The following is a 55,338-nucleotide window of genomic DNA, read 5'->3' on the forward strand; positions in this document are numbered from 1 at the left end:
CTGGAAGGATCTCGGGAACGGCAGGATCTTCTACAAGATCAAGAAGGAGGGCACGAACCCCACGGAGGTCTGGAAGAGCGCGAAGAGCGTGCGAACCGAGTACCGCAAGGCGATCCAGTACTCCCTGGACAGCCTGACCCAGTGGATGCAGCGCTACGGCGACGACAACACCGTCCTCGTCTTCCTCGGCGACCATCAGCCCGTCCCGACGGTCACGGCCGGCAGCACCAGCCGGGACGTGCCGGTCACCATCGTCGCCCGCGACCCGAAGGTCCTGGACCGGGTCTCCGGGTGGGGCTGGACGGACGGGCTCAAGCCCGCGGACAACGCACCGGAGTGGGCCATGAACCAGTTCCGTGACCGCTTCCTGAAGGCGTTCGGGCCGCAGAGCTGAGCTCGGCCCAGGTGTCCGGGGCGGGGCGGGGCGGGATCACCTTCTTCCCGCCTCCCCACCGCCAGGACGCACGGGTGTGCCACCGCCGCAGGGCGGTCCCGGGGCCGTACTCTGTGCGCACGATCTGACGTCGATCACGCACACAGAGTCACAACGGCCGCACGGAAGGATCTCCGGTGTCGCACCCCACGCCCGCCCGGCCGCCGGAGACCGTGCCGTCACCGGCCGGTCCCGGCACGGGCGAAGGCCGGCGGCGAAGGCATCCGCGGACCGCCCGGGGCATCTCGGTGGGGACGACCGCCGGGTCCGCCGCCCTGCTGCTGGCCGCGCTGCTGCTGCCCAACCGGCTCGACCTGCTCGCGCCGCCGGCGTTCCTGCGCCTCCCCGGCGAGGGGATCGTGCTCGTGGCCGTCCTGCTGGTGCTGCCCGGGCGGGCGCGGCGGGTCACCGCGGTGCTGGCGGGCGCGGCGCTGGGGGTGCTGACGCTGGTGAAGTGCCTGGACATGGGCTTCTACTCGGCGTTGCAACGCCCGTTCGACCTGGTGCTCGACTGGATCCTGCTGGACGACGCGGCGGACTACGTACGGGAGTCGTTCGGCCGGACCAGTGAGGTGCTCGCGATCGCCGGGGCCCTGCTGCTCGCCGTGGCCGTGCCCGTGGTGACCGTTCTCGCGCTGGTGCGGCTCGCCGAGCGGATGGCACGCCGGCGTCCGCCCGCGGGCCGTACCGCTCTGGTCCTGGCCGTCGCCTGGGTCACCTGTGCCGCCTTCGGCCTTCAGGCCGGCGGCGCGCCCGTCGCCGCCACGCTCGACGCCCGGTTGGTGGACGAGCGGGTGCAGGCAGTCCGGGCGGGTCTTGCGGACGCGCGGGTCTTCGCGGCGGAGGCCGCCGTCGACGCCTTCGAGAGGACACCGCCGGACCGGCTGCTGACGGGCTTGCGCGGCAAGGACGTGCTGTTCACGTTCGTCGAGAGCTACGGCCGTACGGCGATCGAGGATCCGGCGATGGCGCGGCAGGTCGGCGCGGTCCTCCGGGAGGGAACCGCCTCGCTCAAGGCGGCCGGTTTCGACGCCCGCAGCGGCTGGCTGCGCTCCCCGGTCCTCGGCGCGGGCAGCTGGATGTGCCACGCCACGCTGCTGTCCGGACTGTGGATCAACAACCAGCAGCGTTACCGCAATCTGGTCTCCGGTGACCGGATGACCCTCAACCAGTACTTCCGAAGGACCGGCGCGTGGCGCACGGTCGGTGTCGTCCCGGGCGTCCGCCGCACCTGGCCCGAGGCCCGGTTCTTCGGTCTCGACCGCGCCTACGACTCCACGCACCTCGGCTACCACGGCCCGTACTTCAGCTGGACGCCCGTCCCCGACCAGTTCACGCTGGAGGCCTTCGACCGCCTGGAGTACGGGCGGAAGAACCGGCGTCCGCTGATGGCGGAGATCATCCTCGCCTCCAGCCACCAGCCCTGGGCGCCGCTCCCCCGCATGATCGACTGGAAGGACCTCGGTGACGGCTCGGTGTTCGGGCCGATCCAGAAGGCGGGCAAGGACCCGGCGGAGGTCTGGAAGGACACGGAGAGCGTACGCACCGAGTACCGCGTCTCGATCGAGTACTCGCTGCGCAGCCTGTTCGGGTTCATGGGGCGCCACGCCCGCCAGAACACGGTTCTGGTCTTCCTCGGCGACCACCAGCCCCGCCCGGAGGTAGTCGCCGGCAGCCCGCGCCGGGACGTCCCCGTCACGATCGTCGCCCATGACCCGGCGGTCCTGGACCGGGTCGCCGGGTGGGGCTGGACGCCGGGCCTCAAGCCCGCCGCGGACGCGCCGATCTGGGCGATGGACCAGTTCCGCGACCGTTTCCTGGAGGCGTTCGGGCCGCAGGGCCGAACGCCTGCTCAGCCGTCCAGGAAGTCGACGGTACGGCGGACGAACCACTCGGGGTCGTCGAGCCAGGGGTAGTGACCGGCACCGGGCTGCACGGCGACCTCGGCGGTCGGGAAGGCCTCGGCGGCGCGCCGGGCCAGGGCCGGGCTGGGGCCGCCGTCGAGCTCACCGGCGTACACCAGGACGGGGGCGGCGAGAGCGCGCAGGGCGATTCGGGTGGCGTCCGGGGTGAAGGCGCCCTCGCCGAAGTAGCGGTCGCCCGCCTCGTCGTTGGTCTGCTCCTCGGCGGCCGCGTCGTGCGCGCGGGCGGCGTCGTCCCAGCGGCCGTAGAAGAAGGGCATGAACGCCTCGTCGAAGTCCCCGGAGCCGGTCAGCCACGCCTCCAGCGCGGGGAACGCCCTCTCGAACCAGGGCTCCCCCATCCGTAGCCGGGCCGCCGCCAGCCGGTCCTCGGGGGTGGCCCGCAGGCCGAGGGCCGAGGGGTTGCCGGTGATCAGCGCGAGCCGCCGCACCCGCCGCGGATGGGCCGCCGCGTACAGGATCGCCAGGCTCGCACCGGCCGAGTGCGCCAGTACGTCCATGTGGTCGAGCCCCATGTGGGCGCGCAACATCTCCACGTCGTCGACCAGTCGGTCGCAGCGGTACGACGCCGGGTCGGCGGGCGTGGCGGAGTCGCCGGTCCCCCGCAGGTCGAGCAGGACCAGCCGGCGGCGGGCGGCCAGCCCGCCCAGGTCCCCGAGGTAGGCGGAGGCCCGCATGGGGCCGCCCGGGAGCACGACGAGGGGTTCGCCCTCGCCTCTGACGTGGTAGGCGAGACGGGTGCCGTCGGCCGCGGTGAACGTGGGCATGACGCCGATCTTCGGGGACGGTGGCGCGGCGTCGCAAATGGCCGGCGCGACCGGCGCGGTGCATCGGCCCCGCCTCCGCCGAACGTGTGACAGGGAGCAAGCGCTGTGCTCGCAGGGGGCATGCAGATGCTGCATGCCCCCTCACGTGGCACGAAAGGTTCGAGATGAAGCGTTTCCCGATCGGCGTCCTGGTCACCGCGGCGGTTCTCGCCGCGAGCGGAACGGCCATCGCCGTCACTCGCGGCACAGCCGATCAGCCGGACGGGAGGAAGACCGGCCGGCCACCCGTGGTGAAGTCCGCTGCGGCACAGGCGGAGGTGTACACGTGGGTGCACGGCCCGCATGTCGTGGTGCCGCCCGGCCAGGCCCGCAGCACCGAGGCGCTGTGCCCGGCCGGGCAGGTGCCCACGGGCGGCGGCTACAACGGCGCCGACGGGGGCATCATCAGCATCGTGGTCAGGACGAACTCGCCGACGACGCAGGGGTGGAACGTCGCAGGCCTGAACACCAGTTCAACCAGGTCGGTCGAACTCTGGTCCGAGGCGATCTGTGCTCCCGGCACCCAGGCCGAGGTCGGACCGCCCGCAGCGGTCGCCAAGTGAGCCGGTGACCGCACCGGGAGGATCCGGGGTCGTCAGACGCGCGGGGCCGGCTTGCTCACCCGGAACGCGAACTGCCCGCAGAACGTGAGCTTGCGGAGGTTCACCAGGGCCGCGTCCCGCCTGCTCTTGCGGGCCCAGGCGTCGATCTCCGTGTTGAGCGGCGACTCCGTCTGCCAGAAGCGGCCGTACTCCTTCTTCCGCGAGCCGTGGTACGTGCGCATGATCAGTGTCACGCCGTCGAGCGAGGGCCGGATCTCCTCCAGGGCGAGCCCGGCCTCCTCGACCAGCACCCGGAATCCGTAGGGCGTGTAGTTCCAGAGGCTGAAGGAGTGGTACGGCTCGAACTGGGAGGTGCTGCCGATGAACAGCCCGCCCGGACGCAGCACTCTGCTCACCTCCGCGAGCAGTTCCCTGGGCCTGGCGACGTGTTCGAAGACCTGGTGGGAGTAGACGAGCGGTACGGCGTCGGAGCGGAACGGCAGGTTGACGCCGTCGAAGTACACCACGCTGTCGCCGCCCGGTGTGCGCTGGGCGGCCTCCGGCGAATCGCGGATGTCGACTCCCACCCAGCGGACGCCGGAGTCGTGCTTGCGGAAGAGCTCGGCCGACGTACCCCGCCCGCAGCCGAGGTCCACCACCCGGTCCGGTGCCCGCGGCGAGCGCATGGCTTCGTCGAGGTAGTAGCGGGAGGTGACCTGGCGAGCGTGGTCGTCAGGGATGCAGTCGCGCATGAGTTCCCACAGGGTCGACATGTCCCCACGCTACGGAGGCGCCCTTCTTCTAGGCCACATCCAGGCGGGGGTTCGGGACGGCCGTCATCCCTTGGGAGGAATGCGGCTGCGCCGACGGCGGCAGCAGCCGGCCGATGCCGGACAGGTCGCGGACGGCCACGCTGTTGCGGTCGGCGACCGTACGGCCGAGCGCGTGGTAGGGCCACAGTCCCCCGGCCTGGCGGCGGCTGCGCTCGTTCCACTCCAGGGCCTCGGCGGCGCGTGCCCGGAAGAAGTTGAGCGCGTAGCCGCCGCTGTGGATCCGCAGCAGGAAGAACCCGCCGGGGTACTCCTTGACGGCGCCGACCTCCTGCAACGTCACCTGCGGGGCGAGAGGCACATGGGTGCGCTTGTTGCGGTGGGTGTGGCCCACATGGTGGAGGAACACACCCGGGGCGTCGGCGTAAGCCCGGAGGATCGCGCGGGCCTGGCGGCGGCCGAGGCGCTGCGCCGGGCTCACCGGGAAGAGGGCCTCCCGTACGGTCAGCGGATGGTGGCCGAAGACGAGGGTGGGCTGTTCCCTGTGGGCCCGCAGCCGGCGCCGGAACCAGGACAGCTGCTCGGCGCCGAGGCCGCCCGCGTCACCGCCGTTCCCGCGCTTGTCGTAGGTGTCCAGGCCGATGATCCGCAGTCCGCCCACGTCGTGCTCGAACCAGCCGGGCCGGTCGGGTCCGCCGAACACCCGGTGGAAGGTGTCGCCCTCGCCAGCGCCGCGGTCGTGGTTGCCCCGGACCACGAAGTAGTCCCTATGGTGGGTGCCGAAGCCGTCCAGGATCCGTCTGGCCTCCGCCAGGTCGCGCGGTCCGCCGCCGGCGGAAATGTCACCGGCGGCCAGCAGCAGCTGGGCCCCGCGGCGGCGGGCCTCGTCCACCACGGCCCGGCCCATGAGCTCCGGGTAGGGGGTCTGTCCCGTCCGCTGCGCCACTCCGCGCAGAAAGGGGACTCCGGCCACCAGGCCGGCGACGCTCTCGCCGATGTGGAGGTCGTTGCAGAGGGCGAGGGAGAGCAGGTGGCGGCCGGGCGGGGGCTGCGGGGTGGTGAAGGAGTAGGGGCCGCCGGGTGTGCCGAGGCCGTGGCGGGAGGTGCCGGCCGCGTTGCCGCGTACCAGGTGCAGCGCGGTGGGGGTGGCGGGCACGCCTTGGGAGCGGGCCTGGTAGTAGTACGTCTGCCCGGGTTCCAGGCCGGTGAGTTCGACGTGGTGGTGTGCGGTGGGACGGTCCTCGCCCGCGGTGCGGTTGAGGCGGGCCGGGTGGGTGCCGTAGACGACCTCGCCCTCGGTGACGGCGGGCAGCATCCGGCCGGTGCCGTCGTCGGTGCCGGGCAGGGCGGTGTGCCAGGTGATGACGGCGCGGTCCTCGGTGAGGGTGACCAGTTCCAGGTGGACGGCGGTGAGCGGGCCGGGGTGCCGGGGGCGGGGTGCGGTGGCGGGCCGGAGCAGGGCGGGTGCGAGGAGGAAGCCGGAGCGCAGCAGCTCGCAGGGGCCGGGGATGCCCGCGAGTGCGCCGAGGGGGACGGGGAGGCAGCAGCGCATGTCTGCTATGTGCACGCCACCGGTGAACGGCGGACGTGGCACCGGCAGCCGCGCAAGGTATGGAGCCGGACTTCTTGGGTCCGTACCCGAGCCGGGTCCCGGGGCATGGTGAGAGCCGCCTCCCGGGGCCTCACGAGGCGGGGCCGAACCGCTCCCGCAGCTCCCGCTTCAGGATCTTCCCGCTGGCGTTGCGGGGCAGCGCGTCCACGAACAGGATCCGCTTGGGTGCCTTGAAGGCGGGCAGCTTCTCCTTCACATGGGCGATCAGCCCGGCCTCGTCGATCTCGCCGCGCGGTACGACGACCGCCGTGACCGCCTCGATCCACCGCTCGTCGGGCAGGCCGATCACGGCGGCCTCGGCGACCGCCTCGTGGCTGTAGAGGGCGTCCTCGACCTGCCGCGAAGCGACCAGGACGCCACCGGAGTTGATGACGTCCTTCACCCGGTCGACGATCGTGTAGTAGCCGTCGGCGTCGCGCACCGCGAGGTCGCCGGAGTGGAACCAGCCGTCCCGGAAGGCCTCCTCGGTCTCCTCGGGCTTCTCCCAGTAGCCCTCGCACAGCTGTGGCGAGCGGTAGACGATCTCGCCGGGCGTGCCGTCGGGCACGTCCTTGCCGTCCTCGCCGACCACGCGTGCCTCCACGAACAGGACGGTGCGGCCGCAGGAGTCCAGCCGCCCCTTGTGCTCCTCGGGCGCGAGCACGGTGGCGAGCGGCCCGATCTCGCTCTGCCCGAAGCAGTTGAACAGGGCGAGTTTCGGCAGCCGTTCGCGCAGTCGCTCCAGGACGGGCACCGGCATGACCGACGCGCCGTAGTAGGCCTTGCGCAGTCCGCCGAGGTCGCGGGTGGCGAAGTCGGGCCGGTTGGACAGTCCGATCCACACGGTGGGCGGCGCGAACAGGCTGTCCACGTCCCCGGCTTCGACCAGGTCGAAGAGGGTGTCGCCGTCCGGCCCGTCGAGGATGATGCTGGTCGCGCCCACCGCCAGGTAGGGCAGCAGGAACACGTGCAGCTGGGCGGAGTGGTAGAGGGGCAGCGCGTGCGCGGGCCGGTCCCCGGCGCTCAGGTCGAGGGCGGCGATCGCGCTCAGGTACTCGTGCACCAGCGCCCGGTGGGTCATCATCGCGCCCTTGGGCAGCGCCGTGGTCCCGGAGGTGTACAGCAGCTGCACCAGGTCCTCGGTACGGGGTTCGGGCCCGTCGTACGGCGCCGCGTCCGCGAGCCGGGCGAGCAGTGAGCCGTCGGCGTCCCGCAGCGGCAGCGACCGTGCGCCGTCGGGGAGCCGGCCCGCGAGGTCGGGGTCGGCGAGGACCAGGGAGCTGCCCGACTGGGCCACGATGTAGGCGAGGTCGTCGCCGGTGAGGTTCTGGTTGACCGGGACGTGGACCAGGCCGGCGCGGGCGCAGGCGAGGAAGGCGATCAGGTAGGCGTCGGAGTTGTGTCCGTAGGTGCCGACCCGGTCACCGCGGACGAGGCCCTGGCCGAGCAGTACGCTCGCCGCGCGCGAGACGGCGTCGTCGAGTTCCTCGTACGTCCACCGCCGCTCGCCGTACCGCACCGCCACCCGCGCGGGAGTGCGCCGGGCGCTGCGCCGCAGCACCCCGTCCACCGTGCTGCCCTGTCCCTGCGTCATGACTCATGATCCTCGGCCCGTCGCCGGGACAGGTCAAGCGACCGGGGAGGCGAGCGCCGAAAACCCGTGGGTCCGCTCGGCCGCCTCCTCCCTCACACCGCTCGCGGTGCGACGGCCGGACGGGGCGGGACCGCACTGGAGTGCCACATGGAATCACAATCGATGCCCCCTGCATCAAGAGGCGTTCATCCCCTGCGCTTTTTGCTTCAGCGTGCCCCTGTGCGCCCCTTTGGAGAAAGGTTTCCGGAAACCCGGGCACGGTTGAACTGGGCAGGACTTGTCTCGGGTTGTCAGAGCCTCGACAGGTTCGCTCATTTCACGCGTCATACTGGGCAGGAGGTTTCCATGAATGGTGCTGTGCCTGAACAAAAACGAATGTGGACGACAGGTACTGCTCCCGGCATATTCCCACTCCTCGGTCACGCTATCTCCCTATACCGTCGGCCGCTGGCGTTTCTGAATTCTTTGCCCGCGTACGGGGATCTGGTCGAGATACGGCTGGGCCCCCAGCGTGCCTGGATGGTGTGCCACCCGGACCTGGCCCACGAGGTGCTCATGGACCCGCACACCTTCGACAAAGGGGGCCCGCTCTACGACCGGCTGGGCAAGCTGATGGGGGACGGACTGGTGACCTGCCGTCAGCCCGCGCACCGGGACAAACGCAGACTGCTGCAGCCCGCTTTCCGGCCGTCTCACGCCCCCGCGTACACGGAACTCGTCGCCGAGGAGGCCGAGTCGGTGTGCGAGGGCTGGCAGGCGGGCCGGCCGGTTCCCGTCACCGAGGCGGCGATGACCCTCACGACCCGCGTGATCAGCCGGGTCCTGCTCTCCGGCTCACTGGACGACACGGCCGCCGCCCAGGTGCGGGACTGTCTCGCCGACGTCGTCCGCGGCCTGTTCGTCCGCACGGTCGTACCGGTCGACGCCCTGTTCCGGCTGCCGGCCCCCGCCAACCGCCGCTACCGGCGCGCACTCGCCCGTCTGCACGCCGTCATCGACACGGTGATCGCGGAGCGCCGCCGGGGCCCCGCCCGCGACGACGTCCTGGGCAGTCTGCTGGCGGCCACCCGCGACGACGGGGCGGCGGCCCTCACCGACCAGGAGATCCACGACCACCTGATCACACTGCTCCTCACGGGCGCCGAGACCTCGGCCCTGTCCCTGGCCGCGGCCTTCAGCCTGCTGGCCCGCCATCCGGAGGCCGAGCAGAACCTGCACGCCGAGCTCGACGCCGTCCTCCCGGGCGGCCGACGGCCCGGCCCCGGCGATCTGCCGGACCTCGTCCGGACCCGGTGCGTCGTCTCCGAGACGCTGCGCCACTCGTCCCCCGGCTGGCTCTTCACCCGCGTCACCACCCGGGAGACGGAGCTCGCCGGACGCCGGCTGCCCGCGGGAGCCACCGTGCTCTACAGCCCCTACCTCCTGCACCACGACCCGTCGTCGTTCCCCGACCCCGAACGTTTCGACCCCGACCGCTGGCTGCCGGGGCGGCCCACCGCCGGACAGCGGCGCGCGATGATGCCGTTCTCCGCGGGCAACCGCAAATGCCTCGGCGACGAGTTCGCCATGGTGGAGGTCACCGTGGCGCTCGCGACCATCGCCGGCCGCGTGCGACTGCGCCATCTGCCCGGGTACGTCGCACGGACACCGCGCCCGGCGATCACGCTGGGGCCGCGCTCGCTGGTCATGACCTGTGAGACGCGTTCGCACGGGCCGGCAGACGCGCCATCGTCCCGCGCTCCGCTCACCCGCCGCGCGGTATGCACCCGACAGGCACCGGAATCCCGATCGGCAGGTGACCACAGTGTCGACAACGCATGAGGAAATCACGTTCGGCGTAGCGGGCGGACAGACGGCAGCCAGTCTCAAGGACCTCATCGACATCCGCCTGCACATGCCCTTTCCGTTCCGGCGCAACCCCCATGAACCCGCGGCCTCGGCCAGTGTGGAGTCATGGTTGAGTAAGTGGGGGCTGACGGCCGAACCGGGTGTGGCGGCGATGATCGCCCGTACTCGCCCTGCCCAGCTCGCATCCTTCACCAGCCCCGCCGTGGATCCCGGGCTCCTGAGCATCATCGCCCACCAGATCGCCTATCAGTTCGTCTTCGACGACCGGGCGGAAGTCATCGGCCGGCGCTCCCCGGCCGGGCTCGTGCCCATGCTCTGCGAGAGCATCGCGATCCTGCGGGACGGCCGGGCACCCAGCACACCGCTCGGAGCGGCACTGACCGACCTCCACCGGCAGGTCCGGGAACGGTGCACACCCGGACAGGCGGCACGCTGGGCCTGGCAGAGCCGCGAATACGTGCACGGACTGTTGTACGAAGCGGTGGCCCAGGCACATCCCGTCGCCCTGCGCACCGGAGACTGCACCTCGATACGGTCGCTGACCGCGGGCGTCGAGCCGTTCTACCCGCTGTACGAGGCCGCAACACCGGACGAGCTGTCCCCCGCGGAACTCCACCATCCGGCCGTACGGCAACTCAGCCGGCTCTCGGCCGACGCGGCGGTCTGGACGGCCGACCTGTTCTCCGCCGTGAAAGAACAGCGCGCGGGCGAGGTGATCAACCTGGCCCTGGCCCGGCAGCGCGAACACCACTGCTCCCTGCAGGCCGCTGTCGTCCTGGCCATCCAGCAGATCAACAGCACGATCCGCGAGTTCCAGAGGCTCCACGCGGAGCTCGAACCGGAGTTGAGCCCCGCGGGCGTCGGATATGTGGAGGGCATGATCGGCTGGATCCGCGGGTGTTACCACTGGTCCCGAACCGTACCGCGGTATGCGGACGTGACGTCGGTGCCCGCCGTGCCCTAGGCGCTCGATGAACTCCGGCGACCGCGTTCCCGGGTGGTGGCTATCAGGGCCTCTTACCCGGAGCGCGGACATTATCCCTTCTGCAGTTCATGATTCACCCGATAGTACTCAGTCCGGCCTGCCCGCACCGCGACAAGGCGTACGCTCGGCTCTCCCCGGGCCGAACGAAAGAAGCCGAACGAAAGAAAGCGGTACGGCATATGGCGACGGAGCCGCGGCAACCGGTCACGGACCAAGAGAACCTGGTCGAACGCCGACGGGAACTTCTGGCCCTCGACGCGGCGTTCCGGGAGTTGCGGCGCACCACGGGCGGCATGCCGCGAGCACGACGCAAAGGGTTGCTCGCCTTCACCGGGCCGACCGGACTGGGCAAGACGGCACTCCTCACGGAGGCACGCGCCCGGGCCATGGCGCACAAGTTCACCGTGCTGTCGGGCAGAGGCAGCGAGACGGAACAGGGCTCGGCGTTCCGCGTGGTACGCCAGTTGATGCAGCCCTCGCTGGCGAGGATGGACGAGGCGGAGCGCCGCGTCTTCCTGGGCAGCTGGTACGACACCGTCGCCGCCGTGCTCGGCCTCGAAGCGACGGGACCCGCCCCCGCGCCGGACCCGACCGGAGTCCGCGAAGGTCTCGACTGGGTCATGACGCGCCTCGCGGTCAAGAAGGCTCCCATCGTCCTGCTCCTGGACGACCTCCACTGGACCGACACCGAGTCACTGAGCTGGCTCACCTCCTTCGCGCCACGGGTCGACGACCTCCCCCTGCTGATCGTCGTCGCCTACCGGTCCGACGAGCTGCCGGCCGAGGCCGGCGGACTCCGCACGCTCGTGGGAGACCACGGGAACCGCCCCCACAACCTGGCGGTGCTCACTCCCGAGGGCGTGACGCAGATCGTCAGGAGCGAGGTCGGGGAGGGGGCCGAGGACGGGTTCTGCAAGGAATGCTGGTCGGCCACCGGCGGGAGCCCCTTCGAGACGGTGGAACTCGCCATCGGACTCGCGGAGCGGAACCTGCGCGGCACCGACGGCGACCTGCCCGCGATGCGTGAGCTGGCCGCAGCGATCAAGGGCCCGGGACTGATCGAACGTCTGGAACGGCTGGGCACCACGACCGTGCGCTTCGCGCAGACCGCGGCCGTACTGGGTTCGCCCTTCTCGCCGGAGCTCGCCGCGACCATCGCCGTGCTCGGCGACGAGGCCGCCGGCGAGGCGATCGAGAAGCTGCGCGCGGCCCGGATCCTGGCCGACGGCCACGGCCACGAGGGCGAGCTCGAGTTCGTTCACCCGCTGATCGCCACGACGATCTACCGGTCCATCCGCACGGGCTTCAGGACCGGTCTGCACAACACCGCGGCGCAGGCCGTCCTCGCCGCGGGATACGGCCCCACCAAGGCCGCCCGGCATCTGCTGGAAGTCCCCTGTGAGGACCGTCCCGAGACCGTCACGTGTCTGCGCGAGGCCGCCCGCGAGTACCTCCGCGCCGGAGCCACCGAGGCGGCCCGGCGCCTGTTGACCCGCGCGCTGCAGGAACCTCCCCTGCCCGAGGACCTTGCCGCCGTCCTCCACGAACTCGCCTGCGCCACGTTCCTGATCGAGCCCACCGCCACGGTGCGGCATCTGCGCCAGGCGCTGGCCCAGCCCCACGTCGACCCCGATCTGCGCGCCTCCATCGTCTACCGGCTGACCACGGCCATGGCCCACACCGATCAGCTGGCCGAGGCCGTGAACGTGGCCGCCGAGGAGGCACGGCAGGCCACCAACCCGCGCGTCAAACTGCGTATGCAGGCCGATCAGTTCGTCTGGAGCATGGTGCGCCCGGACGACCGTGACTCGCCCACCCGCTCCCGGACGCTGGCGCGCCTGGCCGAGCAACTGCCCGGCCGCAGCCTCGAGGAACGCTACATCCTGGGACTGCGGGCCTGGGACGCGGCCATGCGCGGCGAACCGAGAGAGACCTCCCTCGGGTACGCGGACAAGGCCCTGCGCGGCGGCATGAGCTGGACCGACGAGAACCGGGGGTTCGAGGTACCCCTCTCCGTCGCCCTGGTGTTCATGTACGGCGACCAGCCGCGACGGGCCGAGGAGCTGTTCGGCCAGGGGATCGCCGAATGCCTCGCCAAGGGCTGGCACGGCTCCCACCTGGCGTTCGGCCAGACCATCGCCGGATACATCCGCTACCGGCGCGGCAGCCTGGCCGAAGCCGAGAACGCCGTACGGGAGGGACTGCGGATCGCCGACAAGGTGGACGGGGTCGTGGCCGCCCAGTGGTTCGGCATAAGCATTCTGATCAAGACCCTGCTGGCCCGCGGGCGCACCTCCGACGCGCGCGCGTTCGCCGACGGACACCACTTCGGCGAGACACCGGTCAACGCCGTCATCTACCCCGACCCCCGCACCGTCTACGCCGAACTGCTCCTCGCCGAGGGGCGGCACGCCGAGGCGGCGCGGCTGCTGTCCACGGTCGGGGACTGGCTGGACGCGCGGGGGTGGCGGAACCCGGCCTGGTGCCCGTGGCAGCTGCGGCTCGCGTCCGCGCTCGCCCCCTCCGCCCCCGAGGAGGCGGTCGGCCACGCCGAGGAAGCCCTGCGCCGGGCCCGGGAGTTCGGTGCCGCCTCCGCCGTCGGGCAGGCCCTGCACACCCTCGCCGAGGTGACCGGCGGGCCGGCGGCGGTCGACCTGTACGCGCAGGCCGTCGAACACCTGGAGCAGTCGCCCGCCGCCTACGAACTCGCCCGCGCCCAGATCGGCCACGGCGCCGCGCTGTCCCGCAACGGCCGGCTCCAGGAGGCCGCCGACCGGCTCTACCAGGGGCTGGAAGGAGCCGTCCACTGCGGTGCCGAGGCGCTCGCCGCGCAGGCCAGGGAGGAGCTCTCGGCGGCCGGGATGCGGCCGCTGCCGTTGCGCTACCCGCAGGCGGACACGCTGACCGCGCAGGAACTGCGCACCGCCGAACTGACCGTCCAGGGACACCCGGTGGCCGTGGTCGCCAAGGAGCTGCGCCTCACCGAGCAGGGCGTGCGGCAGCTGCTGTCCCGCGTCTACCGCAAGCTCGGCACCGACGCCGCCGGCCTCGCCGGGTTCCTGGAGGCCCGGCACCGCCCGCACCCCTGAGGCCCTGAGGCACCGGGCCCTGGTCACACCGGCCGGGTGCGCCCCTCCCAGTACGGGTCCCGCAGCCGCCGCTTGTACAGCTTGCCGTTGGGGTCGCGGGGCATCTCGGCGATGAAGTCGACGGTCTTGGGGCACTTGTAGCCGGCGAGTTGTCCGGCGCAGTGGGCGAGGAGCCCGGCGGCGAGTTCCGGGCCCGGCTCGTGTCCGGGGGCGGGTTCGACGACGGCCTTGACCTCCTCCCCCCAGTCGTCGTGCGGGATGCCGAAGGCGGCGGCGTCGGCGACGGCGGGGTGGGAGAGGAGCACGGACTCGATCTCGGCGGGGTAGATGTTGACCCCGCCCGAGATGATCATGTCTATCTTGCGGTCGCGGAGGAACAGGTAGCCGTCCTCGTCGAGGTAGCCGAGGTCGCCGACGGTGAAGAAGTCGCCGATGCGGTTCTTCTTCGTCTTGGCCTCGTCCCTGTGGTAGGCGAAGCCACCGGTGTTCATCTTCATGTAGACGGTGCCGAGTTCACCGGGCGGCAGCAGGTTGCCGGCGTCGTCGAAGACCGCGAGTTCGCTGATGGGCCAGGCCTTGCCGACCGTGCCGGGCTTCTTCAGCCAGTCCTCGGCGGTGGCGAAGGCGCCGCCGCCCTCACTGGCCGCGTAGTACTCCTCCACGCTCGGGCCCCACCAGTCGAGCATGGCGCGCTTGACGTGGTCCGGGCAGGGGGCGGCGCCGTGGATGGCGTGCCGCATGGAGGAGACGTCATAGCGTGCGCGCACATCCTCGGGGAGGGCGAGCAGGCGGTGGAACTGGGTCGGGACCATATGGGTGTGGGTGCACCTGTGTGCGTCGATCAGGCGGAGCATCTCCTCGGGGGTCCACTTGTCCATGACGACCAGACGGTGGCCTATGTGGAGGGACGCGCCCGCGAACTGGAGCACCGCCGTGTGGTAGAGCGGCGAGCAGACCAGGTGGACGTTGTCGTCGAAGGGGCGGATGCCGAAGATGCCGAGGAAGCCGCCGAGGTAGGCCTCCTCGGGGAGTCTGCCGGGCAGCGGGCGGCGGATGCCGCGGGGACGGCCCGTCGTACCCGAGGTGTAGTTCATGACCCAGCCCAGTTCGCGGTCCGCGGGTGCCGACTCCGGCTGTCCGTCGAGGAGTTCGGCGTAGGGCCGGAAGCCCTCGACCGCGCCGACCGCGTACCGGTGGGTGGCCGGGAGGCCGGCCTCGTCGGCGGCGTGCCGGGCCGGGCCGGCGAACCGCTCGTGGGCGAGGAGCACCTTGGCGCCGGAGTCGGCGACGATCCAGGCGATCTCCGGGGCGACGAAGTGGTGGTTGACCGGGACGAGGTAGAGACCGGCCTGGGTGGCGGCCAGGTAGGCGGTGAGGAACTCGGGACCGTTGGGCAGGACGACCGCGAAGGCGTCCCCGCGTTCCAGGCCCGCGGCCCGGAGTCCGTGGACGAGCCGGTTGGCGGCCGCGTGCAGACGGCCTGCGGTCCATTCCTCGCCGTCGGGTGCGACGAGGACCGTGCGGTCGGGGTCCCGGGTGGCCTGGGCCCAGAATCCGGCGGGGGGCGTACTGGTCACGTGCCGCTCCTTCCGGCGATGCGGTTGATGCGGTCGACGGCCTGTTCGAAGCCCCGGGTGAGGTCGTCGAAGACGGCCTGGACGCTGCGTTCGCCGGTCATCCGGCCGACGATCTGGCCGACGGGGGTGCCGAGCAGGGGCTCGACCTCGTGCTTCTGGATGCGGGTGAGGGCCTCGGCGACGAGCAGGCCCTGGAGGGGCATCGGGAGGGTGCCGGGGCCGTTCGGGTCGTCCCAGGCGTCGGTCCACTCGGTGCGCAGCTGGCGGGCCGGTTTGCCGGTCAGGGCGCGGGAGCGGACGGTGTCGCCGGAGCCGGCGGCGAGCAGTTTGCGGGTCACGGCGGGCGAGGAGAGGTCCGCTTCTGTGACGGTCAGCCACATGGAGCCCAGCCACACTCCTTGGGCGCCGAGGCTGAGCGCGGCGGCCACCTGCTGCCCGCTGCCGATTCCGCCCGCCGCCAGCACCGGCAGTGGCGCGACGGCGTCGACGACCTCCGGGGTGAGCACCATGGTGGCGATCTCGCCGGTGTGCCCGCCGGCCTCGTAGCCCTGGGCCACGACGATGTCGATGCCCGCGTCCCGGTGCTTCACGGCGTGCCGGGCGCTGCCGGCGAGCGCGGCGACGAGGATGTCCTGGTCGTGGGCGCGGTCGACGACGTCGGCGGGCGGGGAACCGAGGGCGTTGGCGAGCAGCCGGATCGGGTACTCGAAAGCGACGTCGAGCTGGGTGCGGGCGACCTGCTCCATCCACCCGGTGATGCGCCAGCCGGAAGCCTCCCCCTCGGCGAGCTCGGGCACGCCGTACTTGGCGAGGGTGTCCCGTACGAACTGCCGGTGCCCTTCCGGGATCATCGCCTCGACCTCGGCCTCGCTGACGCCTTCCACCTTCTTGGCGGGCATGACGACGTCGAGCCCGTAGGGCTTTCCGTCGACATGTGCCTCGATCCAGTCGAGGTCGCGTTTGAGGTCGTCGGGGGCGGTGTAGCGGACCGCGCCGAGCACTCCGAAGCCGCCGGCCCGGCTGATGGCCGCGGCCACGGCGGGAAACGGCGTGAAGCCGAAGACGGCGTGCTCGACTCCCAGGGTCTTGCTCAGCTCCGTCTGCATGGGCGCAGGATGCCGCAGTCGCGCGGCCGACGGAAGAGGTTTTCTGATGCTCCGTCAGATTCCGCTGCCGATTCCCGGTCGGATCTCTCTGCGCCCCCTCGTCCGGCGCCCGCACCCTTTCGGCCCTCCGTCCGGCCCCGGGGTGCCCGTCGACGCGGTCGCACCCGCGGCCGTCGAGAAGCCCGCGGTGGCGGAAGCCGGATACGTCGCCGGTGCCACGTTCGGCATCAACGGCGGGGTGCGCCTGCGCTGACGTGCGGGGTCAGTCGTCCCGCTTTTCCAGCAGCGCCATCGCCGCGTTGTGCCCCGGCACCCCGCTCACCCCTCCCCCGCGCACCGCGCCCGCCCCGCACAGCAGGACGTTGGCGTGCCGGGTCTCCACGCCCCAGCGGCCGGTGCCGTCCTGGGCGTAGGGCCAGGAGAGGTCGCGGTGGAAGATGTTGCCGCCGGGGAGGCGGAGGTCGCGTTCGAGGTCCAGGGGGGTCTTCGCCTCGATGCAGGGGCGGCCGTCGGCGTCGAGGGCCAGGCAGTCGGTGATCGGCTCCGCGAGGTGGGCGTCGAGCTGGGCGAGGGTGGACTTGAGGAGTTCGTCACGTACGGCGTCGTTGTCGGCCGTGAAGAGCCGGGCCGGGGTGTGCAGGCCGAAGAGGGTGAGCGTCTGGTAGCCGCGTTCGGCCAGGTCACGGCCGAGGATGGTGGGGTCGGTCAGGGAGTGGCAGTAGATCTCCGAGGGCGGGGCCGCGGGGAGCCGGCCCGCCGCCGCCTGGGCGTGGGCGGTGGCCAGTTGCCCGTAGCCCTCGGCGATGTGGAAGGTGCCGGAGAACGCCTCGCGCGGGTCGACGGCGGTGTCGCGCAGCCTGGGCAGCCGCTTGAGCAGCATGTTGACCTTGAGCTGGGCGCCCTCGGCGGGCTCCGGGGCCGGGTCGCCGGCGAGCGCGGCGAGCTCCTGCGGGGAGGCGCCCACCAGGACGTGCCGGGCGGCGGCGACGCCCTCCCCGTCGGCGGTGCGGTAGGCGACCTCGGCGGCCCTCCCGTCCGTCTCGATCCGTACCGCCTCGTGACCGGTGGCGAGCACCGCGCCCGCCGAGCGCGCGGCGGCGGCCAGCGCGTCGGTGAGGGCGCCCATGCCGCCGACCGGCACGTCCCAGGCGCCGGTGCCGCCGCCGATGACGTGGTAGAGGAAGCACCGGTTCTGGCGCAGCGAGGCGTCGTGGGCGTCGGCGAAGGTGCCGATCAGCGCGTCCGTGAGGACGACCCCGCGCACCAGGTCGTCCGTGAAGTTCTCCTCGATCGCCACCCCGATCGGCTCCTCGAACAGCGCCCGCCAGGCCGCCTCGTCGTCGATGCGGCGGCGCAGCTCCTCGCGCGCGGGCAGCGGTTCGGTGAGCGTCGGGAAGACGCGTTCGGCGACCCGGCCGGTCATGGCGTAGAACCGCCGCCAGGCCTGGTACTCCGTCTTGCCTCCGGTCAGCCGCTCGAACGCCTCACGGATCCGCCGCTCACCGCCGCCGACCAGCAGCCCGGTCGGCCGGCCGTCGCGTTCCACGGGCGTGTACGAGGAGACGGTGCGGCCGCGGACGCGGAAGTCCAGGCCGAGGTCGCGGACGATCTTCCTGGGCAGCAGGCTGACCAGGTAGGAGTAGCGGGACAGCCGCGCGTCGACACCGGCGAAGGGGCGGGTGGAGACGGCGGCGCCGCCGGTGCGGCCCAGCCGCTCCAGGACCAGTACGGTGCGGCCGGCCCGGGCGAGGTAGGCGGCCGCGACGAGGCCGTTGTGGCCGCCGCCGACGATGATGGCGTCGTAGGTGCGGGAGGGTTCCGTGGCAGCGGGCATAGCTCTTCGTAACACATGATGATCTAGGGAAGTAAGAGGCGTGCCGGTTCGCTCCGCGAGGGGGGCCGGATTCGACGTGCGGGTCGTGTGTGGCTGGTCGCGCCCACGCTGCGGAGCCGCATATGTCACAGCCCCGCGCCCCTTACGGGGCGCTTCACAGGCGGCCTCCGGATGCGCGCTGTTGGCGAAGGACCGCCACCCTCCGGTACAGCTCCACCGCCTCGGCTTCGCGCCCCAACTGCTCCAGGCAGTGCGCCTCGTCGTTGCGGCTGGCCAGGGTGTCCGGGTGGTCGGAGCCGAGGACGCGTTCCCGGGCGGCGGCGACGCGCCGGTATTCGGTCAGCGCGTCCGCCCATCGCCCCAGCCACCCCAGGCTCACCGCCACCTCGCGGCGGCTGACCAGGGTGTCGAGGTGGTCCGTGCCGAGGACCCGCTCGCGGATCGCGCACACGTCACGTGATTCCGCCAGGGCCTCCTCCCAGCGGCCGAGGCGGCCGAGGTTGACGCCGAGGCCGTGGCGGGCGCGCAGGGTCTCGGGATGGGCGGGGCCCTGGACGCGGGTGCGGTCGTCGATCAGGGCGCGGTAGAGCGTGAGCGCGTCGGCGCTGCGGCCCAGACGGCCGAGGCTGATGCCGACCTCGTAGCGGGCGGCGAGGGTGTCGGGGTGGTCGGGTCCGAGGGCCCCGGCGCGGGCGTCGGCGACCTCGCGGTAGGTCTGCAGGGCCTCCTCCCAGCGGCCCAGCTGGCCCAGCGCGTAGGCGACTTCGTAACGGGTGACCAGGGTGTCGGGGTGCTGCGGGCCGAGCACCCGGGCGCGGGCCGCGGCCACGTCGTGGGCCATCCGGTACGAGTCGTCGAGGCGGCCCAGCCTGCTGAGGTTGAAGGCGAGGTTGTGGCGGCAGCGCAGGGTGTCCGGATGGTCGGGGCCGGTCAGCCGCTGCCGGGCGGCGAGGACCGCCGTGTACACCTGGTGGGCGTCGAAGTGGCGGCCCAACTGGCCCAGCACGTAGGCCGTTTCCTGGCGGGCGGCGAGGGTGTCCGGGTGGTCGCCGCCCAGCACCTGTTCCCGGGCGGCGGCGACCTCGGTGTACTCGCGCAGCGCGTCGGCGGCGCGGCCGGTGCGGCTGAGGGTGAAGGCGATCTCGTAGCGGCTGGCCAGGGTGTCGGGGTGGTCGGGGCCGAGGAGGTGGGTGCGTTCGGCGGCGACGGCGCGGTGCACCTCGCCCGCCTCGGCCCAGCGGCCGAGCCGTCCCAGGCTGAGCCCGGCGTTGTGCCGGCCGGCGAGGGCGGCGAGGGTCTCCGGGGAGGGGGCGGGGACCGCCGGGAGCGGTTCCGCGACGCCGGTGGCCGGGCGGGCGATCCACTCGCCGGAGAGTCCGGCCCCGGGGTCGGGCGGGGCGGTGCGCAGGGCGGCGCCGGTCGCCTTGTGGCCGGTGGTCATGCCCTGGGTCCAGGACGGCAGCCGGGGCTCGCGGGCGGCCGGTTCCGGGGGCCGGAACCGGGGCTGCGCGGTGACGACGGTCGGGACGTACGTGGGTGTCGTCCGCCCGGAGGTGATCCGGCGGCCCAGCTCCCGGGCGTCGTACGGTCGTTGCTCCGGCCGTTTGGCCAGCAGGTCGAGGACGACCTTCTCGAACCAGCCGGGCAGCTCGGGGCGGTGGCTGCGCGGCGGGGCGGGCGGGGTGTCGCGGTGGCCGACGAGGATCGCCCAGGCGTCGTCGAGGTCGAACGGCGGTGCCCCGGTGGCGATCTCGTAGAGAACGCAGCCCAGTGAGTACAGGTCGCTGCGCTGGTCGAGCTCGGTGCCGCCGATCTGCTCCGGGGACATGTAGTGCGGGGTGCCCATGGCGATGCCGGTGCCGGTGAGGCGGGAGGTGAAGCCGATGTCGTGGCCGAGGCGGGCGATGCCGAAGTCACAGAGTTTCGTGGTGCCGTCGGTGAGCCGCATGATGTTCGCCGGTTTCAGGTCCCGGTGCACGATGCCCTGCTGGTGGGTGTAGGCGAGGGCGGCGGCGACCTGATCGGCGATGTCGACGACGTCGCCGACGGGCAGCGGGTGGTGTCTGTTGTCCTCCATGAGCTGGCTGAGGTTGCGGCCGTCCAGCAGTTCCATCACCAGGTAGAGGATGCCGTCGTGCTCGCCGAAGTCGTGGACGACGGTGACCCCACGGTGCGAGAGCGCGGCGGCCATTCTCGCCTCGCGCCGGAACCGCTCCCGCAGGACGCGGGTGAACGCCTGGTCGTGGTGCGGGCCGAGCGGTTTGAGGCACTTCACGGCGACCTGCCGTCCGAGTGACTCGTCGCGGGCCCGCCACACCTCGCCCATCCCGCCCCGCCCGATCAGGTCGAGCAGCCGGTACCTCCCCTGGACCAGCCTGCTGTCAGCCATCGCGCGCCGTCGCCCCCCGTCGCGGTCCGTGACACCCCCCTGCTCGCCCAGTATGGCTGTCTATCGCCCGACTTTGTACGGTGCGGGGCGCGCGTCCGGGCCGAGCCTCGCGATGGCGTCCAGGATGTGTTTCGGCGGGAGTTGCCAGCGCAGACGTGCGGGAACACAGCGCAGCAGGGTGCCGGTGGCGCGCAGTCGGCGGGTGACGACGGCGGGTTCCGGGGCCGGTCTGCCGTACAGCGCGTGGGCGTACGGCGGCAGAGAGGCGTACGCGAGGTGGGCCACGCGCCGCCACAGCACCTCGCGCGCCGGTATCAGGAGGGGGTGCGTCGACGGGCGGAGCAGGAACTCGTCCACCGCACGTGCGTCGGCTCCGACGGCGAGTACCGGCCGTACGGACTCGAAGTACGCGGCCAGTGCCGCCCGGTCGCCGGGTACGGTGTGGGCGTCGAGGCCCACCAGGCGGGCGCGGGCGCGTTGTTCGGCGACGTACCGGTCGGCCTGTGCGTCGGTGAGCGGGATGCCCGAGCGGCGGGCGACGTGCAGGTACGAGTCGATCTCGGCGCAGTGCACCCACAGCAGCAGGTCGGGTTCGTCCACGCCGTACCGTTCGCCGGTGCCGGGGTCGGTGGCGCCCAGCATACTGTGGATCTTCCGCACCCGGGCCCCGGCCCGCTCGGCCTCCTCGGTGGTGCCGTAGATGGTGGTGCGCACGTACTTCGCGGTCCGCATCAGGCGGCCCCAGGCGTCGCTGCGGAAGTCGGAGTTCTCCATGACGCCGCGCACCGCGCGCGGGTGCAGTGCCTGGAGGTAGAGCGCCCGGATGCCGGCGATCCACATGATGGGGTCGCCGTGCAGGTGCCAGGTCACGGAGTCGGGGGTGAAGAGTCCGGCATCACCGTCCATACCGGCAGGTGTGACCACAGCCGCTAGGTGTCTCCGGAGCATCACGTTGACCTGCGCTTTTGCCAACCAGCCTCAGCAGTACGAGGAGCGGTCTGCCGAGGATACTTGGCACATTGGTACAGATTCATGGACCATCCTGCCCCGCACGGCGAAAGGCGCCTCTCTCCTGCGGCCGCCTGCGACCGAGCATCCCCAACCACGGGAGCCACCCCCACATCTTTCCCGGAGCTCCGCCGGATCATTCACTCGAAAGGGGGATTCGCGGTCTCCCGTCTATCGACGAACCTGCCGAAGTGAGCGCATCGAGGACTTTCCCGCCCGGCCCGCCCAGATCACCGCCCTTCAGCTCCTCATCACAGGGCCCACGCGATCCCAGTGGCCAGTCAGCCGTTGCTCGACTGATCAGTGAGGGCCCAGCACGTCGGGACGGTTCCCTCATACTCCAGCTGCAGATCGCGATCTTGTTGGTCGGGTGCCCGGTCCCGTACCGCTGATCCCCGCCTCGATTGGTCCGGTCCGATGCGCTTGCTGCCTCAGCTGGACCGGTCGTTGGAGGGGCTGATGGCGCCGTCCGTGCCGTAGAAGTGGCCTTGATCGCACAGGGCGTCGATCGCGGCGTTGTGTTCCTCGCTCAGTTGTGCATCCAGCGCGACGCTGATGACGCGTCGAGCGCGGGCCAATCGCCGAGCGACATCCCAGTCGGCGATGAATCTGCCGACGGAGTGCTCGTCGGCGGTCCCGGATGCCTGACGAGATCCGAGTCGGTCGAGCGAAACGACGAACTCGTTCAGGTCCTGCAGCACTGCGACGACCTCGCTGAGGGGCACGCGGATCTCTCGGGAGGACATGTCCATCAGCCGATCCAACTCCAGAGCTGGTGCTCGGGCCCAGATCCCGATCTTGCTTGGCCGGGGCTGATTCCGGAACGGGTGCAGCCACCGGTGATCACCGATGTGTGAAGACAGAAGATCAGGCGGTGGCCGCAGGCCAAAGCGTGGATCCTGGCCGTCGCCGAGAACGACATCCGCGTCGTCAAGAAGGTCCACGCCTGGATCGGCGACGGTGCCGACAGCCCCGAGCACCGGGCTCTGATCGCCCGTTTCCTGACCGTCGCCGCCGAGTCGGACACCCTGGGTGCACAGGTTCGCGCTCTCCTGCTGGACTCGGCGCGGGAGACCTCGGAGGCCGTCGCCACCGTCGTCGCCCTGGTCTGTCAGGGCGAGTTCGCCGAGCACTATCCGCGCCAGGCCCTCGTCCGCCTGCGGCACATCCTGGACCGGCCTGTCGCTGACGAAGCCGTGCGGACGGCGCAGGGGGCACTGCGGGACATCGCCGCCCGTGAAGGCCTGCTGCCGCGGGTGTGGAGCACGGTCATGAAATGGGCCACCGAGAAGAAGCACCTGGCTGGTCATCGGGCGTTCCTGTCCCTGCTGGACCCGAGCGTCGACCCCTATGTCCTGCAGGTCATGCTCGCGGCCGCCGAGCGGCAGCAGCACGTCAGGGAAGCGCTGGTAGAAGGTGGGAACGTGGCCCTGGCCGACACCCGGGTCGACGCCGAGTGCCGACGGTTGCTGGACGCGTGGGCCGACGTACGCAGGACGGAGCACGTACCGACCGAGCTCACGACGGAGATCCTCAACCGGGTCATCCTGGATCACCTGTGGTCCACGCCGATCGCGGCCCTTCTCTTCGGTGAACCCGGTGTCGCCAACAGCGCGGCCGTGATCGACCTGCGCAAGGACCATCCGGCTGCCCGATGCTCTGTCCACGCTGGGCTCGGCGCACGAGCACGCCTGCGCGGAGTCCTGATCCATGACGTCGGCACGATGGGCGCGCCGCCGTGCCCGCAAGGCCGTGCACCACGGTCTGACCCGCTTCGAGGCGCGGCTGCGCAGCGTCTGTCCCGGTATCGGATTCACCGCCCGGATCACGGCCACGGTCAGCACCGACCCGCCCTGCCCGGGCCCGGCCCACGAGATCGCCGGAGCAGTGCGTGCCGCGCTCAGGGCGGCGGCGGACGAGGTCTGAGCGCACTGCTGGCCGCCCAACGCCGACAGGGCGTGACCGACATCCTGCGCAAGCAGAAGACCGACGCTCTGGCCGTCGAGCTGACGGAGCCCGCCGCGTTGTTGGTGCGGTGGATCGAGCGGGAGAGCGCCGACTGGTCCCAGCTCCCGACCTTCGCCACGAACCTGGACACACTCGCCGAGGTATTCGCGAAGCACCGGCCCGAGGACCAACGGACCGTCGAGCACGAGGCGGTCGAAGTACTGTGGGACTTCCTCTCCAGCTTCCCGGACCACAGCACGCCGCGAAGGCACAAGCCCTGCTCAACGGCCACGGTGCCGGGGCCGCGGGGGGTGAGTCATGAAGAGAGCAGCAGGCATTCGTACCGCGCGCGACCGTAAGGCGGTCCGGTGAGCGTCTCGACGCTGCGGTGGCTGCTCTCGCCTCTCCCGAGCTGGCGTGCGTGGCGGCTGGCACGCACCAGCAAGGGCGGCCTGTCCTTCGATGCGGCCTGGCGGCGTGCCCGGCTCGAACGGCATCCGGATGACATGCCCTACCAGCGGCACGGCCATCTCCCGACAGACGACGAGATCGACGACCCGGCCGCCCGACAGTGGTAGGCCGCGCGCTCACCGGGAAGTGGGTCGAGAGTCCGTCGGTAGCGCCACGCAGCGGAAACCGATGTGCCCGCCGGAGCTGTCGGCGCTGTTCGCGGTGCGCGCCGCGACTCGGTAGCGATTGCAGTACGAGTCGTGACACATGTGCGAACCTCCGCGCATCACCTTCTCGCCTTCTGCCGGCGCACCGGTGAGGCCGACTGTGACGCGCCCTGCGCGGCCGTGGTCGACGGTCCACGCGTCCGCGCACCACTCCCAGACGTTGCCGCACATGTTGTACAGGCCGTAGTCATTGGGCTTGAACGCGTGGACGGGCGCGGTGCCGCGGTAGCCGTCGGCAGCGGTGTTCTTCGTGGGAAATGTCCCGCGCCAGATGTTGCACCGGTGCTCGCCTTCCGGATCGAGTTCGTCGCCCCACGGGTAGCGGCGCTGTACGAGGCCGCCTCGTGCGGCGTACTCCCATTCCGCCTCGGTGGGAAGCCTGGCCTTGGCCCAGTGGCAGTAGGCGATCGCGTCGTTCCACGAGACGTGGACGACGGGATGGTCGTCCCGGTCGGCCACCGAGCTGCCCGGCCCTGCCGGCCTGGACCAGCCGGCCCCGGTGACACCGCACCACCAGGGCGTGTGCGGCGGACGGGGCGAGACACGGCGCAGGGCCGCGGGCAGGAAACCCGCGAACACGTACGACCAGCCGAGGGACGAACCCGGGGTGGCGCAGTCGGCCTGGACCGTGCCGTCGACGAGGCGTGCCCGCGGTGTGTCGGTCACCTGGGGTTTCCCGCCGGGGCGCCAGGCCTCGACGAGTTCGTCCTCCGGGGCGTCGCCGAGGTCGCCGACGCTCTCGCACCGTGCGGTGAGGGCGGCGGACAGCCGGTTGAGGTCTTCGGCGTAGCGCGGGTCGCCGGCGAGGTTGGTCTGCTCGTGGGGGTCGGCGAGGAGGTCGTAGAGCTCGGGCTTGGACGCCGCGACGAGGCTGCGCTGCAGGGGCGTCAGTTTGTCGCGTGGCTCGCCGTTGGCCAGTTGTTCGGCTTCGGCGGCGTTGAGTTCGCGGAACTCAACGCCATGTCGCGAGGTGATCCGGGTAGCTGCAGTACTGCATGGACGACCGGTCGGGATGCAGACGGCGGATGTAGCGGAACCGGCTGTCGCGGACGGAGCGCGAGTTGTCCTCCTGCTCGTCCATGCGGTCGCGGGCCCCGAAGACGTACTCGTGGGGTGCGTCCGCCATCGTGCCGGCGGCGTCGAGGAGCGGTACGCCGTGCATGTGCTGGGGCACGGGCATTCCGCACATCGACAGCATGGTCGGTGCGAGGTCCATCAGGCTCACGAGTTCCTCGCGCACCGTGTTCGGCGCGATCCTGCCCGGCCAGCGGATGCGGAGGGGCTCCCGCAGGCCGGACTCGGTGACCCAGCGCTTGCCCCTGGGCATGCCCAGCCCGTGGTCGCTCCAGAAGACCACGACGGTCGACTCGGCAAGTCCGTCCTCCTCCAGCTGTTGGAGGATCTCGCCCACCGAATGGTCCATCTCCGTGATCAGATCCGAGTAGCGGGCCCAGGCCCGGCGGAAGACGGGGGTGTCGGGGTAGCAGGGCGGCAGCGGAGCCTGTGCGGGGTCGTGCCGGTGTCCGTCGGCCACGTGGCGGGTGTTGGCCGCGAACTGCTCGTCGTCGACGTAGATCTGGGATTCATGGGTGATGAACCCGTGGAAGGACGCGAAGAACGGCGTGTCCGGCGTCGGCCGGTTCCGCCAGTGGGCGGTCCTGCGGCATTCGTCGAAGACCGTCGTTGGAACCGTCACCTGGACGTCCGTCAGGAAATTGTTCGTCGTGTAGTAGCCGGCCGCCCGGAAGTACTCGGGAAGCAGCCGGACTTCGGGAGGCGGTACGGCCTTCGTCCGGTGGTGCATGGTGCCGATCGCCGTCGGATAGCACCCGGTGATCACGGATGACCGGGACGGTGAGCAGACGGGCGCGGTCGCGAAGGCGTTGTCGTAGCGTGCGCCCTGCGACGCCAGCCGGTCGAGGTGCGGTGTGACGGCGTACTCGGCGCCCGGCCAGACGCCCTGGACAACTTCGAGTGGGGTCACTGGAGGCCGACGTTCGGTCTCATCGCCGTCGACCGCGAGACCTTCGAGCGCAAGCCCAAGGCCAGCCTGGCCTGGCTCGGCGAAGTCGCTCGCCGCGGCCGCCTCTGACCCGGTGGAGACCACAAGAACGAGCACCAGGAGAGTGTGAGCTGTCGGTTTTCGAGGTCGCCGACACGGAGCTCAGGCTCGGCTGCACTCCTGTCCGAGCGCGACGAGACGTGCGCTGCGGAACGAGCTATGCACCCTCGTTGTCACCGTGCAGGGAATGGATCATCCTCTGCAGGATCCGGAACGCGTCTGACTGCTCGGTCCCGGTCAGGCCGGCCAGCATTCTGGCCTCGACGGACCGGACGGCTGCGCTCGCCTTCTCGAGGCTTTGTCGGCCGCGAGGCGTGAGCCGCGTGGGCAGCGCCTTCCCGACGGGTGCCTCCGCAGGCCTGGTCACGTAGCCGTCTCGTTCCAGGGCCTGGAGCAGCACGTTCATCGTCTGCCGTGTCACGAACGCGCCCCGCGCGAGCTCGGAGTTCGACAAGCCCGGTCGTTGCGCCAGCAGTTCGAGGCAGGAGTAGTGCGTCACGCTCATCCCGAGCGGCCGCAGCACTTCCTCCATGGCCGCGCGGAGGGCGCTCGACGCTTCTTTGAGCAGGTAGCCCAGTGACGTCTCCAGGTCGACGCCGACACCTTCTTGACCCATGTCAGCATTCTGACATAGCTTGATGCATGTCAGAAAACTGACACGAAGAGAAGGAGCGTCACCATGCCCGCCACCGGCCCCGACTTCATCTCGCTCCAAGTGCGCGACCTCGACGCTTCGCAGGCGTTCTACGAGCAGCACCTGGGCCTCGTCCGCTCGCCGGCCGGACCTGCGCACGCCGTCGTCTTCGAGACGAAGCCGATCGCGTTCGCCATCCGCGACGCCATTCCCGGCACCGACCTCGCATCCGTCACCCAGCCTGGCATCGGTGCCGCGATCTGGCTCCACGCCACCGACGTCCAGGCCATCCACGACGCGCTCGTCGCCGACGGTCACACCATCGTCTCCGCACCGATCGACGGCCCCTTCGGCCGGACCTTCACCTTCGCCGACCCCGACGGCTACCAGATCACGCTCCACGACCGCGCCTGATCGGCCAAACGCCACCGGACGACCAGCAGCGGTTGCGCCCTGGGCTCGTGCATGACGCTGCCTTCTGCCCTGCTGACGTGACGACGTACCGCCGGCTGGATGACCTCGGCCTGGACGTGGTCGGCCAAAGTTACATCCCGACCACGCCGTGTTGCTCTGCCGAGTGGTCGACCCTGACGACTGGCGCCATGCCTGCGGCTGCCCGGGAGTGCCGCGCGACAGCGTGCTGCGCCGACTGGCGCACGTCCCGCTCTGCCGGCGGGCAACGACCCTGCACGACCGCGGCCGCCGCGCCGAGGGCGAAACCCTCGACGCAGGCGGTGGGAAGCAGGCGCCCATCGCGCCGTACGACGGAGGCGGATGCCTGGCGCGGAGCAACCGGAGTCCGGGTCCCAGGCGTGCGTGGTGCCGAAGAGTCCGACGCCCGGTGGGTGAGCCCTGCCCGGGAGCGATCGCGCCGCCGCAGCAGTGCGACGAGGACGGGCGGATATCCGCAGCCGTCCGCAATCCGTCAAGGACGAACGGACGAACAAGCTGAGAAAACCCAAGAGCGCAGTAGTCGTAAATGGTTGGTGTGCCAACTGTGCGAGATGAGACCGGGGAGCCTGTCGTCACGGTTGACGAAGGCCTCAGCCGCAGAGCGAAGGCGTTGGCATGCACGGCCCCTGGCCCGGATGGCCTTTCACCAGGCATAGCTCCACATCGAGGCGTCGGCCGTCGCGGGCCCCTGCGCGACCCTCGTGACAACGGCCGGAGCAAAGACCGGCGCACAGATGAGCCTCGCCTGGCAGCAACCCCCCGATCACCACCGACAGCGGCATCAACCTGGGGGCCCGTATCCGCGGGACCGATCAGACGCCGCCCAAGCTGCTTGCATCGAGGTGATGCACCGCCATCTCGGAGAACGCTCGTGATCTTGGTGCCAACTATCCCTTTTTTGTGCCAACCAAAAATCCTCGTCACAGCAGGCTAACGCCGTACCCGTGGCATCCCCAGTCCGATCCACGAGATGATCTCCCGCTGGATCTCGTTGTTGCCGCCGCCGAAGGTGAAGATGACCGCCGAGCGGTAGCCGCGTTCCAGGTCGCCGTGGAGGACCGCGCCGGCCGAGCCCTCCTTCAGCGGTCCGGCCGCGCCGGCGACCTCCATCAGCCGGGCGTAGGCGTCGCGGCGGGCCTCGGAGCCGTAGACCTTGACGGCGGAGGCGTCCTGCGGGGTGAGGGTGCCCTCCTGGACGGCGGTCACCATCTGCCAGTTGAGGAGCTTCATGGCGTCCAGGCGGGCGTGGGTCTGCGCGAGGCGGCGGCGGACCCAGGGCAGGTCGATCACCCGGCGGCCGTCGGCGAGCTTGGTCTCCATGGCCCAGTGCTGCACGTCGTGCAGGGCGCGGATGGCCATGGTGCCGTGGGCGGCGAGGGTGACGCGCTCGTGGTTGAGCTGGTTGGTGATCAGCCGCCAGCCGTGGTTCTCCTCGCCGACCCGGCGGGCGACGGGGACGCGGATGTTCTCGTAGTAGCTGGCCGTGGTGTCGTGCGAGGCGAGGGTGTTGATGACGGTGCAGGAGTAGCCGGGGTCGGTGGTCGGCACCAGGAGCATGGTGATGCCCTTGTGGGGCGGGGCCCCGGGGTCGGTGCGGGTGGCGAGCCAGACCCAGTCGGCGGTGTCGCCGTTCGTCGTCCAGATCTTCTGGCCGTTGACGACGTACTCGTCGCCGTCGCGGACGGCCCGGGTCTTCAGGGCGGCGAGGTCGGTGCCGGCGTCGGGCTCGCTGTAGCCGATGGCGAAGTCGATCTCGCCGGAGAGGATGCGGGGCAGGAAGTACGACTTCTGCTCGTCGGTGCCGTACCGCATGATCGTCGGGCCGACGGTGTTCAGCGCCATCAGCGGGAGCGGTACGCCGGCCTGGGCGGCCTCGTCGAAGAAGATGAACTGTTCCATCGCGGTCAGGCCGCGGCCGCCGTACTCCTTCGGCCATCCCACGCCGAGCCAGCCGTCGGTTCCCAGCCGGCGGACGGTCTCCCGGTAGAAGCGTTTCTGCGCGGCCGGGTCGGCGTAGCGGGCGTAGGCGTTCTCCGGCACCAAGCCGGCGAAGTAGGTGCGCAGTTCGGTGCGCAGCCGCTGCTGCTCGGGCGTGTGGTCGAGGTGCACGGCGCCTCCAGGCTCCCCAAGGGCGGTCCTGACGGCGCACACCGTAGAACGTGTTCCAGAAATTGGGAATGGCGGGGGCCCGCCGCGACCGGTGTCAGGACTGGCCAGGCGCCAGCGGGCTGCCGTGCAGGGAGCCGAGCACCTCGGGGCCCAGGACCTTCAGCAGCGGCTCGGTGAAGACGCCGTCCACGAGGACGAACGCCATCCGGGCCGCCGTGTCCGTGCGGTTCTCCCAGCGGTGGTCGGTGCCGCGCTGGATCACCACGTCTCCGGCACGCAGCACCCGCTCGGAGTCGTCCAGGACGAGCACGACCTCGCCGTCCAGGACGATGCCGTAGTCCACGGTCTGGGTCCGGTGCGTCGGGGAGACACAGCCCGGCGGGAACTCGTTGACGCGGATCTTGGTACCGCCGGGGGCCGGCGGCACGGTCAGGTCGCGCTCCGTGGGCTCGGCCTCGACCGCCGCGAGGGGCGCCGGTACGGAGTCGGTGTTCCACATCTCGTAGAAGGCGGCGCCGTCCGGAGCGGTGCGGACGACGGGCGGCTCGCCGTCGGAGAGGAACACGGAGGTGCCCGTCTCGTCGTGACCGGTGACGATCCGGCGGGGCGGCTGGCTCATGGCGGCGCTCCTCTTTCTGGCACGCGGGAGGCTGAGGTCGGGACGGTACTGCCGTCACGCTAGGCAGCCCGGCGGTGCGGCGGAAATGCGCATCGCCGATGCCAGGCATCGGGTCGGCGGTTCCCGCCGGCCCGGGCCGTCGCGCCCTCGCCCAAGTCGCCCGCTTCGAGGTCGAGTCGGGCGAGGGCGAGTCTCATCGAGGTGGTGCCGCCGGGCGGGTCATCGGAGGCCGGCGACCGATGCCGCGAGGTCGGCGATCAGCGTCCCGCCGGTCGCGCGGCCCGGTGCGCGGCGGATGCCTTCACGGACCTCGGCGAGACGCTGCCGCAGGCCGGTGTCGGCCAGCAGCCCCTCGACCGTGCCGACCATCACTTCGGGGTCGAAGCCGTAGGCGTCCATCCGGACGCCGTAACCGAGGTCGGCCACCCGCTGCGCATTGTCGTACTGGTCCCGGAACAGCGGGAGGACGATCATCGGCAGACCGGCGCTGACGCCTTCGCTGACGGTGTTGCTGCCCCCGTGGGTGATGAGGAGGTCGCATCCGGGCAGCACGTTCGGCTGCGGCAGGAACGGCTCGCCGTACATGTTCGGGCGGAGGGTCAACTCGTCGTGGCAGGGGCCCGTCGAGACGATGGTGCGGTGCCCCGTGCGGGCGACGACGTCCACGAGGTGCTGGAGCAGCCGGGTGTCCAGGGAACCGAGGGAGCCGAGGGACAGGTAGATCACGGGGCCGGTGCCGGGCAGGTGGTCGTCCACCCGGAACCGGCGCTCGCCGGTGCGGACCGCCGTGTCGAGCCGGTGCCAGCGCCGCGCGAACTCCGCCGGGCGCGGGTAGTCGAGCGCGCTCGGGTAGGTGTAGAGGTTGAGCCAGGGCGAGTCGTGGGAGAACCGCAGGGGTTCCAGCGGCGGGGCGCCCTGCGCGGTGCAGTAGGCGTCGAACTCGGCGTGCAGGCCGGTGTGCAGGGCCGCGTACTCGGCGCGGAAGGCGTCCCAGCCGGACCGGTCGTCGAGCGGGTAGCCGGAGAAGGCGGGCGGCAGGTCCGGGCCGGCCAGCTCCAGGGGGTTCGCCGAGACCGACCGCACCCACGGGATGCCGGACGCGGCCACGGACGGGTCCGCGCCGGCGTTGTCCACCACGATCAGGTCGGGGCGCACCTCGTCGATGATGGCGCGCAGCCGGGGGTGGGCGTACTCGGCGGCCCGCGCCAGCTCGGCCCACTGCGGCCGGACCACCGTGCGGAGCTGTTCCAGGGTGGAGCCGCGGAAGTGCACGGCGTTCCCGCGCATCCAGGCGGCCCACGTCGCGGGGCCGCCCGCGGCCGGGTCGGCGGGCGGCGGCGCGGCGTCGTACACCTCCTCGTCGAATCCGTGCGCGGCGGCGACCCCGCGGAAGCTGCCGTCCATCGCGAACACGGGCCGCCGGCCGCGGTCACGGACCACCTCGGCCATGGCCCGCAGCGCGTTGTACGGCCCCCACGCGGCGGCGCCCGGCACGAAGAGGACCCTGGCGGTGTCAGGCACGGGCCGGCCCCCGTCCGGCCGACGCGGCACGCGCGCGGCCGGCGGTGCGGGGCGGCTCCGTGCCGTACAGGGGCGGTTCTCCGGCGGGCACGGTCACCGCGCCGCGGTCGAACCCGATGCGGTGCGAGCTCATCGGCCGCCTCTCGGTCCGGGATCCGGGCCCGGAAGCGTGCCGCGGCCCTGGCTGATGCCGGTCGACACCGTAAGGCCGCACCACGGGGACATCGACAGATCCCCGAACGAAGACCTGTCGGGCGTCGGACCCCCGCTCCTACCTTCTTGTCCCACGCGATCCGGACGTGACCGGTCGTGGCATCCGTGCCGCCCGGCCGGCGGGCCACCGGGCCCCGCACCCGGGTGGTGGTGGCGTGTCACACCGACGAGATGGAGCCCTGCCCGTCATGACACAGCAATCCTCCGAGATGATCCACGCGCTCGCCTACGGCGCCTACCCGGCGCGCTGCCTGCAGGTCGTCTCCGAGATCGGCGTCGCCGACCGCATCGACGACGAACCCGTCCCCGTGGGCAAGCTCGCGGCGGCCTGCGGGGCCGATCCCGGCGCGCTCGACCGGGTCCTGCGCCTGCTCACCGCGTACGGCGTCTTCGAGGAGCGGGACGGCGGCTACGCGCACACCGCCGCGTCGCGCGTCCTGCGCGACGACCATCCGATGAGCGCACGCCCGCTGCTCGGTCTGATGGGTCTGCCGATGCACCTGGACAGCCTCTCGGTGCTCCAGCACACCGTCATGACCGGGGAGCCGGCCATCGAGGTGCTCGAAGCCGAGGGGGTCTGGGCCTATCTGCAGGAGCGGCCCGACGAAGCCGAGATCTTCAACCACGCCATGACCTCCAAGGCGGCTGCCGACGTCCCGGCGGTCGTCGACGCCTACGACTTCACGCCGTTCGGCGTCATCGCTGACATCGGCGGCGGCCGGGGCCACCTGCTGCGCGGCATCCTGGACCGTGCCCGGCGCCGAGGGCGTCCTGTTCGACCGGCCGAGCGTCGTCGAGGCCCTGGCCTTCCCCGACCACCCGCGTCTCGCGCTGCACGCCGGGGACTTCTTCGACACGATGCCCGCCGCCGACGCCTATGTCCTGATGCACGTCCTGCACAACTGGGACGACGAACGGACCGCGCGGATCCTCGCCACGATACGGAAGTCGGCCGCCCCCGGAGCCACCCTGCTCGTCATCGAGAACGTCCTGCCCGACGAGCGGCCGACCCCGGCGGCGCTCACGATGGACGTCATCATGCTCGCCCTCACCCGCGGCCGCGAACGCACGGAGGGCGAACTGTCGGCGCTCTTCGACGCCGCCGGCTTCCGCTTCACCGGCATGACGGAGACCTCGGGCACGATGCGTATCGCCGGGGCGAGGGCGGTCTGATCCCTCGGCCGGTCCGCCTCGATGCGCACGGCGTGTGCGCGCAGCGCCGCCCCGGCCGTCGGGAGCCCGGCCGGGGCGGCGCTGTTCCGCGTCGGCGTTCGTCGCCGGTCGGCGCGTCCGCTCGGTCGATGACGAGGAAGCCCTGGCGTCCCGTGACGGGATCGGTCCAGGTCAGTGCTGCTTCGGGAGGTCGGGGTGCGGCGGCAGCGGACCGGACCGCGGGCATGGTGAGAAGACCGCTGTTCACGGCGATGGGCTCCTAGCGAAAGCCGACGAGGACGGGCCACGGAGCGCGCCGGTGGCGGCCGACGACCGCCGGAGAACGGCCACCTGCGCGCGCTCCGACGGTAGTTCCGGCCGTCGATCACTGGGCAGTCCCCATTCCTGGGGCAGGCCCGGTCCCCTGCTCGGGGACTGCCGGTCGTTCATCGACTGCCCGGGGACCGCCGGTCACTCCTCAGCTGCTCGGGGACCGCCGGTCGCTCCTCGGCGCCGCCCGTGCCGGACCGGGCGGCGGCATCGCCGGTTCCGGGCCCCCGGTGTCGGCTTCCGGGCCCCCCGGTGTCAGCCGAGCGCCGCCGTGAAGTCCGTGCAGGCCGCGGCGCACGCCCGGCAGGCGGCCGCGCTCGGCTCGGCGCCGGGCCTGGCGTCGAAGACCCGCGCGCAGTCGAGGCAGACCGTACGGCACCACGCCAGCTGGACGCGCAGAGCGGCCGCGTCCCGGCCGGTCTCCTCGGTCAGCGCCCGGCAGGTGGCGTCGCACACCTCGGCGCACATGATGCCGGTGCGGCGGTACCGTTCGGCCTCGGCGGTCCCGCCCGGATCCAGCACGCCGGCCCGCAGCACGCACATCCGGGCGCACTCCGCGCAGGCCTGGGCGCACGCGAACCGGTCCTCGAGGAACCGGTACACGTCCTGCTGGGAAGACGTCCAAGTCATGCGGCCCGGGTAACCAGCACGCGGCGCCGGCAAACACCGCGCGCACGGGCCCCGGATCAGTCCTGTTCCGCGCGGATGATCACGACCGGGCAGGTGGCGTGCTGGGACACCTGCTGGCTGACGGAACCGAGCAGGGCGCGGGCGAACCCGCCCCGCCCGCGGCTGCCGACGACCAGGGCCTCGGCGCCCTCCGCGGCCCGCAGCAGCACGTCGGTGGTGTTGCCGTGCACCAGGTGGGAACGGACCGAGTCCGTCTGGTCCGCGCCGAGCACGTCGGTCAGTTCCTGCCGCATCCGGTCCCGGGCCTCCTCCGCGTCGACGTCCATGTCCACGGCGGGCCCCGACCATCCGTACAGCCCCGGCAGCTCCCATACGGTGACCGCCTCCACGACGCCGCCGACGAGGCCGGCGTACCGCAGGGCCCAGCGCAGGGCCGCGTAGGAGGACGGCGAGCCGTCGACGCCGACCACGACCCGCCGCTCGGTGACATCCCTGTCCATGCGTTGCACCTCTCCTGGGGCGTTCGGCCGGCCCCCTCCTCCACGCTGCGCGACCGGCGGCCGCACCGCCAGAGAAGTGCGGCCGGCGGCATGACACGGCCCGCCGGCCGCCGCGCTTGCGGGGAACGGTGAATTCCGGGCCGGTCGGCCCTGGTGGAGCGGGCGTTCCCGTGGTGTGCTGGAGGTGACGGGAAGGACCCGCAGTGACGCGGAGAAGCGGCCGGCCACGGCTGCGCACCGCGCAATCAGGATCCGCGAGAAGTGGATGGCGTCCTTCCCGCCCTCTCGTGATCGGCGGGATCCGAGGAGGCAACCATGCACGGCAGCCCGCACACCGTCGGCGACGTGATGACCCGCACCCCCGTCTCCGTCCGCCGTGACACGCCGTTCAAGGACGTCGTCACGCTGATGGACCGGTGGAAGGTGGGTGCCCTCCCGGTGCTGGAGGGCGGGGGCAGGGTGGTCGGCGTCGTGTCCGAGGCCGACCTGCTGTTCAAGGAGGGGTTCCGGGACCGGGCCCCGGACCGGTTCGTCGGGCGGGCGCGGCCGGCCGACGTGGCCAAGGCCGTCGGGGTGACCGCCGGGGAGCTGATGAACGCGCCCGCGGTGACCGTGCACGCCGACGCCACCCTGGCGGAGGCCGCGCGCATCATGGCCCGGCGCGGGGTCAGGCGGCTGCCCGTCGTCGACGGCGAGGGCGTGCTCAAGGGCGTCGTCAGCCGGGCGGACCTGCTGAAGGTGTTCCTGCGTGCGGACGAGGAACTGACCGAGGAGGTGCGCCGGCAGGTCGTCGACCGACTGTTCCCGCTCTCCGCCGACCACATCCGGGTCGAGGTCTCCGAGGGGGTCGTCACCCTGACCGGCTGGATCGACAGCCCGGAACCGGCGCCGGTCGCCGAACGGCTGGCCCGCGCCGTGGAGGGCGTGGTCGACGTGCGCTGCCGCCTCTGCCCGGTCTCCGTACCCGACGATCCGCACTGACGACGCCCGGCAGGCTGCCCGGGCCGCCGCCTCCTCTGGCTGCTGCCTCCCGCTGTCGCCCGCTGTGTGCGATCAGTCACCAAGTACGTCCGGTTCATACCGTTCTGGGTGGGGTATCCCTTTGCTATGAGTACGGAACCGATGCAGCTGGCCGCTCCCAGCGGCCTTTTGAGTCTCGCGCTCTTCGTGGTGGCCGTGGCCGTGCTGGCGATGCTCGCCGGGGGCTTCTGGCTGGGCAACCGGGTCAAGTACCGCGAGTCGCCCCGGCCGCGCCCCGAGGAGCAGCCGAAACTGCCGCCGGAGGGCGCGGTGGGCGAGGTCCGGGAGAACCGGGAGTCGGAGGAGATCCCGGTGATGCCCAAGGGCGGCCGTCCGCTCACCCCGTACGAACTCAGCAACCAGCAGACCAGGCCGAGCGCGTCGAAGGACCGGCCGCGGTGGAGTCAGGGCTCCAGCGGCTCGTTCGGCGGCGGCGGGCTCGGCGCCCACTGACCCCCGGACAGCCCACCGCACCGCCCTCCGGTTAGGGCCTGTCTGACAATTCCCGTCGTCGCCCGGAGGGCGGCCTCGCGGCGTCAGGTGCGTGCTCTCGGCGTGCCGGGCGCAGGCCCTCGTACTGGACGTACCTGGGTCTGCACCCGGTGCGGCGAGAGTGCGTGCATGGCGTCGCGAAGCAGACGGGAATTGTCAGACAGGCCCTAGTCCCTGGCCAGCCCCCGGCCCGCGTCGAGCCACCCGACGCGGGCCACGTTCCCGAGGTCGTCGGCGTCCTGGCTCGGCGTGGCCGTGAACCAGGCGTCGAGGATCTCCTTGAGCACCGGCTGCGAGGTCAGGCGCAGTCCGAGGGCGAGGACGTTGGCGTCGTTCCAGCGGCGGGCGCCGTCGGCGGTGTACGCGTCGGTGCACAGGGCGGCGCGGACGCCGGGCACCTTGTTGGCGGCGATCGAAGCGCCGGTGCCGGTCCAGCAGCACACCACCGCCTGGTCCGCGGCGCCGGCGGCGACGTCACGGGCGGCCGCCTCCGAGCAGACGGCCCACTGCGGGTCGGCGCCGGGTTCCAGCGCGCCGTACGTGCGCACCTCGTGGCCGCGGCGGCGCAGCTCCTCGACGAGGAGGCGGGCGACGGGTTCGTCCATGTCGGAGGAGACGGAGATCCGCATGCCCGGAGCCTAGTCGGTGGACGGCGGCGGCGCGGTGTCCGTGCGGGCCTCGATGGCGGTGCGGACCGAGGACATGTCGAGCCGGGCGTGAGGGGCGGTCAGCCTTCGGAGACGTTCGTGGTGAGCAGGCGCAGCAGCTGCTTCGCCGTGGCGTCCTGCTCGGGCGTCAGGCCCATGGCGTCCCCGATGGCGACGGGGACCGACCGGGCGCGGTCCCGGAGCCGGGCGCCGTCCTCGGTCAGCCGGACGGCGACGGACCGTTCGTCGTCGGGGCGCCGTTCCCGGGTGACCAGCCCGCTCGCCTCCAGGCGTTTCAGCAGTGGGGAGAGCGTGCTCGACTCCAGTTGCAGCGCGGCGCCGAGCTCGCGCACGGACACCGAGTCCTGGTCCCAGAGGAGGAGCATCACCAGGTACTGCGGATAGGTCAGTCCCAGTTCGTCCAGGAGCGGCCGGTAGCGCGCGGTCACCGCGCGGGAGGCGGCGTACAGCGCGAAGCAGAGCTGGTCGTCGAGGAGGAGCGAGCCCTCGGCCGGCTCGGCGGCGGTGCGGTCCACGGGGCGACTCCTGGTTCCGGTGGTTCCGGTGGTTCCTGCGGCGTTCACGGGCGTCCACCACCTTAGCTTTCCGGTCCCCTCGACCCCATGGGGCCCAAATGCTTCGCATCCGATTGTATCGGACACAAATAGATCGACCCAAGATAAGTAGCGCACGACTTCATCGTACGCTACTGTTCTTCTCGTGCCGCCACCCCGGCGAAGACCGCCGGCCCCTGTGCGCTGCACCCGAACCGAGGAGGCCGTCATGACCGACGCCACGCCCGCCCGCCCCGTGCTGGAGCCCGCCGCCCAGGCCTTCGTCGAGGCCACCGCGAACCCGCCCTACCTGTTCGACCTCGCCCCCGCCGAGGGCCGCAAGGCCGTCGACGAGGTGCAGTCCGGCGAGATCGCCCTGCCCGCGGTCGACGAGGAGTGGATCACCGTCGAGGGCGGCCCCACCGGAAGCGTCCGGGCCCGCATCGTCAAGCCGGCCGGCGCCACCGGCCCGCTCCCCGTGATCATCTACATCCACGGCGCCGGCTGGGTCTTCGGCAACGCCCACACCCACGACCGCCTGGTCCGCGAACTCGCCGCCGGCGCCGACGCCGCCGTCGTCTTCCCCGAGTACGACCTCTCACCCGAGGCCCGCTACCCGGTCGCCATCGAGCAGAACTGGGCCGTCGCCCAGTGGATCGCGGCCCAGGGCGCGACCAAGGGCCTGGACGCCGGCCGGATCGCGGTCGCCGGCGACTCGGTCGGCGGCAACATGAGCGCCGCCCTCACCCTGATGGCCAAGGAACGCGGCGGCCTCCCGCTGCTCCAGCAGGTGCTCTTCTACCCGGTCACCGACGCGAGCTTCGACACCGCCTCCTACCACCAGTTCGCCACCGGCTACTTCCTGCGCCGCGACGGCATGCAGTGGTTCTGGGACCAGTACACGACCGACGAGACCGAACGCGCCCAGATCACCGCCTCCCCGCTGCGCGCCACCACCGAACAGCTCACCGGCCTGCCCCCGGCCCTCGTCATCACCGGCGAGGCCGACGTCCTGCGCGACGAGGGCGAGGCCTACGCCAACAAACTCCGCACCGCCGGCGTCCCCGTCACCGCCGTCCGCTACCAGGGCATCATCCACGACTTCGTCATGCTCAACGCCCTGCGCGACACCCACGCCGCCGAAGCCGCGATCAACCAGGCCGTCGCCGTCCTGCGCAGTGCGCTGCACACCGCCTGACGGCCGGCTCAGAAAGTCCGGAGACGGTACGACCCGGCCAGGTCACGCACCTCCACGGAGCAGACCACGGCCTGGGTCGTACCCACCCCCAGGTGCTTCTCCAGCAGGGCCAGCGCGTCCTCGGACAGCCGGGCCTTGACCGCGTCGGACCGTCCGGGAAGCAGCCCCACCTCCACATGCACGAAGGCCGCCGCGTCGCCGTACCGGTCGACCGCACGGGCCTCGGCCGCCTGCCGGAACAGCGTCTTGCAGGTACCCGCCGAACCGCTCCCCTCCAGCACCGTCGGCTGCAGCTCCGCCGCGAAGACCCGCGGGTCGAAGGAGTCGGCGATCCGCGGGGAGTAGTCGACGGTGATGTGTGGCATGGCGACCCTGATCCTCTTGGCCGGTTGGATTGCCCGAACGTGTTCCGCCGTGACGGTCACCCCCGGCACGACTGGTGTGCGGCGAAGATAGTTGTATCAGCCGCCCATCTGCCGGAGATCCGGCGGCCGGGCCTTGACCGCCGGGCCCCCTGACCGGTCGGGGACCGGGCGGGTTTCGCGGATCACGCGCCCCGGCCCTTGGGCCGATCAGCCGTTCGTGCGGCGCGCCTCGGCCGTGCGGGCGGGCGCCGCCGGAGGATCGGGGGAACGGCGGCCCCGGTGTCGCCGCCCCTCCCCCACACACACGTGCGAAGGCCCGGCCATGAAACTCTTCGACGACCCGCTGTTCCGGCTGCCCTTGCCCGACGCCGGCCCGCGTGTCACGCCGGCGGCGGCGTGACCACCGCGCCGGGCGGCGGCCGCTACGGCGAGTCCGTCTTCCGGCCCGAACAGGCCGGTGAGGGCGAGCGCATCGACTTCGGCGCCCTTGCCTACGACGACATCACCATGGCGCGGCTGCGGGCCCTCGGGGCCGGTCCGGGCTGGCGCTGCCTCGACGTGGGGGCCGGTACGGGCACGGTCTCCGGTCGGCTGCTGGACGAGGCCGGGGTGACGAGCGTGCTCGCCGTGGACCGCGACGTGCGCTTCCTGACCGAACGGCCCGGGTTGGACGTGCGGGAGGCCGACATCACCGCCCCGGACGCCGTCCGCGGCCGGTTCCGGCTCGTCCACGCGCGGTTCGTGCTGATGCACCTGCCCGCGCACGAGCGCCTGGTCGCCACGCTGGCCGGACTCGTCGCACCCGGCGGTGTGCTGGTGCTCAGCGACGCGGTCGACCTGACGAGCGACCGGGCTCCCGGTACGCCGTACACGACGGTGATGCGGGCGATGTGGCAGGGGCTGCGGGCCACCATCGGCACCGATGTCTCCTGGGTGCCGTCGTACCCGCAGTTGCTGCGCCGTGCGGGGCTCGGGTCGGTCGCCGCCGAGATCCATGTGCCGCCGCTGCTGCCGGGCAGTCCCCTCAGCCGCTTCTGGGCGGACACCTGGGAGCGGAGCCGGGCGGCGATGCGCGCCACCGGCCTGGTCGACGACGCGGCCGTCGACGAGGCGGTCCGGTACCTGGCCTCCGAGGAGTGCGCCGCGCTGTCGGCCGGCATGCTCACCGTCTGGGGCCGGAAGGCCGGGGAGGAGACCTCCCGCTGATCGGAGGGGAACCGCTCAGGAGGCCGGGGAGGCCGCGCGGCGCCGGGTCTCCGCGAGATGGACGCCGATGTAGTTGGTGAGCGTCAGTGCGTCCCGGGGGTCGTCGGCCTGGAAGGTGACGCGACGGAGCAGGCTGACTCCGTCGAGCGTGACGCCCTCGCGGGCGAGGACGAAGACGAGGGCGAGGAAGGCGGAACGGGCGTTGCCGTCGTCGAAGGGGTGGAAGAAGCACACGTCGAGGTAGGCACGGGCGGCGCGGGCGGTCAGCGGCAGCGGCGTGCCGCGGTCCTCGGCGCTCTCGGCCAGGCAGGCGTCGAGGCGGGCCCGGGTGTCCGGAGCGATGCCGTAGCGCTCCCGGCCGCGCTTGGCGAAGGCCGGCCGGGTGCGGAACGCGGGCGGCCGCGCGGTGCCCAGGACGTGCTGCTGCCAGCCCTGAAGCAGTTCGAAGCCGAGCGGCGCGCCGTGCGCCGCGTCGGCCCGGAGCCGTTCGAGCGCGGCGAGCAGCCCCTCGGCGCGGGCCGGGTCCAGGGCGCGGTCGAAGGCGCGGATGTCCTCGGCCGCGCCGTCCCGCACCGCCGTCACCGGTCCCTCCCCGCCGTGGTCGACGGCCTCCTGCCAGGCCACGGTCCCGCGCACGGCGAGCCAGCGCTCCAGGTGGTCGACGGCCGGGCCGGCCGTCGGCCCGGCGGACGACCGCGGTCCGCCGGATGCCGGCAGCGCGAGCGCGAGGCGCTCCGCGACGTCGTCGACCAGCACGGTGGCGGGGGTGGTCCAGCTGCGGAACCGCCCGCCGACCGCCTCGTCGACGAGGTCCCGGGCGATGTCCGGTGCGATTCCCCAGCGGTCGAGGAACCAGGTGAGCACCTGCCGGCAATGCCCGTACCAGCCGCTGCCGCAGCCGGTGCGGTCGACGACCTGCAGGATCAGGTTCCGGGCGGCGTGCTCCCACAGGATCCGCTGGTCCTCGATGGCGGCCGGATCCAGCGGGTACGCCTCGAACCGCCCGGCGAGGCTCTCCAGCCACGCCCGCCACTCGCACAGCGCGGCGACGACCCGGTCGAGCGTCTCCTCCGGGGTGGTGACGGAGTCCCGCGGACAGCACCAGCTCCCGACGGGCCCGCCGTCGAGGTCCCCTTCGTCGTGCGCCCAGCGCCAGCCCACGGCCCAGCGGCCGTAACGGTCCATCAGGGCATACGACACGGCACTCGCCCAGAGGTCGCCCTCGCCATGGCTCCAGGCACTCATCGCCGGATCGATGCGCGACACATCGGGCGGGCTCGGCACGCATCGGGCCGGACCGAGCGATCGCACCACCCGCGCCGCCGCCACGCTGTCGAACGGATGACGCGCGGGGTCCACCTCGTCCCAGGTCAGGTCGAACGGCCACACCATGCATCTCACCGCGCAAGCCTCCACGGCCGTCCCACGACCGGGCAACTGCATTACCAGTGGCGGCCGCTGACCGGCAGGCCGTCCATCAGCCGGGAACGGGCGGCGAGTTCGCCTGCCGGGATTCCGGGCGTACGAGGCCGGTCTGGTAGGCGATGACGACGAGTTGGGCGCGGTCCCGGGCACCGAGTTTGGTCAGGGCGCGCTGGATGTGGCTGCGGACGGTCAGGACGCTCAGGACCAGTTCCCCGGCGATCTCGTCGTTGGACTTGCCGCGGGCGGCGAGTGCGGTGACCTCCCGTTCGCGCGGGGTGAGTTCGTCGAGGCGCTCCGGAGGTGCCAGGAGGGTGCCGGAGGCGGGGCCGGCGAGGAAGCGGGTGATGAGGGCGCGGGTGGCGCCCGGGGACAGCAGGGCCTCGCCGGCGGCGACGGTGCGGATGCCGTCGAGGAGGGTGTCTGTGGTGACGTACTTGCCGAGGAAGCCGCTGGCGCCGACGCGCAGTGCCCGGGCGACGTACTCGTCGGTCTCGTACATGGTGAGGACGAGGACGCGGGTGCCGGACAGGCCGGGGTCGGCGCAGATGGCGGCGGTGGCGGCCAGGCCGTCCGTGCCGGGCATGCGGATGTCCATCAGGACGATGTCGGGGCGATGGGTGCGGGCGAGGTCCACCGCCTCCCGTCCGTCGGCGGCCTCGGCGACCACCTCCAGGTCCGGGCAGGAGTCGATCAGCAGCCGGAACGTGCCGCGCAGCAGGGCCTGGTCGTCGGCGAGCAGGACACGGATGCTCACGCGGCGGCCTCTGGTTCTTCCGGTGCGAGGGAGTGGAGCGGGAGGGCGGTGGCGACCTCGAAGCCGCCGCCGGGGAGGGGACCGGCCCGCAGGTCGCCGCCGACGGAATGGGCGCGCTCGCGCATGCCCATCAGGCCGAAACCGCCGTCGGCGGCCTCCGCGACCGCGGCGGCGGTGCCGTCGTTGGTGACCGAGATGAGCAGCCGGGTCCGGGCATAGGTGAGCCGGACGTCGGCGCCCTGGCCGGCGCCGTGCTTGGTCACGTTGGTGAGGGCTTCCTGGATGATCCGGTACGCCGTCAGGTCCACGCCCGGTGACAGGGGCCGCGGCTCGCCCTCGGTGGTGAGGGTGACGTCGAGACCGGCGCTCGCGCAGGTCGAGACCAGTTCGGGCAGCCGGTCCAGGCCGGGGGGCGGGCTCCAGGGACTCGGCGTCCGGGTCACCGGACTGGCGCAGCACCCCGACGGTGGCCCGGAGTTCGATCAGGGCGGAGGACGTGGTGGCCGTCAGTCCGTCGAGCAGCTTCAGCGCCTGCTCGGGCTGGGTGGGTACGAGGTGGCGGGCGGTGCCGGCCTGGGCGTTGGCGACGGCCATGTGGTGGGCGACGACGTCATGCAGTTCCCGGGCGATCCGCATGCGTTCCTCGGCGACCCGCAGCCGGGCCTCCTCCTCCCGGGTGCGCTCGGCGTACGCGGCCCGGGCCTGTACCGACTCCAGGTAGGCCGTGCGCAGCCGGGCGCCGCTGCCGCCGACCAGGGCCAGCAGCAGCCACAGGACGGGGCCAGGACGGCCAACCACAACAAGGCGACGCAACCGCGCCGCCGGAAGGCCAGTCGGCCCAGTCGATACAGAAAAGTAGCCACGTCAGGGAACTCCACATCCGGTCTCGCTCGGTCACCCAGGCTGTCCCGGCGAGGGCCCCCGCGTCGTCGTGCGGCTACTGGCACCGGCGGCTACTGAATCCGCAGGACGGACTACTGAAACCGCAGTACCCGTCCGGGTCGCCGTCTCCTGCCCCGGTACGACGCCCGGACCGTCAGCTCGTCACCCCGAGCGCGTGGAGCACGGCCTCGGCCATGCCGCGCTCGCCGCGCGCGTTGGGGTGCACGGGGGCGGCCGGGGCCGCCGGGACCAGTGGTTCGATCCAGCGCACCCCGGGGTCCGCGCAGGCGCCACGGCCGGTGGAGGGCGTGTAGGTGTCGACGTATCCGGCCCCGGCGGCCCGCGCCCGCTCGCGCAGCACGGCGTTGAGACGGCGCTCCTTCGCGCGCAGGTAGCTCACGTCGCCGGGGGCCAGTCCGAGCGCGGCGCAGTCGGTTCCGGCGGCGGGCAGGATCGCCGGGTAGCCGACCACATAGACCCGGGCCGCCGGTGCCCGGCGCCTGACGTCGTCGAGAACGCCGGACAGCCGGGCGCCCGCCGTCCTGATCCGGCCGTCGACCTCGTCGGTGCCGTCCGCCGCGTACCGGTCGCGGCACGGCGCCCCGTCGGCCGTGCCGCCCACGATCCGCTGCTCCAACCGGTAGGCCACGCCGGTCTTGACGCAGGTCGTGATCAGCGCGCCGAAGCCGATGTCGTTCCCGCCGATGCCGAGGGTGACCAGCCGCGTGGCCCTGGTCACGGCCGACAGTTGCGCGGGGTTGACGCCGTCGTCCGTCGACTGCGGAGCGGACAGATCGCTCATGACGGCCCCGCTGCAGCTGACGTCCCGGAACTCGGCGGCCCGCAGCCCGAGTCGGGCGGCGACCAGGGCGGGATAGTTGTGGTCGGAGCGCTCGCAGCCGGCGGGCTGCCCGTGCCGGCCGGGGATGCGGGGGCCGGCCGTGTAGGAGTCGCCGAGCGCGGCGTACGGCCCCTTCGGCGGTGCAAGGGGCGGCCCGGCACCGCCACCGCCGCCTCTGCCGACGGTCACGGCGGTGGCGAGCGCGAGGCACGAGGCGACCGCCGCGAGCCCGAACCCGGTACGAGTCCTCATCCGATGGTCCTGTCTCCTGCTGGGGATCCGACCGGCGCAGGGCTGGGCCGCGGTGGGCGGCGCGGCGCCGGTCTCCGACACCGCTTCAGGCTCTCCGGGCGCCGCCCGTCCCGTCGTCGTGCCGCTGTGGGCAATCGGCGGTCTCACCGCGCAGTACGCGCGGCCGTACCGGCGTACTGCGGTTTCAGCAGCGACTACCGCGGTCGCGGTAGCCCGGGCCCTCCGCCGTCTCGCCGGCACCCCGGGACAACCCTGGCGGAACCTCCGATACCGCTCGCTCCCGCGTCTACCGGGTTGCCGGGGCACCCCCACACCTTCCGGGCCAGGTCCGCCGGCCCGGTCAGAGCCTCCGAGGAGTTGGGCCCGGGCGTGGGCGCAGGCGTGGAAGACCCGCTCGTCCTCGGCCTTGCCTTGTTCGAACCGGGTTGTGCACCGGCCCGGACGGCATCTGCGCAGAAGCGACACACAGGCTGCACACTGCCTGGCCAAAGGATCGCTACCGTTCTGGCCGTTCGATCCCACGTGCGAACGAGATCAGGCCATGGCGGTGGACGCCGTCGGCGCAGTCGAGTCAGGAAGACGCGGATGGACTACTGCTCCTCGTGCCGTCGGCACCTCAACGGCGCCTTGGCGTGCCCCGGCTGCGGCGCCTACGCCCCGGACAACGCCCCGCGCGCCGCCGCGGCCCCGGCGACGACCGGCGCGGCGGTCTGGCGAGCCCCGGCCGACACCACGTGGTTCGAAACGGACACGGACACGTGCGCCGAAGAGGCGGCCGAGGAGCCGTACGACGGCCCGGACGCCGCCCTGTCCGCGCCGCTGGGCCGGGCGGCCCGGCGCCGTCAGCGGGCCCGCTGGAAGAAGAACCAGCGGCGGGCCGTGGTGGCCACCGCGGTCGCCCTGGTCGGCGGCGGGCTGACCGTCGCCTCGCTGGACCGGCAGGGCACCGACCGGGCCCAGGCGGCCACGGCCCCGGACAACAGGCCCATGGGTCTCGCCGACGAGCAGACCACGGACGCCACCCAGGCGGTGGCGGTGCCGACCGGCCGGCACCGGGCCCCGGACACCACGCCGGCCACCGGCCCGGCGACGGCGAACGCCCAGCGGGCGCAGACCGCCGGCGCGCGCCACGCCGCACCGACGCCCCGTCAGGACGCCGCTGCGGCACCGCAGCCCGCGGCGACCTCGGCCGCCCAGCCGCAGTCGGCCGCCACGGTGTCCGGAGACACGGTCGCCGCGACGGCGGCGCCGACGACGGCCACGCCCACCGCGAGCGCCACTGCCGGCACAGGCACATCGACATCGTCGGCGAGCCCCGCACCGACCGCTTCCGCGACCTCGCCCTCGCAGCTCTGCCTGCTGGTCATCTGCCTCGGCTGACCCCCGGACCGCCGCGTGCGCGGGACGCGGCAGCCCGGCTGGTCGAGCCGTGACTCACCAGGGCAGGCGGCCGTTCACGTCGAAGTAGCCGCCGGTCGGTCCGTCCGGGCCGATCTGCGCCATCCGTACGATGATCTCGGCACCCTGCTCGACGGTCTGTGTGCCCGTGTTGCCGTTCAGGTCCGTCTTGGTGAAGCCGGGCTCGACGGAGTTGATCCGCATGGCCGGGAACGCCTTCGCGAACTGCACGGTGAGCATGTTGACCGCCGTCTTGGAGGCCGGGTACGCGATGCCCGGGTAGAAGTGCGCGAAGTGGTCCGGGTCGGAGAGAGCCGTCAACGAGGCCAGGCCGCTGCTGACGTTGACCACGACCGGTGCGGCCGAGCTCTCCAGCAGGGGCAGGAAGGCGTGCAGGACACGGACGACGCCGAAGACGTTGGTCTCGAAGGTGGTGCGCATCTGGTCCGCGGTGACGGTCTCGGCCGTGGGGACGGCGTTGTCCGCGGTCCTGCTCTCGATCCCGGCGTTGTTGATCAGGACGTCGAGCCCGCCGTCGGCCTCGATCTTCTTGGCCGCGGCCTCGACCGAGGCGTCGTCGGTGACATCGAGGAGGACGAACCGGGCGCCCAGTTCCCCGGCGGCCCGGCGGCCGCGCTCGGCGTCCCGGGCTCCGATGTACACGGTGTGACCTGCGGCGATGAGCTGGCGGGCGGTTTCGTGACCGATGCCCTTGTTGGCTCCGGTGATCAGTGTTGTCGTCATGCCTCCACACTGCGCCCCGGTCGCGGGAGCAGCCAGAAGACCCTTCTTCCTGGGACTGCGGGTACCACCGTCGCACCTCCCTGACCTGGGCTTACTGAGGCCGAATCGGCTGTGACCTGCTAGGTCGGGTTGCAGAGGCGATCGAAGGCAGTCAGAGGAAAACACTCTGATTCGACCCCGGTTCGACCCGGGTCGCTCAGAGGCAGTCAGAGGCATCAGCCTCCCAAACTGCCCTTTGAGCGACCGGCGTTGACCGGTACGGATCCAGGGTGGCGACTCTGACTGGCCTCTCGGTCGTCTCCGGTCGAGCCGCGATGGGGACGCCTGCCTCCGACCGGTGCCAGAGCGCACGAAAGCCCCCAGGACGGCAATCCTGGAGGCTTCGCTGGCACCGATTGGAGGTCGGTTCCGGATGCCACCTCCGATTTAGAGGTCCGTGGTGGCATCCATGTCCTTGGGACGACCCCAGAATGCCACACCCCACAGCCCACCCGCACTACTCCCCGTCGGCTTCACGTCCGGATTTTTCCCCACCAGAGGCAGTCACAGGCAGCAACACCACGCTGCAGGGACTCGCCTCCCTCCCCAGGCCCGCCGCCGATCTGGTCCTGCTCGGCGACCTCACCGGCCTCTACGCGGCCGGAAGTTACAGCAGGCTCGGCCCCGACGGCCGCACGGTGACCTTGCGCGGCGACCGCCAGGGCATATCGGAGCACGGTCACCGGATCACCGCGGCAATCGCCTGCCACGTGGCCCGCGCCGGCGGAAGCGTCGAGCAGCTGACCCGGCTGCTGCTGCACCCCGACCACGAGGGCGGCCGCCACGCCCGGCACATCGCCCTGCGCTCCGGGCAGGCGCGTGCCCTGGACTACATCCACAGGGTATGGGCCAGCGCTGTGCAGACCGTGAGCACCAGCATGGTGCTCGGTTCCCGGGATCACGCCTACGAGGCGCTGGCCGCCCTGCGGGACCGCATCGAGACCACACCGTGGCGCGGCGAGCGGGCAAGGACCGCGCTGCGGGTCCTGCGAGCACATCTGAACTTCGCCGAGACCGCCGGCGGCCCACTGCACCACGCCAGCGAGCGGCAAGCTGCAGAGGAGGCCGGGATCTCCCGGACGACCCTGCGGGTCGTCTACGAGACCGTCCTCAGGCCCCAGGGCTGGCTGCGGCGCCTGCGGGTGGGACACGGCCGTGAAGGCTCCACCTGGTACCTGGCCCTGGGCAGTCCCCACCGGCACGCGGGCACCGCTGCGCTGTCCCGTTCCCGTACCACTCAGTACCCCCCCCGGGCTGGCACTTGAGGAGTGGCCCACCCCTGAGACCGGCGCGGACGCCGACATCGACTCCGCCGTCCTGGCCCGTCTGATGAGCCACGACGCCTTCGCCCACCACGCTCTCGGCAGCGCCGCACTGATGATCATCAGTGCTCTGCATGCCCGTCCTAGCCAGACCGTCACCGATCTGATCGCCAGTTCCTCGGTCTCCCGCGCCACCACTTACCGCACCCTGCAACGCCTGGCCCGCTATGGACTCGTCCAGCACCACGGCGAGACCTGGACCCTCACCCCTCATGCGTTGCCCGGCATCGGCCACTCGCCTACCGCCTCCCAGACCGCTGCAGGCCTGCGGGCCGCCCCGAGCTGGGACGAGATCGCCCAGCAGAGCGGGACAGCCGGCACGGCAGCCCGGCGCAAGGCCCTGCACGCGGACCAACGCGCGGCCTACCGCCAGGCGCTGGAACGCCTGGCTGAGCACCGCAGCCGTGCCGTGGTGATCGTGCACGACGGCCGCCAGGTCCTGGTGCCCGCAGTACGGGCGGACGAGATACCCCCGGCCTGGCACGCCCCGGACGGACGCGTCCTCGACCCCGCCACCGGCCGGTCCGCCGAGGGGTGGCGGGTGGCCACGGACGGCCGGTTGATCCTCATCGGCCCAGCCGACCAGCGCACCTACGACGAGCTGGCCGCAGCCCACGCCCAAGCCCTCAGTGAATGGGAGTCCGCAGCATGAACCCACCATCCCCGACAACGCCCGAGGGTGAGCCGCCCAGCCCCCAGAAGCTGCGGGAGCTGTACGACGCCGGTGCCACCGTGCAGGAGCTCGTGGCCACCAGCGGCCTGCCGTATGGGACGGTCCTGAACCGGCTACGTGCGGCCGGAACGGTGATGCGGACGTCGTGGCAGACCCGCCGGATGCGTGAGGGCGTGGATGCCCGCGCCCGTCTGGCGGCCCGGCTGCGCACCCTCTACGACAAACATGGCGCCACCCTCAACGACCTCGCGGCGGCCGCGGGCAAGTCCAAACCGGCTGCGCGGCGGCTGTTGATCGAGGCCGGCGGACGGGTGCGCACTACCCGGCAAACGATCCAGATCCGTTCCGCGGCGTCGCGGGCGAAACAGCACAAGCTCGCTCATTGGTTGCGGGTGCGATACGAGGACGGGGCGACAGTGCCCGCGCTGGCCAAGGACTGCAGCTTCTCTACCGCCACCGTTTACCGACTCCTGCGTCAGGCCGGTACACCCATGCGACCTCAGCACCGTCATGGCCCCGCCCGCCAGCCCAAGGAGCCCTCATGACTACTCGACTGCGGCAGCCCGGCGCGTCCCACAGGGTTCCGCGCAGTGTGCGCGCTGGCCCGCCCGGCCGCATGCCCTCGGCCCGCGCGCCGCCGTACCCCAGCGCACCCCCCGATTTACCGGCGGCGTCCGCCATCGGTGATCAGCACACGCCTTGCGATTGAGGAGAACAAGCACACGTGAACGAGAACACCCGTCAGAAGAACCTGGCCGAGGCCACGGCAAGCGTCTGGGACGCGTTCGTCATCGTTGTCGGCATGCTCAAGGGCGGCACCGGCAAGACCACTTCCGCCTGGTTCATCGCCCTGTACTACGCCGTCGTCCTGGGCCTGCCCACCCTGCTCCTGGACGCCGACGCGAGCAGCCAGTCCGCCTACGACTGGTTCAAGGTCGCCCAGGCAGAAGGGTTCGAGATCCCCGCCAACCTGGTCATCGAGCGCTACCCGTTCGATGACTTGGCCGAGTACATCCGCACCAAGCGCGCCGAGTTCGGCGCGATCGTCGTCGACGCCGGCGGCGGCAGCGCCCGCCTCTTCCACGAGGCGGTCACCGAGGCGAACCTGCTGCTCGTCCCGGTCGCCCCGACCAAGATCGAGCGCCGCAAGCTCGTAGCCACCTTCGAGGAGGCCGAGCGCGCCGCCGCCCGCAACGAGCGCGGCGTCACCGCCCACGTGGTTCTGGTCAAGGCCGACGACCGCACCAGCCTGCCCCGTACTGCCAAGGACAAGCTCCTCGACCCGCCCGGGGGCGAGGGCATCGGTCCGGACCGTAACGAGCCGTTCCCGCTCGCCGACACCGTCATCCACTCCTGGGTCCACTACATGGAGGCCTTCGGCGAGATTCCGACCGAGTTGAGCGAGTACGCCGAGCTGGTGAAGGAGCTGACCGCAGCATGAGCGAGCAGCGCGTGAAACCCCCCGCCCGCCGCACCGGACGCGCCCTCGGTGGCGGAGCCAAGAGTCCCGCAGCGTCCGCACCGCCCCCGACCGCTGAGCTCACCCCCGAGCAGTACGCCGCCGAGAAGGAGGCAGCCCAGACGCCCCAGGCGACCGCCGCTCCCGAACCCAGCCCGGCCCAGCCCGCTCCGGCGGAGCCTCAGCCATCGTGGGCAGCTGCAGACGCCGCTCCTGCGGGCGCCAGGAACAACGCCGAATCGGTTACGGCTACCAGTACGCCGCCCCAAACTGGCAGCACGGCTGCGGAGAAAGGACTGGCACACGCTCCGCAGAGCGATCCCGCCTCCGTCCAGGAGCCGTCCTCCACTGAAGGAGCTGCCGGGACGGTTGCGGCTGCCGAGATAGCCGTCCGTGGGACGGCACCTGTCGTGATGGGCAGCGCAGCGTTCCCCGTGCAGGCCAAGAATCCAACGGCAGGGCACACCGGCGAAGCACAATCGGAGGAAGCGCCCAGTACAGGCGTTTCGTGGACGCAGGGTCCGGGGCGCCCGGCAGACATTCCCGACGCCTCCGTCGTCCTCAACCAGCGCATCATCGCCCGGGAGAATCTCGACTCGTCCGTGCCGGCTGCCCTTCGGCTCAAGAGGCGGATCAAGCGCTTCATGCTGGACAGCGAACTCGATCACCTGCCGCTCGGCGACATCATCGCCGTTGCGATGGACGAGTGGCTGTCCCACCGAGGCTTCTGAACAGCGAGCCGCCGCCTCGTACGGCCACGGCGGACGCGGGCCCATGGACCCGCGTCCGCCATCCCGACTATCGCAATAGCCCAATAGCCGACTAGCCGGATCACTATTCGACTAGTCGCAGCGACCGGAGCACCTCATGCCCGACCACGCCCACCACGTCCGCCTTCTACGCGACCTCGCTGACGTTCTCGAAGCCCAGTCCGACCCCACCGGTGACCCCTTCGCCCCGCACCCCGATACGCGAGCAATCATCGACTCACGCCACACCAGACGAGGTCAGCTCAACCACGCCGTTCCCAGCGCACTTCAACTGCAGCGCCGCATCCGCCGCTACAACGCGGACAGCGGCATACCTCACGGGGACATCGTCGCTCTCGCCCTCGACACCTTTCTTCGGGCCAAGGGCTATCCGCCCGAACCGGCTGCCAATCCACCAAGGTCGGAAGTCTGATCCCAATGAGTGGTGTGCATCGTGAATTCGCAGGTCACGGGTGTGGTGTGTGTGACGACTCGGGTACTCACGCTGGTCGGTGGCCGATGACCATGGTGTAGATCATCAGGCGGTTCCGGTTCCGGCGGGTGCCCGGTTCGGCTGCGCCCGCGACCGACCCCCACCTACGATCCGTCAGCAGGTCGGCACGCTATGAGATCGTGGGGGCTGCGGAATGCAGGAGCGCAGCGGATCACCGCGCGCCGGAGCGAGCTGGACGCCCTCGCCGAGCAGTTGACCAAGCAGCTTCAGGAAGTCCAGGTCGAGCGGGACGAACTGGCGGTCGCGGAGCGGGTGCTGAACCGTCTGGCCGAGCAGGTCCAGGCCGATGTCGAGGCTGTCGCTCCGGTGGCGGCGCAGGTGGCCGGGCGGGCGGTCCTGCTCATTCCGTACCGCAGTGAGGCGACCGACGAGGCCTCTCTGCCCGGCGACTACCGCAGGATTCTGGCGATTGTGCGGGAGGCCGACGGCCGGGTGCAGGTCAGGGCGGTGGGCGAGGAGCTGGGACTTGAGGTGGCGGTGCGCGGGAAGCTGGAGCCGCTGCGGGCGAAGATGACCAAGCTCGCTGACCGTGGCTGGCTGCACAAACGGCCCGACGGACGTTTCACCACACGCCGGTAGTCACGCCAAGACGGGGCGTAACCGGCGGGCCCCCGACGGCAGTTGACGTGTTTTGTGAAGAACAGCACCAGCCCCGTCGAGGGCCCTGACGGCCTTGTCTACACCGCCCGCCTGCCGCTGTCGAGCGCCACCTTGAACTACCTCGCCACCTTGATACGCGGCCACTTGAAGAAAATCGGCTCGCGGTGGCGGGCCCTGCCTGCGGGGAAGATCGCCGGCATTGTGCTGGCGGTGCTGCGCTGTGACCAGCGGCCCGGCGATCTGGCCGGCGGGAACGGAGTGCACCGCACCACCGTCACCCGGTGGGTGCGCGAAGCCGTCGGCCTGCTCGCCGCCCGCGCCCCGCGCCTGGACCGCGCGCTCAAGAAGATCGCCCGAACGGGTGGCGGGGTGGTCCTGCTCGACGGCACCCTGATAAGGACCCGACGGCGCACCGGCACGGCGAACCGGAAGAACTACTCCGGCAAGCACAAGTGTCATGGCCTGCTGGATCGCGCTCACCGACGACCGCGGCCGCCTGTTTTGGGCCTCGGCGGCCCGCCCCGGACGATCCTCGGAGATCACCGCCTGCCGTCACGACCAGCTCACCGCGAAACTGCGGGCGGCCGGGCTCGGCGCCATCGCCGACCTGGGCTTCATCGGCCTGGACGACAGCGAACCGGACGCCGCCCCGGCCGTGATCACCGGCTACAAGGCCGCCCGCAACCGCCCCCTGACCCGAGGGCAGAAACTGTCCAACAAGGCGTTGGCCGCCGTCCGGGCGCCGGTCGAGCACGGCTTCGCCCACCTGAAGAACTGGCGGGTCCTCGGCAAGGTCCGCACCGACCCGAAGTGGGCGACCGCCCTGGTCAGGGCCCTGCTGGTCCTGACGAACCGCGAAGTCTCCCGCTGACCGACGATCTACACCGAAGTCATCCGCCCGCGACCAGCCCGAGCATCGCGAACCCCGCGCACACCAGACCCGTGACCTGCGAATTCACGATGCACACCACTCATTGGGCTCGACACGACGATGCCCACGGCCGTCCACATGAGCCACTCGTGGTCGTCGAGCCATGTCTCCACGGCCTCAGGGTAGAGGCCGGTGCAGATGTGACGGAGGACGAAGGCGGCGCAGACCAGGACGAAGACGGCGGCGTTGGCGGCCAGCAGGATGCGCAGCGGCCGGGTGTCCATGGGCGGCCTCCGGGAGCGGACAGTGGGTTCCGCGACCGGACAACAGGATCTGCCGGGGAGCGGTCGGCTGGGTGTGTTCCGAAGTGTCCCCGGGTTCCGCGGGTGTCACCAGTGACACCACGTCATGACCGTACCCCCATGAATGTCACGGGCCGTTGGTAACACCACGCCACCGCTGCCGTGACGTCCGGCGGGGCTGAGCCCTCACTGCGGTTGCGCTCCGGGGCTCGCTTCCCGCCGCTGGGCGGGGTGCGAAGAGGGAGAGCTGGGCAGGGCTGCCGGTTCAGGCTGGGCCTGAATGTGAAGGCCGTCGAGGTAGAGCTGCACGATACGCTGGCTGCACTGGTCGGTGGCCGGCCAGCTGACGCCCGGCAGCGGGCGACCCAGCTGGGTGAGGGCCGTCATGAGTTCCTCCACGGACACGTCAGTGCGCACCCGCCCCGCCTGCTGTGCACGGGTCAGCAGCAGCTGCGCGGCGTGCAGCAGGCGGTCCTTCTGGCGCACCAGTTCCGGTCGGTTACCGGCGAGTTCGCCGGACAGGCAGCACAGGGAGGCAAGCCGGTGGCGGGCTGCGGCCCGCACGAAACGGCTGAGTACGGTAAACGGGTCGTCTTGCTGGGTGGCGGCTTCCTCTGCCGCGTCAGCGCCGACCGTGGCGACTCTCTCGATTACTGCCGTCAGGAGGGCGTCTCGCCCGGAGAAGTGGCGGTAGAGGGTGGCGTTGCCGACTCCTGCGCGGCGTGCGATCTCGTCCATGACTACTTCCGGCCCCCGCTCGGCGAACATGTCCTGGGCGGCGTCCAGGATCCTGGTCCGGTTGCGCACCGCATCGCTCCGCAGCCCTCTGCAGCGCCAGCCCTCGGTGTCCGCGTCCGAACCGCAGGCCACCCGCATTCTCGCCCTCTCCCCGTACTCCGCGCTTTTCACAGTGCAGTATTCAGGCACGGGCTCGAGTACCTCTTTCCGCGGCGGAGACTGTGGGGTCACCTCCGAATGTGAGACCGGGCCGTTGAATTGACATACCCGCAGGCCCTGCCGCACGGTGGTGCTCATGGGCAGGGCTCCGGCGGTGGCGAGGTGTTGCGGGAGCGCCTCGCCGCTCGCTATGCGAGGCCTTCCAGACCGTGGGCGCGGGTCCCCAGAACGCGTCGTGACACTTCTGCTTCCATCGGGCCGCCGAACGGCATTGCCGGCGCTGCTTCGCGGGCTTCGGCGGCACGTCGGGCGTCTTCGAGGATGAGGTCCATGTTGATGGCGCCACCTGCTGTGTTTCCGGCGCCGGCGGACTGGGGCACGGCAGCGAGGACGTCGCTGACGTTCCCGGCGGCCCACACGCCCTGGACGCCGGTGAATCCGGAGGGGTCGACGGCGACCTGGACGCCGGGGACGGCGGGGTGGGGGTTCAGAGTGAGGCCGAGGTCTTCGAGGAAGCCGCCGCGGGCGGTGAAGGTGGGGGCGACGACGAGGGTGTCGAGGGGGATGACGGTGCCGGAGGCCAGGCTGGCGCCGGTCAGCTTGTCCTGTGCGGTGTCGGTCTCCAGAGCGGTGACGCCGCCGTGGATCACTTCGATGCCGAGGGCGGCGAGCTGTTCCCACTGCTCGTCGGTGAGCTCCGCCTGTGCGTGGTGGGCGAAGAGGGTGACCCGGTCGGTCATCTGACGGAACAGCAGGGCCTGATGGAAGTTGCCCAGGACGCCGACCTTGGTGTTGCGGGCTTCCCAGCCGTGGCAGTACACGCAGTGGATCACGTCATGCCCCCACCGCTCAGCCAGGCCGGGGATGTCGGGCAGTTCGTCGATCAGGCCGGTGGTCACCAGGACACGCCGGGCGCGGGCGCGCCGTCCGTCCTGGGTGGTGATGGTGAAGGCGCCGCCGCCGCGCTCGACTCGCTCGACCCGGCCGTCGACGACCTCTCCGCCGTAGGAGGCGACTTCCTCCCGGCCCACGCGAAGGAGTTCCATGGGGGAGATGCCTTCGCGGCCCAGGATGTTGTGGGCGCCGACGCGCGCGGCGGGGGCATTGCGGGGTTCGCCCGCGTCGATGACGAGGACGGAGCGCCGTACGCGGGTCAGCAGCAGCGCGGCGGACAGGCCGGCGGCGCCCCCGCCGATGACGACGACGTCCCAGGTGCGGTCTTCGGTGCTCTTCAGCTCATTGGTGTCCATATCGGCACCGTCACCCCGCAACACCTTTGACAGCAAGCTGGCTTGCTGTTTCTGCAAAGAACCGGATCATCGGCTCGCGTTTTGCGTATTCAGCAAGTTCGTTTGAAGAAGGAGCCGGGCCGATGAATTCGCCTGCTGCACTCTCCCGGGAAACGGAGAGCAAGACCCCTGGCTGGATGGCTCTGGCGGCCATTACGGCTGGCTCGCTGATGGCGATGTTGATAACCGTCGCGCCCAGGATATTCAAAACGACGCAGTCACCTTCCGTGGCCTGCTCGTGCTCGGCGGCCACTTCGCCCCCGTCGAACAGCCCCGCTTCCTCGTCGAGGATCTGCGCAGCTTCTTCGGACAGCTCAGCCACGCGCCCGCCTGACGACAACCTGCACCCCGTCCCCGCTTCCGCCGTTTGCTGGACCAGCAACGCAGCTTGCCTGCTGAGCGGCGGGTGAGGACTTTGGCCACAGGGGGCCGCCTTCCGTGCCTGTAAGGAGATCTTGATGACCACACCCGACAGCATCGAGCCGGCCCGGTTCTGGGAGGACC

The 55,338-nt window shown here is 71.7% G+C and carries 55 protein-coding genes and 5 pseudogenes (2 of these 60 running past the window's edge); 28 read left to right on the top strand and 32 right to left on the bottom strand.

The genetic code is table 11. The annotated features are described in order from the left end of the window. Positions 1–394: the 3' portion of a sulfatase gene (locus SSP29_RS23795; protein WP_150134779.1), read on the top strand. Its footprint begins 1,706 nt before the window's first position; the window shows 394 of its 2,100 coding nt (coding positions 1,707–2,100); its start codon lies beyond the left edge, outside the window; it ends in the stop codon at positions 392–394. 176 nt (positions 395–570) lie between these two features. Further along, complete coding sequence (locus tag SSP29_RS23800; RefSeq protein WP_150134780.1) at positions 571–2,349, top strand: alkaline phosphatase family protein; 1,779 nt, start codon at positions 571–573, stop codon at positions 2,347–2,349. Here the strand turns inward: SSP29_RS23800 and SSP29_RS23805 are convergent. Then, positions 2,286–3,122: an alpha/beta fold hydrolase gene (locus SSP29_RS23805; protein WP_089102780.1), complete on the bottom strand. Its 837-nt coding sequence runs from the start codon at positions 3,120–3,122 to the stop codon at positions 2,286–2,288. The genes SSP29_RS23800 and SSP29_RS23805 overlap by 64 nt on opposite strands. 164 nt (positions 3,123–3,286) lie before the next feature. On the opposite strand from SSP29_RS23805, the gene SSP29_RS23810 reads away from it, so the two are divergent. Continuing rightward, complete coding sequence (locus SSP29_RS23810; protein WP_089102781.1) at positions 3,287–3,724, top strand: hypothetical protein; 438 nt, start codon at positions 3,287–3,289, stop codon at positions 3,722–3,724. A 32-nt stretch (positions 3,725–3,756) separates the two neighbouring features. Here SSP29_RS23810 and SSP29_RS23815 read toward each other — a convergent pair whose 3' ends face one another. From SSP29_RS23815 to SSP29_RS23825, 3 genes are all read right to left on the bottom strand, one after another. After that, on the bottom strand, positions 3,757–4,476 hold the full coding sequence (locus SSP29_RS23815; protein ID WP_089102782.1) for a class I SAM-dependent methyltransferase: 720 nt from the start codon (positions 4,474–4,476) through the stop codon (positions 3,757–3,759). A 28-nt stretch (positions 4,477–4,504) separates the two neighbouring features. Beyond that, the gene (locus tag SSP29_RS23820) at positions 4,505–6,040 is read right to left on the bottom strand and encodes a purple acid phosphatase family protein (protein ID WP_150134782.1); all 1,536 of its coding nucleotides are present in this window, start codon (positions 6,038–6,040) and stop codon (positions 4,505–4,507) included. A gap of 115 nt (positions 6,041–6,155) precedes the next feature. After that, complete coding sequence (locus SSP29_RS23825) at positions 6,156–7,658, bottom strand: acyl-CoA synthetase (protein ID WP_089102784.1); 1,503 nt, start codon at positions 7,656–7,658, stop codon at positions 6,156–6,158. A 375-nt stretch (positions 7,659–8,033) separates the two neighbouring features. Here SSP29_RS23825 and SSP29_RS23830 point away from each other — a divergent pair, with 375 nt between their 5' ends. The 3 genes from SSP29_RS23830 (at position 8,034) to SSP29_RS23840 (ending at position 13,580) form a co-directional block, all read left to right on the top strand. Next, positions 8,034–9,479, top strand: coding sequence for a cytochrome P450 (locus tag SSP29_RS23830; RefSeq protein ID WP_089102785.1), 1,446 nt, complete (start codon positions 8,034–8,036; stop codon positions 9,477–9,479). Positions 9,480–9,552: 73 nt separating this feature from the next. Beyond that, positions 9,553–10,470: a (-)-alpha-amorphene synthase gene (locus tag SSP29_RS23835; RefSeq protein ID WP_089102922.1), complete on the top strand. Its 918-nt coding sequence runs from the start codon at positions 9,553–9,555 to the stop codon at positions 10,468–10,470. Positions 10,471–10,670: 200 nt separating this feature from the next. Beyond that, on the top strand, positions 10,671–13,580 hold the full coding sequence (locus SSP29_RS23840) for an ATP-binding protein (RefSeq protein ID WP_089102786.1): 2,910 nt from the start codon (positions 10,671–10,673) through the stop codon (positions 13,578–13,580). A gap of 23 nt (positions 13,581–13,603) precedes the next feature. Here SSP29_RS23840 and SSP29_RS23845 read toward each other — a convergent pair whose 3' ends face one another. Beyond that, positions 13,604–15,157: an acyl-CoA synthetase gene (locus tag SSP29_RS23845; protein WP_089102787.1), complete on the bottom strand. Its 1,554-nt coding sequence runs from the start codon at positions 15,155–15,157 to the stop codon at positions 13,604–13,606. After that, on the bottom strand, positions 15,154–16,263 hold the full coding sequence (locus SSP29_RS23850) for a nitronate monooxygenase (protein ID WP_089102788.1): 1,110 nt from the start codon (positions 16,261–16,263) through the stop codon (positions 15,154–15,156). The genes SSP29_RS23845 and SSP29_RS23850 overlap by 4 nt, the downstream gene beginning before the upstream one ends. Positions 16,264–16,309: 46 nt before the next feature. Between SSP29_RS23850 and SSP29_RS23855 the strand changes: the two genes are divergently transcribed. Further along, a complete protein-coding gene (locus SSP29_RS23855) occupies positions 16,310–16,516 on the top strand; it encodes a hypothetical protein (RefSeq protein ID WP_089102789.1) in 207 nt (68 codons plus the stop codon). A gap of 9 nt (positions 16,517–16,525) precedes the next feature. Here the strand turns inward: SSP29_RS23855 and SSP29_RS23860 are convergent, their stop codons facing one another. The 4 genes from SSP29_RS23860 to SSP29_RS23875 all read right to left on the bottom strand — a co-directional run bounded on the left by SSP29_RS23860 (position 16,526) and on the right by SSP29_RS23875 (position 23,206). After that, positions 16,526–18,097 (bottom strand): phytoene desaturase family protein, encoded by a 1,572-nt coding sequence (locus tag SSP29_RS23860; RefSeq protein WP_089102790.1) that lies wholly within the window; start codon positions 18,095–18,097, stop codon positions 16,526–16,528. A gap of 154 nt (positions 18,098–18,251) precedes the next feature. After that, a complete protein-coding gene (locus SSP29_RS23865) occupies positions 18,252–20,486 on the bottom strand; it encodes a serine/threonine-protein kinase (RefSeq protein WP_089102791.1) in 2,235 nt (744 codons plus the stop codon). A gap of 60 nt (positions 20,487–20,546) precedes the next feature. After that, a complete protein-coding gene (locus tag SSP29_RS23870; protein ID WP_089102792.1) occupies positions 20,547–21,392 on the bottom strand; it encodes an oxygenase MpaB family protein in 846 nt (281 codons plus the stop codon). 533 nt (positions 21,393–21,925) lie between these two features. Next, positions 21,926–23,206 carry a hypothetical protein gene (locus SSP29_RS23875; protein ID WP_089102793.1) on the bottom strand — a complete coding sequence of 427 codons (1,281 nt, stop codon included), beginning with the start codon at positions 23,204–23,206 and terminating at the stop codon, positions 21,926–21,928. Here SSP29_RS23875 and SSP29_RS23880 point away from each other — a divergent pair. From SSP29_RS23880 to SSP29_RS23890, 3 genes are read left to right on the top strand one after another with little or no spacing between them, the layout of a single operon-like run. Further along, complete coding sequence (locus SSP29_RS23880) at positions 23,205–23,420, top strand: hypothetical protein (RefSeq protein WP_089102794.1); 216 nt, start codon at positions 23,205–23,207, stop codon at positions 23,418–23,420. The two genes, SSP29_RS23875 and SSP29_RS23880, sit on opposite strands and share 2 nt — an antisense overlap. Before the next feature lie 32 nt (positions 23,421–23,452). Beyond that, positions 23,453–23,800, top strand: coding sequence for a hypothetical protein (locus SSP29_RS23885; RefSeq protein WP_089102795.1), 348 nt, complete (start codon positions 23,453–23,455; stop codon positions 23,798–23,800). Between the two features lie 9 nt (positions 23,801–23,809). Then, positions 23,810–24,019: a hypothetical protein gene (locus SSP29_RS23890; RefSeq protein WP_089102796.1), complete on the top strand. Its 210-nt coding sequence runs from the start codon at positions 23,810–23,812 to the stop codon at positions 24,017–24,019. A gap of 9 nt (positions 24,020–24,028) precedes the next feature. Here SSP29_RS23890 and SSP29_RS59355 read toward each other — a convergent pair whose 3' ends face one another. Both SSP29_RS59355 and SSP29_RS59360 read right to left on the bottom strand, forming a co-directional pair. Next, positions 24,029–24,784: a formylglycine-generating enzyme family protein gene (locus tag SSP29_RS59355; protein ID WP_245883179.1), complete on the bottom strand. Its 756-nt coding sequence runs from the start codon at positions 24,782–24,784 to the stop codon at positions 24,029–24,031. 286 nt (positions 24,785–25,070) lie between these two features. After that, positions 25,071–26,102 (bottom strand): sulfatase family protein, encoded by a 1,032-nt coding sequence (locus SSP29_RS59360; RefSeq protein WP_167449988.1) that lies wholly within the window; start codon positions 26,100–26,102, stop codon positions 25,071–25,073. Here SSP29_RS59360 and SSP29_RS59895 point away from each other — a divergent pair. Then, a pseudogene (locus SSP29_RS59895) lies at positions 26,076–26,210 on the top strand (glycoside hydrolase family 1 protein); the annotation flags it as partial. The gene SSP29_RS59360 and the pseudogene SSP29_RS59895 sit on opposite strands and share 27 nt — an antisense overlap. Before the next feature lie 127 nt (positions 26,211–26,337). Here the strand turns inward: SSP29_RS59895 and SSP29_RS23905 are convergent. Continuing rightward, on the bottom strand, positions 26,338–26,796 hold the full coding sequence (locus SSP29_RS23905; RefSeq protein WP_089102799.1) for a MarR family winged helix-turn-helix transcriptional regulator: 459 nt from the start codon (positions 26,794–26,796) through the stop codon (positions 26,338–26,340). A 63-nt stretch (positions 26,797–26,859) separates the two neighbouring features. On the opposite strand from SSP29_RS23905, the gene SSP29_RS23910 reads away from it, so the two are divergent. Together SSP29_RS23910 and SSP29_RS59900 are read left to right on the top strand one after the other, a co-directional pair. Further along, positions 26,860–27,228 carry a VOC family protein gene (locus SSP29_RS23910; RefSeq protein ID WP_089102800.1) on the top strand — a complete coding sequence of 123 codons (369 nt, stop codon included), beginning with the start codon at positions 26,860–26,862 and terminating at the stop codon, positions 27,226–27,228. A 47-nt stretch (positions 27,229–27,275) separates the two neighbouring features. Then, a pseudogene (locus SSP29_RS59900) lies at positions 27,276–27,520 on the top strand (ISL3 family transposase); the annotation flags it as partial. A gap of 677 nt (positions 27,521–28,197) precedes the next feature. Here SSP29_RS59900 and SSP29_RS23920 read toward each other — a convergent pair. The 4 genes from SSP29_RS23920 to SSP29_RS58590 form a co-directional block, all read right to left on the bottom strand. Further along, positions 28,198–29,376 carry an acyl-CoA dehydrogenase family protein gene (locus SSP29_RS23920; protein WP_089102802.1) on the bottom strand — a complete coding sequence of 393 codons (1,179 nt, stop codon included), beginning with the start codon at positions 29,374–29,376 and terminating at the stop codon, positions 28,198–28,200. Positions 29,377–29,470: 94 nt separating this feature from the next. Next, positions 29,471–29,995: a cupin domain-containing protein gene (locus SSP29_RS23925; protein WP_089102803.1), complete on the bottom strand. Its 525-nt coding sequence runs from the start codon at positions 29,993–29,995 to the stop codon at positions 29,471–29,473. Positions 29,996–30,214: 219 nt separating this feature from the next. Continuing rightward, positions 30,215–31,516 (bottom strand): nucleotide disphospho-sugar-binding domain-containing protein, encoded by a 1,302-nt coding sequence (locus SSP29_RS23930; RefSeq protein ID WP_150134788.1) that lies wholly within the window; start codon positions 31,514–31,516, stop codon positions 30,215–30,217. After that, a complete protein-coding gene (locus tag SSP29_RS58590; RefSeq protein WP_167449989.1) occupies positions 31,509–31,649 on the bottom strand; it encodes a hypothetical protein in 141 nt (46 codons plus the stop codon). The genes SSP29_RS23930 and SSP29_RS58590 overlap by 8 nt, the downstream gene beginning before the upstream one ends. 289 nt (positions 31,650–31,938) lie before the next feature. Here SSP29_RS58590 and SSP29_RS61570 point away from each other — a divergent pair. Then, positions 31,939–32,902: pseudogene (locus SSP29_RS61570) on the top strand (methyltransferase). 564 nt (positions 32,903–33,466) lie between these two features. On the opposite strand, the gene SSP29_RS23945 reads toward SSP29_RS61570, so the two are convergent. Then, positions 33,467–33,841 carry a four-helix bundle copper-binding protein gene (locus SSP29_RS23945; protein WP_089102806.1) on the bottom strand — a complete coding sequence of 125 codons (375 nt, stop codon included), beginning with the start codon at positions 33,839–33,841 and terminating at the stop codon, positions 33,467–33,469. 56 nt (positions 33,842–33,897) lie between these two features. Further along, entirely contained in the window at positions 33,898–34,341 is a 444-nt protein-coding gene (locus SSP29_RS23950; protein ID WP_089102807.1) for a universal stress protein, read from the bottom strand. Positions 34,342–34,656: 315 nt separating this feature from the next. On the opposite strand from SSP29_RS23950, the gene SSP29_RS23955 reads away from it, so the two are divergent. Together SSP29_RS23955 and SSP29_RS23960 are read left to right on the top strand one after the other, a co-directional pair. Next, complete coding sequence (locus tag SSP29_RS23955) at positions 34,657–35,322, top strand: CBS domain-containing protein (protein WP_089102808.1); 666 nt, start codon at positions 34,657–34,659, stop codon at positions 35,320–35,322. A gap of 126 nt (positions 35,323–35,448) precedes the next feature. Continuing rightward, entirely contained in the window at positions 35,449–35,814 is a 366-nt protein-coding gene (locus tag SSP29_RS23960; RefSeq protein ID WP_150134789.1) for a DUF6479 family protein, read from the top strand. 206 nt (positions 35,815–36,020) lie between these two features. Here the strand turns inward: SSP29_RS23960 and SSP29_RS23965 are convergent, their stop codons facing one another. Together SSP29_RS23965 and SSP29_RS56175 are read right to left on the bottom strand one after the other, a co-directional pair. Further along, on the bottom strand, positions 36,021–36,482 hold the full coding sequence (locus SSP29_RS23965) for an RpiB/LacA/LacB family sugar-phosphate isomerase (protein ID WP_089102810.1): 462 nt from the start codon (positions 36,480–36,482) through the stop codon (positions 36,021–36,023). 98 nt (positions 36,483–36,580) lie between these two features. Beyond that, entirely contained in the window at positions 36,581–37,036 is a 456-nt protein-coding gene (locus SSP29_RS56175; RefSeq protein WP_089102811.1) for a MarR family winged helix-turn-helix transcriptional regulator, read from the bottom strand. Positions 37,037–37,283: 247 nt separating this feature from the next. Between SSP29_RS56175 and SSP29_RS23975 the strand changes: the two genes are divergently transcribed. After that, positions 37,284–38,252 (top strand): alpha/beta hydrolase, encoded by a 969-nt coding sequence (locus tag SSP29_RS23975; RefSeq protein ID WP_089102812.1) that lies wholly within the window; start codon positions 37,284–37,286, stop codon positions 38,250–38,252. Between the two features lie 8 nt (positions 38,253–38,260). On the opposite strand, the gene SSP29_RS23980 is transcribed toward SSP29_RS23975, so the two are convergent. After that, complete coding sequence (locus tag SSP29_RS23980) at positions 38,261–38,617, bottom strand: 5-carboxymethyl-2-hydroxymuconate Delta-isomerase (RefSeq protein ID WP_089102813.1); 357 nt, start codon at positions 38,615–38,617, stop codon at positions 38,261–38,263. 396 nt (positions 38,618–39,013) lie between these two features. On the opposite strand from SSP29_RS23980, the gene SSP29_RS23985 reads away from it, so the two are divergent. Next, complete coding sequence (locus tag SSP29_RS23985) at positions 39,014–39,823, top strand: class I SAM-dependent methyltransferase (protein ID WP_089102814.1); 810 nt, start codon at positions 39,014–39,016, stop codon at positions 39,821–39,823. Positions 39,824–39,838: 15 nt separating this feature from the next. Here SSP29_RS23985 and SSP29_RS23990 read toward each other — a convergent pair whose 3' ends face one another. The 5 genes and pseudogenes from SSP29_RS23990 to SSP29_RS24005 all read right to left on the bottom strand — a co-directional run bounded on the left by SSP29_RS23990 (position 39,839) and on the right by SSP29_RS24005 (position 43,977). Beyond that, complete coding sequence (locus SSP29_RS23990) at positions 39,839–41,215, bottom strand: Fic family protein (protein ID WP_089102815.1); 1,377 nt, start codon at positions 41,213–41,215, stop codon at positions 39,839–39,841. A gap of 85 nt (positions 41,216–41,300) precedes the next feature. Then, on the bottom strand, positions 41,301–42,002 hold the full coding sequence (locus tag SSP29_RS56180; RefSeq protein WP_089102816.1) for a response regulator transcription factor: 702 nt from the start codon (positions 42,000–42,002) through the stop codon (positions 41,301–41,303). Continuing rightward, positions 41,999–42,445 (bottom strand): sensor histidine kinase, encoded by a 447-nt coding sequence (locus SSP29_RS59910; protein WP_245883197.1) that lies wholly within the window; start codon positions 42,443–42,445, stop codon positions 41,999–42,001. The genes SSP29_RS56180 and SSP29_RS59910 overlap by 4 nt, the downstream gene beginning before the upstream one ends. A 61-nt stretch (positions 42,446–42,506) precedes the next feature. Further along, positions 42,507–42,638 (bottom strand): annotated as a pseudogene (locus SSP29_RS59915) (histidine kinase dimerization/phosphoacceptor domain-containing protein); the annotation flags it as partial. Between the two features lie 400 nt (positions 42,639–43,038). Beyond that, complete coding sequence (locus SSP29_RS24005) at positions 43,039–43,977, bottom strand: SGNH/GDSL hydrolase family protein (protein WP_089102817.1); 939 nt, start codon at positions 43,975–43,977, stop codon at positions 43,039–43,041. 585 nt (positions 43,978–44,562) lie between these two features. Here SSP29_RS24005 and SSP29_RS24010 point away from each other — a divergent pair. Continuing rightward, positions 44,563–45,357, top strand: a complete 795-nt coding sequence (locus tag SSP29_RS24010; RefSeq protein WP_089102818.1) for an SCO2400 family protein — start codon at positions 44,563–44,565, stop codon at positions 45,355–45,357. 54 nt (positions 45,358–45,411) lie between these two features. Here the strand turns inward: SSP29_RS24010 and SSP29_RS24015 are convergent, their stop codons facing one another. Continuing rightward, on the bottom strand, positions 45,412–46,119 hold the full coding sequence (locus SSP29_RS24015) for an SDR family oxidoreductase (RefSeq protein ID WP_089102819.1): 708 nt from the start codon (positions 46,117–46,119) through the stop codon (positions 45,412–45,414). A gap of 470 nt (positions 46,120–46,589) precedes the next feature. On the opposite strand from SSP29_RS24015, the gene SSP29_RS59920 reads away from it, so the two are divergent. The 8 genes and pseudogenes from SSP29_RS59920 (at position 46,590) to SSP29_RS61260 (ending at position 52,346) form a co-directional block, all read left to right on the top strand. Further along, on the top strand, positions 46,590–47,423 hold the full coding sequence (locus SSP29_RS59920; protein WP_150134794.1) for a hypothetical protein: 834 nt from the start codon (positions 46,590–46,592) through the stop codon (positions 47,421–47,423). Positions 47,424–47,487: 64 nt separating this feature from the next. Further along, positions 47,488–48,132 (top strand): helix-turn-helix domain-containing protein, encoded by a 645-nt coding sequence (locus SSP29_RS59925; RefSeq protein ID WP_150134795.1) that lies wholly within the window; start codon positions 47,488–47,490, stop codon positions 48,130–48,132. After that, a complete protein-coding gene (locus tag SSP29_RS24025; RefSeq protein ID WP_150134796.1) occupies positions 48,129–48,698 on the top strand; it encodes a helix-turn-helix domain containing protein in 570 nt (189 codons plus the stop codon). The genes SSP29_RS59925 and SSP29_RS24025 overlap by 4 nt, the downstream gene beginning before the upstream one ends. Positions 48,699–48,877: 179 nt before the next feature. Next, positions 48,878–49,594: a ParA family protein gene (locus SSP29_RS24030; protein WP_089102821.1), complete on the top strand. Its 717-nt coding sequence runs from the start codon at positions 48,878–48,880 to the stop codon at positions 49,592–49,594. A 431-nt stretch (positions 49,595–50,025) separates the two neighbouring features. After that, positions 50,026–50,343, top strand: coding sequence for a hypothetical protein (locus SSP29_RS24035; RefSeq protein ID WP_145968946.1), 318 nt, complete (start codon positions 50,026–50,028; stop codon positions 50,341–50,343). A gap of 136 nt (positions 50,344–50,479) precedes the next feature. Continuing rightward, positions 50,480–50,794: a hypothetical protein gene (locus SSP29_RS24040; protein WP_089102823.1), complete on the top strand. Its 315-nt coding sequence runs from the start codon at positions 50,480–50,482 to the stop codon at positions 50,792–50,794. A 192-nt stretch (positions 50,795–50,986) separates the two neighbouring features. Continuing rightward, complete coding sequence (locus SSP29_RS59930; RefSeq protein WP_150134797.1) at positions 50,987–51,454, top strand: hypothetical protein; 468 nt, start codon at positions 50,987–50,989, stop codon at positions 51,452–51,454. Between the two features lie 54 nt (positions 51,455–51,508). After that, positions 51,509–52,346: pseudogene (locus SSP29_RS61260) on the top strand (transposase family protein). Positions 52,347–52,354: 8 nt separating this feature from the next. Here the strand turns inward: SSP29_RS61260 and SSP29_RS24055 are convergent. From SSP29_RS24055 to SSP29_RS52600, 4 genes are all read right to left on the bottom strand, one after another. Further along, entirely contained in the window at positions 52,355–52,630 is a 276-nt protein-coding gene (locus SSP29_RS24055) for a hypothetical protein (RefSeq protein ID WP_089102824.1), read from the bottom strand. Between the two features lie 204 nt (positions 52,631–52,834). Next, positions 52,835–53,455 carry a TetR/AcrR family transcriptional regulator gene (locus SSP29_RS24060; RefSeq protein WP_167449990.1) on the bottom strand — a complete coding sequence of 207 codons (621 nt, stop codon included), beginning with the start codon at positions 53,453–53,455 and terminating at the stop codon, positions 52,835–52,837. A 278-nt stretch (positions 53,456–53,733) separates the two neighbouring features. Then, a complete protein-coding gene (locus SSP29_RS24065) occupies positions 53,734–54,795 on the bottom strand; it encodes an NAD(P)/FAD-dependent oxidoreductase (RefSeq protein ID WP_089102826.1) in 1,062 nt (353 codons plus the stop codon). Positions 54,796–54,805: 10 nt separating this feature from the next. Then, positions 54,806–55,156, bottom strand: coding sequence for a hypothetical protein (locus SSP29_RS52600; protein WP_145968947.1), 351 nt, complete (start codon positions 55,154–55,156; stop codon positions 54,806–54,808). Between the two features lie 136 nt (positions 55,157–55,292). On the opposite strand from SSP29_RS52600, the gene SSP29_RS24070 reads away from it, so the two are divergent. Further along, positions 55,293–55,338, top strand: the 5' end (the start) of a protein-coding gene (locus tag SSP29_RS24070) for a class I SAM-dependent methyltransferase (protein ID WP_089102827.1). The gene runs 593 nt beyond the window's last position; only the first 46 of its 639 coding nucleotides appear in the window; its start codon is at positions 55,293–55,295; the stop codon falls past the right edge of the window.

This window comes from Streptomyces hyaluromycini, assembly GCF_002217755.1.
GTDB lineage: Bacteria > Actinomycetota > Actinomycetes > Streptomycetales > Streptomycetaceae > Streptomyces > Streptomyces hyaluromycini.

Coding starts and splice junctions, on each gene's coding strand:
- SSP29_RS24005 (WP_089102817.1), bottom strand. CDS start 43,977: ATGAGGACTCGTACCGGGTTCGGGCTCGCGGCGGTCGCCTCGTGCCTC.
- SSP29_RS24055 (WP_089102824.1), bottom strand. CDS start 52,630: ATGGACACCCGGCCGCTGCGCATCCTGCTGGCCGCCAACGCCGCCGTC.
- SSP29_RS59920 (WP_150134794.1), top strand. CDS start 46,590: ATGCCACACCCCACAGCCCACCCGCACTACTCCCCGTCGGCTTCACGT.
- SSP29_RS23990 (WP_089102815.1), bottom strand. CDS start 41,215: ATGGTGTGGCCGTTCGACCTGACCTGGGACGAGGTGGACCCCGCGCGT.
- SSP29_RS23835 (WP_089102922.1), top strand. CDS start 9,553: ATGCCCTTTCCGTTCCGGCGCAACCCCCATGAACCCGCGGCCTCGGCC.
- SSP29_RS59930 (WP_150134797.1), top strand. CDS start 50,987: ATGAGATCGTGGGGGCTGCGGAATGCAGGAGCGCAGCGGATCACCGCG.
- SSP29_RS23850 (WP_089102788.1), bottom strand. CDS start 16,263: ATGCAGACGGAGCTGAGCAAGACCCTGGGAGTCGAGCACGCCGTCTTC.
- SSP29_RS24040 (WP_089102823.1), top strand. CDS start 50,480: ATGCCCGACCACGCCCACCACGTCCGCCTTCTACGCGACCTCGCTGAC.
- SSP29_RS23805 (WP_089102780.1), bottom strand. CDS start 3,122: ATGCCCACGTTCACCGCGGCCGACGGCACCCGTCTCGCCTACCACGTC.
- SSP29_RS23950 (WP_089102807.1), bottom strand. CDS start 34,341: ATGGACAGGGATGTCACCGAGCGGCGGGTCGTGGTCGGCGTCGACGGC.
- SSP29_RS23815 (WP_089102782.1), bottom strand. CDS start 4,476: ATGTCGACCCTGTGGGAACTCATGCGCGACTGCATCCCTGACGACCAC.
- SSP29_RS23975 (WP_089102812.1), top strand. CDS start 37,284: ATGACCGACGCCACGCCCGCCCGCCCCGTGCTGGAGCCCGCCGCCCAG.
- SSP29_RS23955 (WP_089102808.1), top strand. CDS start 34,657: ATGCACGGCAGCCCGCACACCGTCGGCGACGTGATGACCCGCACCCCC.
- SSP29_RS23860 (WP_089102790.1), bottom strand. CDS start 18,097: ATGCCCGCTGCCACGGAACCCTCCCGCACCTACGACGCCATCATCGTC.
- SSP29_RS24015 (WP_089102819.1), bottom strand. CDS start 46,119: ATGACGACAACACTGATCACCGGAGCCAACAAGGGCATCGGTCACGAA.
- SSP29_RS23945 (WP_089102806.1), bottom strand. CDS start 33,841: ATGACTTGGACGTCTTCCCAGCAGGACGTGTACCGGTTCCTCGAGGAC.
- SSP29_RS23880 (WP_089102794.1), top strand. CDS start 23,205: ATGACGTCGGCACGATGGGCGCGCCGCCGTGCCCGCAAGGCCGTGCAC.
- SSP29_RS58590 (WP_167449989.1), bottom strand. CDS start 31,649: ATGAGCTCGCACCGCATCGGGTTCGACCGCGGCGCGGTGACCGTGCCC.
- SSP29_RS23960 (WP_150134789.1), top strand. CDS start 35,449: ATGAGTACGGAACCGATGCAGCTGGCCGCTCCCAGCGGCCTTTTGAGT.
- SSP29_RS23810 (WP_089102781.1), top strand. CDS start 3,287: ATGAAGCGTTTCCCGATCGGCGTCCTGGTCACCGCGGCGGTTCTCGCC.
- SSP29_RS24010 (WP_089102818.1), top strand. CDS start 44,563: ATGGACTACTGCTCCTCGTGCCGTCGGCACCTCAACGGCGCCTTGGCG.
- SSP29_RS24035 (WP_145968946.1), top strand. CDS start 50,026: ATGGGCAGCGCAGCGTTCCCCGTGCAGGCCAAGAATCCAACGGCAGGG.
- SSP29_RS23840 (WP_089102786.1), top strand. CDS start 10,671: ATGGCGACGGAGCCGCGGCAACCGGTCACGGACCAAGAGAACCTGGTC.
- SSP29_RS23830 (WP_089102785.1), top strand. CDS start 8,034: ATGTGGACGACAGGTACTGCTCCCGGCATATTCCCACTCCTCGGTCAC.
- SSP29_RS23980 (WP_089102813.1), bottom strand. CDS start 38,617: ATGCCACACATCACCGTCGACTACTCCCCGCGGATCGCCGACTCCTTC.
- SSP29_RS23865 (WP_089102791.1), bottom strand. CDS start 20,486: ATGGCTGACAGCAGGCTGGTCCAGGGGAGGTACCGGCTGCTCGACCTG.
- SSP29_RS23905 (WP_089102799.1), bottom strand. CDS start 26,796: ATGGGTCAAGAAGGTGTCGGCGTCGACCTGGAGACGTCACTGGGCTAC.
- SSP29_RS23910 (WP_089102800.1), top strand. CDS start 26,860: ATGCCCGCCACCGGCCCCGACTTCATCTCGCTCCAAGTGCGCGACCTC.
- SSP29_RS24065 (WP_089102826.1), bottom strand. CDS start 54,795: ATGGACACCAATGAGCTGAAGAGCACCGAAGACCGCACCTGGGACGTC.
- SSP29_RS23965 (WP_089102810.1), bottom strand. CDS start 36,482: ATGCGGATCTCCGTCTCCTCCGACATGGACGAACCCGTCGCCCGCCTC.
- SSP29_RS23875 (WP_089102793.1), bottom strand. CDS start 23,206: ATGGATCAGGACTCCGCGCAGGCGTGCTCGTGCGCCGAGCCCAGCGTG.
- SSP29_RS23925 (WP_089102803.1), bottom strand. CDS start 29,995: ATGAGCCAGCCGCCCCGCCGGATCGTCACCGGTCACGACGAGACGGGC.
- SSP29_RS23825 (WP_089102784.1), bottom strand. CDS start 7,658: ATGACGCAGGGACAGGGCAGCACGGTGGACGGGGTGCTGCGGCGCAGC.
- SSP29_RS59925 (WP_150134795.1), top strand. CDS start 47,488: ATGAGCCACGACGCCTTCGCCCACCACGCTCTCGGCAGCGCCGCACTG.
- SSP29_RS23855 (WP_089102789.1), top strand. CDS start 16,310: ATGCTCCGTCAGATTCCGCTGCCGATTCCCGGTCGGATCTCTCTGCGC.
- SSP29_RS24025 (WP_150134796.1), top strand. CDS start 48,129: ATGAACCCACCATCCCCGACAACGCCCGAGGGTGAGCCGCCCAGCCCC.
- SSP29_RS23870 (WP_089102792.1), bottom strand. CDS start 21,392: ATGGACGGTGATGCCGGACTCTTCACCCCCGACTCCGTGACCTGGCAC.